General features: G+C 45.0%; 31 protein-coding genes and 1 pseudogene. 12 read left to right on the plus strand and 20 right to left on the minus strand.

Features of this window, described 5'->3' with window-relative positions; all coding sequences use genetic code 11:
• Nucleotides 1-104: 104 nt before the first annotated feature.
• A pseudogene (locus tag NBH16_RS17510) lies at nucleotides 105-1,550 on the plus strand (ATP-binding protein); the annotation flags it as partial.
• On the opposite strand, the gene NBH16_RS17515 reads toward NBH16_RS17510, so the two are convergent.
• A complete protein-coding gene (locus NBH16_RS17515) occupies nucleotides 1,545-2,552 on the minus strand; it encodes a sensor histidine kinase (protein ID WP_005867524.1) in 1,008 nt (335 codons plus the stop codon). The pseudogene NBH16_RS17510 and the gene NBH16_RS17515 overlap by 6 nt on opposite strands.
• Nucleotides 2,549-3,913 carry a sigma-54-dependent transcriptional regulator gene (locus NBH16_RS17520; protein WP_005867523.1) on the minus strand — a complete coding sequence of 455 codons (1,365 nt, stop codon included), beginning with the start codon at nucleotides 3,911-3,913 and terminating at the stop codon, nucleotides 2,549-2,551. Before NBH16_RS17520 ends, NBH16_RS17515 begins: the two co-directional genes overlap by 4 nt.
• Before the next feature lie 216 nt (nucleotides 3,914-4,129).
• Here NBH16_RS17520 and NBH16_RS17525 point away from each other — a divergent pair, with 216 nt between their 5' ends.
• Complete coding sequence (locus NBH16_RS17525; RefSeq protein WP_005867522.1) at nucleotides 4,130-4,735, plus strand: DUF4858 domain-containing protein; 606 nt, start codon at nucleotides 4,130-4,132, stop codon at nucleotides 4,733-4,735.
• On the opposite strand, the gene nudC is transcribed toward NBH16_RS17525, so the two are convergent.
• The gene (nudC, locus tag NBH16_RS17530) at nucleotides 4,706-5,479 is read right to left on the minus strand and encodes an NAD(+) diphosphatase (RefSeq protein WP_005867521.1); all 774 of its coding nucleotides are present in this window, start codon (nucleotides 5,477-5,479) and stop codon (nucleotides 4,706-4,708) included. The genes NBH16_RS17525 and nudC overlap by 30 nt on opposite strands.
• 213 nt (nucleotides 5,480-5,692) lie before the next feature.
• Between nudC and NBH16_RS17535 the strand changes: the two genes are divergently transcribed.
• Nucleotides 5,693-8,080, plus strand: a complete 2,388-nt coding sequence (locus tag NBH16_RS17535; protein WP_005867520.1) for an ABC transporter permease — start codon at nucleotides 5,693-5,695, stop codon at nucleotides 8,078-8,080.
• On the opposite strand, the gene NBH16_RS17540 is transcribed toward NBH16_RS17535, so the two are convergent.
• Nucleotides 8,019-12,128: a hybrid sensor histidine kinase/response regulator transcription factor gene (locus NBH16_RS17540; protein WP_005867519.1), complete on the minus strand. Its 4,110-nt coding sequence runs from the start codon at nucleotides 12,126-12,128 to the stop codon at nucleotides 8,019-8,021. The genes NBH16_RS17535 and NBH16_RS17540 overlap by 62 nt on opposite strands.
• Nucleotides 12,129-12,290: 162 nt before the next feature.
• Here NBH16_RS17540 and NBH16_RS17545 point away from each other — a divergent pair, with 162 nt between their 5' ends.
• From NBH16_RS17545 to NBH16_RS17555, 3 genes are all read left to right on the plus strand, one after another.
• A complete protein-coding gene (locus NBH16_RS17545) occupies nucleotides 12,291-14,687 on the plus strand; it encodes a TonB-dependent receptor (protein WP_005867517.1) in 2,397 nt (798 codons plus the stop codon).
• Between the two features lie 234 nt (nucleotides 14,688-14,921).
• Nucleotides 14,922-15,959, plus strand: coding sequence for an AAA family ATPase (locus NBH16_RS17550; protein WP_005867516.1), 1,038 nt, complete (start codon nucleotides 14,922-14,924; stop codon nucleotides 15,957-15,959).
• A complete protein-coding gene (locus NBH16_RS17555; protein WP_005867515.1) occupies nucleotides 15,952-16,503 on the plus strand; it encodes a hypothetical protein in 552 nt (183 codons plus the stop codon). The genes NBH16_RS17550 and NBH16_RS17555 overlap by 8 nt, the downstream gene beginning before the upstream one ends.
• A 262-nt stretch (nucleotides 16,504-16,765) precedes the next feature.
• Here the strand turns inward: NBH16_RS17555 and NBH16_RS17560 are convergent, their stop codons facing one another.
• On the minus strand, nucleotides 16,766-19,930 hold the full coding sequence (locus tag NBH16_RS17560) for a DUF6383 domain-containing protein (RefSeq protein WP_005867514.1): 3,165 nt from the start codon (nucleotides 19,928-19,930) through the stop codon (nucleotides 16,766-16,768).
• A gap of 808 nt (nucleotides 19,931-20,738) precedes the next feature.
• Between NBH16_RS17560 and NBH16_RS17565 the strand changes: the two genes are divergently transcribed.
• Together NBH16_RS17565 and NBH16_RS17570 are read left to right on the plus strand one after the other, a co-directional pair.
• Nucleotides 20,739-23,438 (plus strand): S9 family peptidase, encoded by a 2,700-nt coding sequence (locus NBH16_RS17565; protein WP_008777862.1) that lies wholly within the window; start codon nucleotides 20,739-20,741, stop codon nucleotides 23,436-23,438.
• Nucleotides 23,439-23,753: 315 nt separating this feature from the next.
• On the plus strand, nucleotides 23,754-24,086 hold the full coding sequence (locus NBH16_RS17570; RefSeq protein WP_008777861.1) for a type II toxin-antitoxin system PemK/MazF family toxin: 333 nt from the start codon (nucleotides 23,754-23,756) through the stop codon (nucleotides 24,084-24,086).
• Here the strand turns inward: NBH16_RS17570 and NBH16_RS17575 are convergent.
• Together NBH16_RS17575 and NBH16_RS17580 are read right to left on the minus strand one after the other, a co-directional pair.
• Nucleotides 24,083-25,060, minus strand: a complete 978-nt coding sequence (locus tag NBH16_RS17575; RefSeq protein ID WP_005867510.1) for an ATP-binding protein — start codon at nucleotides 25,058-25,060, stop codon at nucleotides 24,083-24,085. The two genes, NBH16_RS17570 and NBH16_RS17575, sit on opposite strands and share 4 nt — an antisense overlap.
• An 18-nt stretch (nucleotides 25,061-25,078) precedes the next feature.
• Nucleotides 25,079-25,654, minus strand: coding sequence for a response regulator (locus NBH16_RS17580; protein ID WP_005867508.1), 576 nt, complete (start codon nucleotides 25,652-25,654; stop codon nucleotides 25,079-25,081).
• Between the two features lie 158 nt (nucleotides 25,655-25,812).
• On the opposite strand from NBH16_RS17580, the gene NBH16_RS17585 reads away from it, so the two are divergent.
• On the plus strand, nucleotides 25,813-28,176 hold the full coding sequence (locus NBH16_RS17585; protein WP_005867506.1) for an ABC transporter permease: 2,364 nt from the start codon (nucleotides 25,813-25,815) through the stop codon (nucleotides 28,174-28,176).
• A gap of 19 nt (nucleotides 28,177-28,195) precedes the next feature.
• On the opposite strand, the gene NBH16_RS17590 is transcribed toward NBH16_RS17585, so the two are convergent.
• From NBH16_RS17590 to NBH16_RS17600, 3 genes are read right to left on the minus strand one after another with little or no spacing between them, the layout of a single operon-like run.
• On the minus strand, nucleotides 28,196-29,458 hold the full coding sequence (locus NBH16_RS17590) for an LVIVD repeat-containing protein (protein ID WP_005867504.1): 1,263 nt from the start codon (nucleotides 29,456-29,458) through the stop codon (nucleotides 28,196-28,198).
• A 20-nt stretch (nucleotides 29,459-29,478) separates the two neighbouring features.
• Entirely contained in the window at nucleotides 29,479-30,861 is a 1,383-nt protein-coding gene (locus NBH16_RS17595; RefSeq protein ID WP_005867503.1) for a porin family protein, read from the minus strand.
• Nucleotides 30,848-31,399 carry an RNA polymerase sigma factor gene (locus tag NBH16_RS17600; RefSeq protein ID WP_005867502.1) on the minus strand — a complete coding sequence of 184 codons (552 nt, stop codon included), beginning with the start codon at nucleotides 31,397-31,399 and terminating at the stop codon, nucleotides 30,848-30,850. Before NBH16_RS17600 ends, NBH16_RS17595 begins: the two co-directional genes overlap by 14 nt.
• Before the next feature lie 101 nt (nucleotides 31,400-31,500).
• Between NBH16_RS17600 and NBH16_RS17605 the strand changes: the two genes are divergently transcribed.
• Complete coding sequence (locus NBH16_RS17605; RefSeq protein WP_005867501.1) at nucleotides 31,501-32,319, plus strand: hypothetical protein; 819 nt, start codon at nucleotides 31,501-31,503, stop codon at nucleotides 32,317-32,319.
• On the opposite strand, the gene NBH16_RS17610 is transcribed toward NBH16_RS17605, so the two are convergent.
• From NBH16_RS17610 to NBH16_RS17650, 9 genes are all read right to left on the minus strand, one after another.
• Nucleotides 32,272-33,387: a DUF4249 domain-containing protein gene (locus tag NBH16_RS17610; protein WP_005867500.1), complete on the minus strand. Its 1,116-nt coding sequence runs from the start codon at nucleotides 33,385-33,387 to the stop codon at nucleotides 32,272-32,274. The two genes, NBH16_RS17605 and NBH16_RS17610, sit on opposite strands and share 48 nt — an antisense overlap.
• A gap of 4 nt (nucleotides 33,388-33,391) precedes the next feature.
• A complete protein-coding gene (locus NBH16_RS17615; protein WP_005867499.1) occupies nucleotides 33,392-36,148 on the minus strand; it encodes a TonB-dependent receptor in 2,757 nt (918 codons plus the stop codon).
• A 140-nt stretch (nucleotides 36,149-36,288) separates the two neighbouring features.
• The gene (locus NBH16_RS17620) at nucleotides 36,289-37,311 is read right to left on the minus strand and encodes a DUF4249 domain-containing protein (RefSeq protein ID WP_005867497.1); all 1,023 of its coding nucleotides are present in this window, start codon (nucleotides 37,309-37,311) and stop codon (nucleotides 36,289-36,291) included.
• Nucleotides 37,312-37,314: 3 nt separating this feature from the next.
• Complete coding sequence (locus tag NBH16_RS17625) at nucleotides 37,315-39,978, minus strand: TonB-dependent receptor (protein ID WP_005867495.1); 2,664 nt, start codon at nucleotides 39,976-39,978, stop codon at nucleotides 37,315-37,317.
• A 13-nt stretch (nucleotides 39,979-39,991) separates the two neighbouring features.
• The gene (locus tag NBH16_RS17630) at nucleotides 39,992-40,837 is read right to left on the minus strand and encodes a FecR family protein (protein WP_005867493.1); all 846 of its coding nucleotides are present in this window, start codon (nucleotides 40,835-40,837) and stop codon (nucleotides 39,992-39,994) included.
• 201 nt (nucleotides 40,838-41,038) lie between these two features.
• Entirely contained in the window at nucleotides 41,039-41,848 is an 810-nt protein-coding gene (locus tag NBH16_RS17635) for a porin family protein (RefSeq protein WP_005867490.1), read from the minus strand.
• An 88-nt stretch (nucleotides 41,849-41,936) separates the two neighbouring features.
• Nucleotides 41,937-42,449 (minus strand): RNA polymerase sigma-70 factor, encoded by a 513-nt coding sequence (locus tag NBH16_RS17640; RefSeq protein ID WP_005859552.1) that lies wholly within the window; start codon nucleotides 42,447-42,449, stop codon nucleotides 41,937-41,939.
• A 149-nt stretch (nucleotides 42,450-42,598) separates the two neighbouring features.
• A complete protein-coding gene (gene trpS, locus NBH16_RS17645) occupies nucleotides 42,599-43,651 on the minus strand; it encodes a tryptophan--tRNA ligase (RefSeq protein WP_005867488.1) in 1,053 nt (350 codons plus the stop codon).
• An 82-nt stretch (nucleotides 43,652-43,733) separates the two neighbouring features.
• Nucleotides 43,734-44,036: a PAAR domain-containing protein gene (locus NBH16_RS17650; RefSeq protein ID WP_005859557.1), complete on the minus strand. Its 303-nt coding sequence runs from the start codon at nucleotides 44,034-44,036 to the stop codon at nucleotides 43,734-43,736.
• Between the two features lie 99 nt (nucleotides 44,037-44,135).
• Here NBH16_RS17650 and NBH16_RS17655 point away from each other — a divergent pair, with 99 nt between their 5' ends.
• Both NBH16_RS17655 and NBH16_RS17660 read left to right on the plus strand, forming a co-directional pair.
• Nucleotides 44,136-45,077: a DMT family transporter gene (locus NBH16_RS17655; RefSeq protein ID WP_005867486.1), complete on the plus strand. Its 942-nt coding sequence runs from the start codon at nucleotides 44,136-44,138 to the stop codon at nucleotides 45,075-45,077.
• Nucleotides 45,078-45,208: 131 nt separating this feature from the next.
• Complete coding sequence (locus NBH16_RS17660; RefSeq protein ID WP_005867485.1) at nucleotides 45,209-46,471, plus strand: DUF4933 domain-containing protein; 1,263 nt, start codon at nucleotides 45,209-45,211, stop codon at nucleotides 46,469-46,471.
• A gap of 7 nt (nucleotides 46,472-46,478) precedes the next feature.
• Here NBH16_RS17660 and NBH16_RS17665 read toward each other — a convergent pair whose 3' ends face one another.
• Entirely contained in the window at nucleotides 46,479-47,651 is a 1,173-nt protein-coding gene (locus NBH16_RS17665; protein WP_005859561.1) for an ATP-binding protein, read from the minus strand.
• Between the last annotated feature and the right edge of the window lie 503 nt (nucleotides 47,652-48,154).

Genomic DNA, 48,154 nt, shown 5'->3' on the forward strand with positions numbered 1-48,154 from the left:
ATAAAGTGTGGGGACAGAACATGATTCACGGTCTTTATGACTAATGAAAACTCGGTCTTATTCCACACTTTGATGTTGAATGTTTATGCAAATTTATAACGATAAATTATTATACAATGAATAATATCCAAGCTTCCATCTATTTCATCAAGCCGGATTATACCGTAAAATGGAGAAATGAGGTAGAGTTCCATGACTGTATCCCTGAATTCGGTCCGGCTAATTGCTTCTTGGTCAAGAACGGAGTAAAGCCTTATTGTACCCGTTGCACGGTCGCAAAGGCCATGGAAACCAAAAAGCAGGTCGATATCACGAATGAGTTCGGCGATGGAAAGTATCTTCATATTTTGGCGAACCCTGTATTAGACGAGCACGACAACCTTATCGGGGTTATTTTCAAGAAAGAAGATGTGACAAAACAAAAACAGGCGGAGAACGAACTGAGGAAAGCGAAAGAGAAAGCGGAAGAGTCCGATCGTTTGAAATCTGCGTTCTTGGCGAATATGAGTCATGAGATTCGAACGCCATTGAATGCGATCGTCGGTTTCTCCGGATTATTGGCCGTAACCGAGAATATGGAGGATAAAGAGGAATATATCAATATCATTAATAGCAACAACGACCTGCTATTGCAATTGATCAATGATATTCTCGATCTAGCCAAGATAGAGGCGGGTACGCTAGAATTCGTGGATTCAGACGTAGATGTCAATCAACTATTCTCCGATATCGAGCAGTCTTCCCGTTTGAAGGCGCAAGATGGTGTGCAGGTATGCTTTGTCGAGAAGATCCCGAATTGTATCTTACGCACCGACCGTAACCGGGTCTCCCAAGTCATTACGAACTTTATCAACAATGCCATCAAGTTCACGACTCAAGGTAGCATCCTGTTTGGCTACCGCCATAGAGATGATGAGTTGTATTTCTATGTAAAAGATACGGGATGCGGTATCGCCAAGGATAAGATCGGTCAAGTTTTCACCCGTTTCGTTAAGTTAAATAGCTTTGTGCAAGGAACGGGGCTGGGATTATCGATTTGCCAGATGATTATCAAGCGTCTGGGTGGAGATATAGGGGTGGAATCAGAGCAAGGGAAAGGTTCTACATTCTGGTTTACGTTGCCCTATTCGATACTAGAAATGCAGGAAGTCCCGCATGAGAAACCAAAAACCGAGAATGTACAGAAGAGCCAGTCATCCAAATCGGCAACCCTATTAATAGCGGAAGATAACGAAAGCAACTATACTTTATTCCAAGCCATGTTGAAAGATTATAACCTTATACACGCATGGAACGGGGAACAAGCGATCGATTTATTCAATAAATATCAACCGGACTTAATCCTAATGGACCTAAAAATGCCGATCGTAGACGGCTATGAGGCTACACGGGTAATTCGGGAAAAGAGCCAGTCCATCCCTATCATCGCCGTAACGGCTTTCGCTTTCGCAGAGGATGAGGAACGGGTAAAACAAAGTGGATTCTCCTCTTACATCGCTAAACCGATCAAGCCGGATAAGCTAATCGCATGTATTAATACTTATTTATAGAATCCGTTTGGTAACAATCGGAAAACGCAAGACGAAAGAGGAACCCTTCTCTACTTGAGAGTCGAGACTAATACTTCCTCCATGACGGTTCATGATCTGCCGGCAAAGACTTAATCCGATGCCGGAACCTTTAGATTTAGTCGTGAAGAAAGGTACGAAGACCTTGTCGATCGCCTCGGGAACAATTCCGCTACCATTATCAATCACCGAAATAATAACCATGCCGGCTTTTTGGACAGCCTCCACGACTATTTGAGGAGATAAGGACTCTTCACAAGCCTCTATCGCATTTTTCAATAGATTAATTAATACTTGTTCCACCATGATCCGATCCGCATATAAATTTAAATCTTCCGGTTTTACACGAAAGAAGAGGATGTCGGACTTCTCCGGAAATAGAAGCCGGATATCGTCAAAGAGAGCCGAAACCGAGAAGTTTCGTAAAGTAGGTAAAGGCAGACGGGTTAATTGCCGATAATTCTCGACAAAATCCAATAGCCCCTTACTTCTCCGGTGGATCGTTTGCATGGCTTGTACCATGATAGCGTAGTCTCTCTCATTCATGCCATTTATCGTCGCACGCTCGGCTACCGTCTCTGATAAAGAGATTACCGGAGCGATCGAGTTCATGATCTCATGCGTCAATACCCGGATAAGTTTCTGCCATGCCTCGGTTTCCGCCTCAGCGACCACCGAATTATACAATCGACTCCGTAAAGCTTCCAAGGCAGCGTTCATAGAAGAGGCCAAAGCCTTTTCGTCTTCCGTCATTGAATCGGAAGGATAAAACAGGCTCAGATCCCCGTAATGAATACTCTCTATCAGGTATTCCATCCGCTTAACAGTCTTTTGCTGATCCTTATATAAGAAAACCGAAAGCGCAAGAATACAAAATCCGAACAGCACGGGAATAAACAAAAACCCTTTCAGTATTAAGAATGAGGCAGTAAAAGACAAGACCACGATCCCCAAAATACGAGCGAACAACAAGTAACGTATCATAAGCCAAATTTCTCCAATTTACGATACAAGGTAAAGCGGGTAATCCCTAGAAGCTCGGCGGCACGAGTGATATTCCCCTCGGCACGACGTAAGGCACGTTCGATCGCTTCTTTCTCCAATACCGTCAAATTTAACTCATCGGATGGTTCCTTATCCCTAAGCGGGACAGAACGCAGAATAAAGTCTTCCGGCCTTAGCCAATTACTTTCAGACAAGATAACCGCCCGTTCAATCGCATGTTGCAGTTCACGTACATTACCGGGCCAAGCATAATTATGTAGCTTATTCTTCCCATCCCTGTTAATGCCCTTCAAGTCTTTCTTATATTTACGGGCATACTTCGACAAGAAATGTTCAGCCAATAAGATCACGTCATTTCCTCGTTCCCTCAAGGGAGGAATATGTAACTCGATCGTATTAATACGATATAAAAGATCTTGCCGGAAAGTACCTTCTGCCACGAGATGATGGATATTCGCGTTCGTTGCGCAGATCAACCGGATATCAATCGGTATGGGTTGCGTTGCTCCCAAGCGGGTTATCTGTCGTTTTTCCAAAGCGGTCAACAGTTTCGCTTGCATGGAAAGGCTTAAGTTCCCGATCTCATCCAAGAACAAGGTACCACCGGAAGCTACCTCCATTCGTCCCGGCTTTTCCTTACGGGCATCCGTAAAAGCCCCTTTCTCATAGCCGAATAATTCACTCTCGAAAAGTTGTTCCGGAATAGAGCCCACATCGATCCCGACGAAAAGATTCCCCGAACGCGGAGATTGATGATATAAGGCGCGGGCAACTAAATCTTTACCGGTTCCATTCTCCCCCAAGATTAATATATTGGCATCCGTATTCTTTAATTTATCGACCGTAGCGAAAATAGCCTGCATCGGTTCGCTTTCACCGATGATCTCGAAGCCAGCATCCTCGGGTGAACTAAGAATCTCAACTTGTTTCTTTAAATTTCGCACTTCCGCCCTACTCTCCCGAAGTTCCAATGCCGAAGAGAGTGTAGCGAGTAATTTCTCCTTTTCCCAAGGTTTCGGGATAAAGTCGGTAGCTCCTGCCTTAATCGCCCGCACGGCCTTATCCGTATCCGAATAGGCAGTCATAAAAAGAACCACCACGTCCGGGTCTATCTTCTTTATCTTCTCCAGCCAATAGAAACCCTCCTGACCACTAATAGCATCCCGTTTGAAGTTCATATCCAACAAGATAATATCCGGGATAAAAGTCCGCATGAAATGATCGATGCGCTCCGGTTGCGTAGCCACTCTTATTTGTTCCATATAGGGCTCCAGTAATAAATTAAGGGCAAAAAGGATGTCCTCATTATCATCTATAATTAATAGTTTTCCCTTTTTCATAAGCGCTGAACTAGTTTGTGATGCCTCAAAGGTAGGTATTAAATCAATGGAAGAAGCGTGCGTAATCGAACGATTATCGTGCACAGATGAACTGTTAAATTAATAGTCCGCAAAGAGGGTTAAGATTAAGTAAACGGTAAGACTATTTAAGCGAAAGAAAAAACGAGGAGAAAGAAGGAAGACTATCTTTGAACACAATTAACAATTCAGGCATTCATGAGACCACTATTGATTGGATTTTTCGTCTGTATAAATATACACTTAGGCTATGCGCAATGGACTGAGCAAGATTCGATCTGGCTAAAGGATGTATTAGCAGGCAAAGATTCCATCAAATTGAACCCTGAATTCCAAAAAGCAATCCAAAGCGGTTCTTTCCTCAACCCGGAACCAAGAAAACCGATGGGGAAACCTCAACTGGCCGCTCCCAGCAATATCCCTATCACCAAAGATTTCTCAGAATATATCCAACAAGACGATACGACACACCGAAAAGTAGCATTGAAGGATTTACCGCCATCGGTATTCTGGCGACATAATCCACCGTATAAAAAGATACTGCCTGTCTATCAATCTATCTTAGATGAATTGAAAAGGACTCCGTCCAGTGGTCGTACCTCACTAGCTACCTTCGATCTAGGAAGGATGACCAGCCGGAAAACATATGTCCATAAACGCAACGCAAAACGCAACGGAACTTGGCAAAACTACGGTAACCTCCCTACCCCAGATGTCATCTCTAAAAGGAAGAAATTCGAAAGACAACAGGCAGAGGCCGCAAAAAAGGACTCCTCATTGATGATCCAACCACCAATCGATTAGCTTACGGGCCAAGCTCAACTTACGGGGGATCTCCGGTAAGTTATCTTTGGTATAGAAGGCACCAGAACTTAGTTCCTCATCCTGCAACTTAATTTCCCCACTTACATAATCCGCTACAAAGCCTACCATCAAGCCACTCGGATAAGGCCAGGGTTGGTTTCCGAAATAAGTGATATTATCGACCTCTAAACCCGTTTCCTCACGGACCTCCCGACGCACACACTCTTCCAAGGTCTCGCCAACTTCTAAGAATCCGGCCACTAATCCATGGAAAGTTCCCCGGAAATTACGGGCATGTACCAAAAGAATCGAATCCTCCTTACGGATCAAGACGATCATCGCTGCTGAGATTGTCGGATAAATCTCATGTTTGCAAGAAGGACATTGCTTCATGATCGACGTAGTCTGTACGGTAGGAGTACCACATACCGGGCAGAAACGGCTATGGCTATCCCAATAAAGCAATTGAAAAGCCTTACCCGCCTTCTCGTAACACGCTCTCGAGATATAATCCCAAGAGGCACGCAACCCCATATGTACGTAACGGTCATTCCCCTCCACCGGAGTATCCAATTCTGCCGTACGTGCGGGAAGTCCATCCCGGTAATCAACCTCTAGCGTATGAGAAACCGGAACTGGGGGATTCTCGCCATAAGGGATGGTATACGTATCATTCTCTTTCTGAAGCAACAGTTGGTCTTTATAAAAAAGGAACCAATAACAGAGTCTATTTGAAGTTTCCATGCTGATATTTCCGAATTATCTTTCTGTATTTAAAACATCCGCGAACTTACGAATTAAAATCAAATAACGTGCGAAAGCGAACGTGCACCGTGCGAAGGCACACACAATCGTTTCTAAGCATTTTTCTATTATCTTATGATTAGCAGAACGTTACATCGATGGCACATTATTTGCATCTTTTCTAAAAAATGAATATATTTAAAACCTGTTACAATGAAACTAATGATTCGAAACTTACTTTATCTATTCAAGCGGTTTAAGACCGCCGTCGTGTTAAACCTCTTCGGCTTGACAATCGCTTTCGCCGCCTTCCTCCTGATAGTAATGCAGGTGGATTACGAGATGAATTACGATGCCATGCACAGTAAATCGGGCCGAACCTTCCGGCTAGAGGCAAATCACGGAGAATTCGAGCATAACGCCATCCATTGCCTAATGTTTAGCGATGCTTTTGTTAACTCATCCGCTCATATCACGGATTACTCCTACCGTTATCCATTCTACGGAGGAGAACGGTATTGCCAAATCGACGAGGTAGACGATCAAGGAGAAGCGAAAGTCTTTAAGGAAAACTTCCAGCTTTGTCTACCCAATATCTCAGATGTCTTTGATTTCCACATGAAAGAAGGTTCCGTCGAATGCCTATCCATTCCCGGCTCCGTACTCATTCCGGAGAGTGTCGCCAAAAGGCTGTTCGACAAACAATCCGCTATCGGTAAACGTATCCGGATGTCCGGCAGTAGTGGCTGGCAACCTGTAAGTACCACGATACTTACTATTGGGGGTGTCTATAAGGATTTCCCGGGAAATACTACAGTACAAAACCGTATTTACGTCCCGATGGACCAACTGGATCTATTAAAAAGTTCTTGGCAAATGTATGCCAACGAAATATACGTCACGCTAGACGATCCCCTAAATAAAGAGGAGGTATTGGATCATTTCAACAAGACTTTCGATTTCGCTAAAAGCCAAATGGGTTCAGCGCAAGAGATCGCATTACGTCTAACCCCCTTAAAGGATGTTTATTACACACATGATACAACTTTCGACTTTAATCCGAAAGGTCACCGGGAGACAAATTATGTGTTACTGGGTATCGCTTTCCTCATCTTATTCATCGCCGGAATCAATTTTACCAATCTCACAACCTCGTTGATTCCCTTACGATTGAAAACGATCAATACGCACCGGGTATTAGGATGCTCCATCTATAAGTTACGAGCCATCTCACTTATCGAATCGATCGTGATCTGCTTGATATCCTACATTCTCGCCTTATTCATCGTAAACGATTTGTCTTACACACCGATCGCTAATTGGGTAGATGCGGATATACGTCTTAGTCAATACAAAGCCCTGATCCTTCTCACAGCACTGATCGCTATCTTGACAGGTTGCTTGGCGGGACTTTATCCAGCTATACGAAGTACCTCCTATGCGCCAGCCTTGGTACTAAAGGGCTCTTTCGGTCTTAGTCCCAAAGGGAAAAAAGTACGTGTCGCCCTGATCGGTTTCCAATACACGGTATCGATCGCCTTGATTATTGTCACCTTATTCATGGGACTTCAGAACCATTTCATGACCTCTAGCGAGCAACTAGGATTCAATAAAGACCAAGTAGCCATCGTGAACCTGACACCGGAGATCTACGCCAAGCATAAGCCCCAATATATCCAGAAACTTAAAGATTATCCGGGAATAGAGGATGTGGCCTTCTCCGTCTACGAATTATCGAAAGAAGATGACATGATCGATCTCGAATATGCCCGTCATGAAGATAAGGATGTATTCTTCAAGGTATTCTATGCCTCCGAGAATTTCCTTTCCGTCATGGATATCCAAGTAGAGGAAGGAAGGGATTTTACACGGGAGGATTTAAACAAGGCACAAAGTGATTATATCATCAATCCGGCGGCAGAGCGGGATTTCCACTTACATCCCGGAGATCGTTTCAATGATCGTACGGTTCTAGGAGTCAGCAAGGATTTTCGGTTTAACTCTTGCCGGATCGCAAGCTCGCCTTTCGTATTCGCATTGAATAACGATATACCCAATCCTAAATTGGTATCCTATATCCGCTTCAATTCGAAAACGAATTTACAGGAAGCTGTCGCCCACGTCCGGGAAACATTGAAAGAGATCGATCCGACTTTCCCTTTCGAGATCTCTTTCTACAACACCATCTTAAACAATTTATATCAGAAAGAACAAACACTGGGTAAACTCATCTCCCTATTCGGAATAATGGCGATCTTGATCTCTATCGTAGGTGTATTCGGACTCGTGCTATTTGAGACGCAATACCGCCGGAAAGAGATCGGCATCCGCAAGATCAACGGAGCGACTACCGGACAGATTCTTTTGATGTTCAACAAGACTTATATCCAGATCGTCTCCGTTTGCTTCATCATCTCGATCCCAATAGCATGGATAGGAACACAACAGTGGCTAGAGAATTTCGCTTATAAAACACCACTCCATCTTTGGGTCTTCATCGTAGCTTTCCTAATCATTCTCTCGGTTACGATCGGTACCGTTACTTTCCGGAACTGGCAAGCGGCGAATGAGAATCCTGTGAACTCGGTGAAGTCTGAATAAACTCACTCGGAGTGATCCCGTAAATTTCTTTAAAGCAACGGGTAAAATAGTTCGGATCGGAGAAGCCGACCTGAGCAGCTACCTCCCCGATCGAATAAGCGTGCTGCCCCAATAACTCGGCGGCACGCTTTATACGTATATTACGGGTGAATGAGGAAGCGGAGCAACCGGTAGTAGACTTTAATTTCCGAAATAAGCTGGCACGGCTCATCGCCATCTCGGAACAGAAAAGCTCTACATCAAACTCCGGGTCCTGCAAATGAGCCAGAACGACCTTTGTCACTTTCGAAAGAAATTCCTTATCCGGATCGGCGATGGTTTGCTCCGGAGTACGCAAGTCGAACCGATCCCTGAAATATAACTTTAGTTGCTCACTACGTTTGAGCAGATTCTTGATCTTCGCTTTTAGGACAGCAAGACTGAACGGTTTAGGCAGATAATCATCCGCTCCGGCTCCATACCCTTCCAATTGTTGACGTTCTTCCGCTAAAGCAGTCAATAGGATAACCGGTATATGGGCCGTCCGTTCATCCATTTTCAAAGCCTCACAACATTCAATCCCATTCATGACCGGCATCATTACATCCGAGACAATCACGTCCGGTAGGATCTCCATGGCTTTCTCCAAGCCGACCTTTCCGTTTTTCGCTATCACGACCCGGTAATCCGTTTGAAAAGCATTCATCAAATAACGACATAGATCCTCATTATCCTCTACAAACAAAAGCGTTTGTCGTAGATTCTCCGGGACCGGGTTTGTTCCTTCCAATGGAACTGATTCCCGCAAAGATGCCTCTTCCATTTTAGGTTCCGAATACTCCAACCACTCCTCAGGATAAGCCTCTTCCGATATAGGCAAGGCAACCGTAAAAACAGAACCTTTCCCCAATTCACTCTCACATTGAATGGTTGCCTTATGTAACTCCAATAGCTCTTTTGTGTACGCAAGGCCGATCCCCGAACTCTCCGAGCGGCGAAACGCTATCGATTCCCCCTTATAATATTGATCAAAAATATACGGTAACGATTCGGGGGGAATGCCGATTCCACTATCCGTAATTCGTAAAGTCATGACCGCATCGGATGAGCTTTGCTCCAATAAAGCGGAAAAGCTTACCGAACCACCATCCGGCGTATACTTAAATGCGTTCGACAGTAAATTATATAGAACCTGCTCTAGGATATTCTTGTCAAAATAAGCGATTGAGATATCCGGGGCAATCGAATACGTAAACGCAATTTTATAGGAATCGGCCAAAGGAATAAAGGTTTCCGAAATCTCCTTTAAGAATCGACTGAGATCCGCACAAACAATATGCGGGGAAGGAACTCCCCGGGTCAATACCGATAAATCCAGTAATTCATTGACATGCCGAATCAAGCGATTGGTATTCCGGGAGATCGTACGCAAAGTTTCTTTATCTCCACAAGATTCTTCTGAACCGGAATGCCGTTCCAGATCCTCCGTCAATCCCTTGATTATCGTCAGAGGGGTACGAAGCTCATGAGAGACATTCATAAAGAAACGAGTTTTCAACGCATCTTTTTCCTCCAGTTCTTGCTTGGCCTGTTTCAACAGCCGTGTACGTTCTTGTATCTTACGCTCCAACTCGGCTTGGCGAAGCTGATACCAGCGCACCCGGCTCTTATAGGCGATATACAACAGTACGCATACAACCACGAATACCAGCAAAATAAACCACCACGTCCGCCACCAAGGAGGAAAGATCCTGACAGGTTCGGTAATGGGAGCGCTCCAATAGGAACCATTGCCGGAAGTTTCCACCCGAAACACATAGTTTCCCGGTGGTAGGCGGTTATATATAGCCGTACGATCGCTGGCGTCCACCTCCCGCCAATCCGTATCATATCCATCCAGACGATACCGGTATCGGATACTACGGGGATGAGAATAATCGAACGCGATAAAACCCACCTGTAAACCTTGCTTCTCACGTGAGTCTCCGATCGTGAGGTTCGTGATTCGCAGAGACTCAGGTATTTTTCTCAAACCGTCCGTTAACTGAACGGGATCAAAAGAAACGATCCCCTCATTACTGCCAAATACAAGTTCACCCGATTTGCGCTTACAGCAAGCGCCACCCATAAACTCATTCGATAATAAACCGTTTGCCGTCGTATAATTAACGATATGCCGGTTTTGTATATCCAAGCGACTCAGCCCTTTATTCGTGCTGACAAACAGGATGCCCGGCTCACCTTCACGGATTCCTCGTACGATATTTCCCGATAAGCCATCCTGTACCGTGAAATGATCAAATCGCCCGGTTCGCTTGTCGTATTGATCCAACCCCGCATTCGTACCGATCCACAAATAACCGGAAGAGTCCACAAACAGACAATGAATATGATTCGACGCAAGGGGATTCATCTCACCCGGTATATATCGATACGTGATAAGTGCTCTCGTCTTCGTATCCCACACCCGAAGCCGCCCCTCATCCGCTCCTCCCCAAAACCAAGATTCTTCGCTCACGCATAAGTTACATAACTCCGACAACGAGTTGATCGGATAATCATAAGAGACTTGGTAATCCGGTATAAAAGGGCGGATTCGGAAATCATCCAGATTCAACCGGTCCGGGTTGGCGTCTTGATAACTGATCCATAGGTTCCGCTCCGAATCCTCACGGATAGAACCTATAATCTTTCCGGATAAAGAGGACGGACTTTTTCGGGGTGAGAAGGTAAAACGCATATCTACCCGGGAAGTCTTATGGTTAATCCGATCTAATCCCCTAGAGGTCGCAACCCAAAGATTCAGGTCCGAATCCTCATAAACGGCTAGGATATGAAGAGAAGACAGATTCTCTTTTTCCGTGTATCCCAAGGTATATCGAAACAAGGAAGGTGTTAAATCCGCATGGCTCACCCCATACGTGGAATGCCCCGCCCACAGATGATCCGAGTCATCCAGAAACAAACAGGTAATCTGGTTACTGCTGATAGAATGTGCGTCTTCCGGCACGTTCCTCAACTGTCCCATTTTCCTCTCCTTCGGAGAATAATAAAAAAGACCTTGATTGAAACGGCTATCATCAAACCAGACCGTTCCGTCCTTACTCTCGAAGATGGATCGCACTTGGCATTCTCCCGTAGGTTCCAGATCCTCCGGCCGGTCAAAGAAATGCTCACATCGCAAGGCAAGCCGGTTCATCCGGCTAATCAAGCTTACCCCCTTATTATGTCCGATCCAGAAATCACCATCACCGGTCTCCAAGAATTGATATACCCGAGTATCCTCACGACCGACAGATTGGAAGATCTCTCGCTCTCCCATATCAAGCGAACGAAAAGCCCCTTCACGTCCCGTACCTAACCACATATAATCAAACCGGTCGATATAGATCGCGTTAACGCCATTCAAATTGCCGGCATTGATATCCTCCCGGTCATTTGTCCGTATCGTATAATCTTGAAAGTGGTTTGTTTCTTTGTCATACAAACTAAAACCAGCTAAAGTCCCTACCCAAAACGAATGATCCGGCGCCGAATACAAACAATTCACAGGAGACGACGAGACTACCGAACCCGCCGGCGAAAGGCGTACCAATTTCTTCTCTTTAGCATCATACTCCAACATCCCGTTCTCCGTACCTATAAAGATATGTCCCGGAACGGAGGCCGAGAAACAAGTAGGACTACCATACACACGTAACTGTTGTCGAAGCCATTCTTTCGTGAAATTCAAAAATGTATCCGAACCTCTGTCATAACGGCTAATCCCACCCGAGGAAAAAAAGATCCAGATACCTCCATCTGAATCCTCGAATAATTTATCGATAGAACTGCTTTGTATACTTTCCGGACAATCCGGTACGGGCAAGAATACTTTAAACGTATATCCATCGTAGCGGTTCAAGCCTTCAGTCGTCCCGACCCAGACATACCCGGTACGATCCTTCAAAATAGAGGTCACCGAAGAAGAAGAAAGCCCGCTATCCATTGTTATCCGGTCAAAAATAACGTTGGTAGCTTGCGCTCTCGTTATCATAAGTACAAACAGCAGTAAAAGGTATATTCTCATCCATTCATCTGATTAATGCCCCAAATATAAAGATTAAGTGGGTGAAAATCACAGAAAACAGAAAGATTGAACGATTTGTACGGTATTATGAAACATATGTCCGGCCCGCTCCCTCCCTATTTCCCTAGCTTTGCGGTATCAATTCTAAAACGAATGTAAAATATGAGAAAACTTTTTCTATCGCTAGTATTCCTTAGCGTGCTACTATCTATCCATGCGAATCCGGGTATTAAAGGAATCGTAATCGATCAAACCACCCGTAAGGCATTAGACTACGCTCACGTTGTATTATATGATGGAAATCATATCGTCGAAGAAGCTATGACTGAAGCGAACGGTTCTTTTCTAATCCAGCCCGTAAAACCGGGAACGTATTCGATCCGTATCCATTTTCTGGGATATGATGTTTATATGGGAGAGGAGTTTATCCTTACAGAGCAGATCAAGGATCTGGGTACTATCCCGATGCGAATGCTTGAGGTAGGCTTACAGGAAGTGGAGGTCGTAGCCAACAAGAAACAAGTCATCTATAAACTGGATAAAAAGATCATCGAGGCTTCTTCCAACCTGCTTTCCTCGGGAGGAACCGCTGTCGATATCCTAGAGAACACGCCTTCCATCCGGGTGAACGCCGAGGGAGAGGTTACCTTCCGGGGGAGTAGCGGATTCACAGTCTACGTAGATGGAAAGCCCAGTATATTTACCGGGACCCAAGCCTTGGAACAGATCCCGTCCGGACAAATCCAGAATATAGAGATCATCACCACCCCGTCCGCCCAACATGATACAGGGGGTGATGTCGGGATCATCAATGTCATTACCAAGAAGAACTTCGGGGAAGGGTTGAGCGGAGTAATCAACCTAAGCGGGAATACGGTATGGAGCCGGACCTTGGATTTCTTGTTGACCGGACAAAACAAGGCGTCTCAATGGCGTATAGGCGGTTATGTGGGAAACCGACTTCGTAAAAGTCATTTTACCCAAGAGAAAACGACGTTGGTAAACGATACGACAACGACTTCTTATTCCAATGGCCCCCGTGAAAGTAACGGCTACGCATATATTCTCAACGGAGGTTGGAGCTATACGCAAAAACAAACGACTTTTTCTATTAACGCGGAAGGCGGATATGCCGGACTCAAGCGAAAAGGGGATCTGGAATATACGGAAGAACGTTCCGCTAATGGCGAGCAATTCGAGAACGGAGAGTTCAAGAGCCTTGACGACTTTGATATCCATGAGACTTTCGGACTAGGGAATCTGGCCGTGGATCATAAGTTCAATGATAAGGGGCATAACCTTAGCGGTAGCTTCTTCTTGAAATATGGAGGCGACGCTCTGGAATATTTCCAAAGCGATCTGTTCGACAAAAACAACGTACGCCAGCAAGGTCATCGTGCGTGGGAGGCCGAACATCGTTGGACCGTCCGTGCGAAAGCCGATTATGTATTTCCATACAGCAAAACCGGGCAAATCAAGGCGGGTTATCAATATTTCTCATACTCGGAAGACGGCGATTATAGTATGCAGTTTTGGAACCCGGATACCAAAGAGTTCTTCTGGCGTGACGATATTTACAACACGTTCTATTTCCAACAAGGGATCAACTCCCTTTATGCGATCGTTGGGGATAGCTACCGGTCTTTTGATTTTCAAGTAGGATTACGGGGAGAACATACGCATCAAGTATTACGTAGCTCCAAAGATTGGGCGAACCGCCTACAAAAGCGTTTTGAGTTGTTCCCATCCGCCCATATCGGTTATAACCTCACACAAAATCAGAAGCTTCTATTCGCTTACAGCCGTCGTACGACCCGACCGGAGCTTTATTTCATGGAGCCATACATCACTTACAAGGATTACTATACAGCCGAGATCGGTAACCCGGATATACGCCCGGAGTACATTCATTCTTTCGAGTTGAATTATTCCTTGACTTCCGGCGACAATGCCTTGTCTGCCTCCCTATTCCACCGAACCCGCAAAGACAAGATCGAACGATTACGGGTTCCTTACCAAGCCGGGGTTACCTTGGATTCCATGGCGAACGTGGGACATGATTATTCCACCGGAATAGAACTATCGGGCAGTTTGCAGGCCACCAGTTGGTGGAATACGCAAATAAACGGTAGCCTTTATCACTACCGGGTAGAGAACGAGTATAAGACGGACGGAAAGAATGAGACCAGTACCAATTACGAGATCGCTTGGAACAACGCTTTCACGGCCGGGAAATACACAAGGATACAGCTTGACGGCAATTTCGTAGGTCCTTCCGTAACCACCCAAGGAAGAACCCAGTCGTTCTGGTTTGTCAACCTAGCGATACGGCAACAATTCTTCAAACGGAAGTTGACGGCCACCCTCTCTTTCCGGGATGTCTTCAATACGGCCCGTTATGTCAATACGATCACTTCCTCGAACTTGATTTCCAAAACACGAATCCGGCCCGATTACCCGTTGATAGGCTTGACCCTTAGCTATACGTTCAACCAGTTCAAGCTAAAGAATGGCTTATCCAACAATTCAAAGGATTTATTCGAGGGGACGAATCATTAATACCGAATTACCCTACTTTCAAAGTAAGCTAGCTTCGTTGGCAAAGTAAGCTAATTAAAATGCCCAAGTAAGTTAACTTACTTTGCCAACGAGATAAACGTAGTGGTCCTTATATCTTGTTTACCGAGGATAGAATACATCATTGGGTAACTGTAACTTTTTTGAATCCAACTTTGTTACTTTCCAATTTTAAGTTACTTTTGTGAACACTTAGTTAAAAATGAGGTATATTCAATGATTAACAGCATATTACTGACTAATTTCACGGGCTTTGCAAACAATCGTTTCGATTTCACCGAAGGAGTAAATGTCCTCATCGGCAAGAATGGTACCGGCAAGACACACGTGCTTAAATGCTTGGCTGCCACCTTGCAGGCACGTCACGACTTCCTCGGCAAGAACTCTGCTTCCAAAGAGCAGTTTGAGTATATCTTGGCGGAAGATATGATCTATTATTTCAAGCCGGACATCATCGGCAATTTGGTCAGCAAAGGACTACCTTCCGGTAGGGCGAACATTGCGGTTACGATAGATAGCAAGGTATTGCAATATAGCTTTTCCTCTGCAGCCAAGACGACTGTGAAATTGGAAACGGACGAGAAGTGGAACGACCGTCATTTCATCTACATCCCTCCTCGTGAAATGTTCTCTTTGTTCGAGGGTTTTATCGGTTTGAGCAGTAAGCGTGAGATTTCATTCGACCAGACCTACATCAATCTAGCACACGCATTGGCTCTCCCCGTATTGCGTGAGTCTGAAGATAATCCGTTGAGACCGGCTGTTGAGTTGTTGGAACGGGAATTGCAGTTCAAGGTGCTGCAGATGAACGGACGTTTCTATATACAGACGGAAAGTGGTAATATGGAAGCGCATTTGGTGGCAGAAGGTCTTCGCAAGTTGGCCTCTATCTTATACCTCATACTGAATGGGGAAATTAATGCGAACACCATTCTGTTCTGGGATGAGCCGGAAGCCAATTTGAACCCGGCTCTTATCAAAGTGGTGTCGAAGTTCATCCTTGTGCTTCAGGAATGTGGTTTGCAGATTTTCATCGCTACACACGATTATTTGCTTACACATACGCTTTCTCTTTATTCCGAGTATAAAGAACACACCGGTGTATCTGTCAAATTCTTTGGGCTGAAAAAAGAAGGCAAGGGAATCATTGTAGAGGAAAGCGAAACCTTGGCAGGCATACAGAGCAATCCGATTCTGGAGGAATATGCAGCCTTTTACGACTTGGAACAACAATTCATCAGCAAATATGAGTAATTTTCAGGAAAGCGGCATAAACTTCAAGTTTCAATCTCCCAAATGGAACGTTGTCAAGTACGACGAACATTTGGCGCACAAAAAAGTAAGCAATGCCTTGCAGCCTACCAAAGCGGTGGACTTTTTAGGTATTCATGACAACAGACAGTTGTTTTTGGTAGAAGTAAAGAATTACAGAGGGCATACACACGATGCAGAGACTCAGGAAGTGCTTCAGGCAAAAGGCGAGGAATTAATGCGCAGGATTGCTGTCAAAGTTAGGGACACAATCGCCACGGTAACTAATTCTGCTCGTTTTTCGACCAATGATGAGGATTTTTTTACCCGGATTAATCAGTTGCTACTTGATAATCAGAAAAAGATAGTCATTATTGCCTGTATAGAACTGGACATTGCTGGTGAAAAAGAACACAAAGCCCGTATGAGTGTCTGGATGCAAAAATTAAAGCAAAAGTTGGCATGGTTACATGCGGCTAAAATTTCCATCAATCCGATTGAAAATATCTCTGCTGTCTTGCCGGATACGGAAATCTTGTTCGTGTAATCTCCCGGCAAACTTTAGTGACCTTTGTTGCCGGTCTTTTATTAGTCCGTCTTTTTCTCTTCTGTGGATTCCCCAAAAGTAAGCCCCGATCGAATAAACGACCGGGGCTAATTCTTTTCCCGCTTTCCTTCCTCACGGAAGTACTAAGGGATGAACTTTAATTTATTACTTTAGTATTAATATTAATCCATTCCCGCTTGTTCGCCCTCACGGGATACTTGGGCCGAGGCCCTCACGGGAACTTAATATCGTCATTATATTTTTATTTAACTATTGTCTTAACAGCGTTCTCGCCTTCTACGGCTACTGCGATGATTCCAGCAGGAACAGCGATCGTAGCGTTGTCGGAAGCAAGAATAGTCTCGGCTACTACCTTACCTAAGATATTAGAGATAACCACCTTCTTACCGGCTGCGCCTTGGATCTCTACGATACCATTGCCACCTATTACCTTAACACCGGCAGCGCCATCAGCTACAGACTCGTTGGAAGTAGGATCACCAGCAGTGATCGTGAACTTCATGGCGCTATTCTTATCAGTACCCCAAGCCAATTTGTCGTTGAGGCCATATAAGTAACGATCTTTCTCCTTAACGGAACGGATCACATACATACCCTCATCGTCAGCGCATTGGATAATCTGAACCTTGAAGTTATCCAAGCCGCCTAATACGCCTTCGTCGTCAGCATTTTTCGCAACTTTCACTTCCTTACCCTTTACTACCGTAGAGATCGTATCGTTGTTTGCCTCGATAGAAGCAGACTTGAAGATAGCCTTAGTAGCTTTTTCAGCCCATTCATATTTCTTGTCGTACATACCGTCCGCTACATAATAGTCCACAGAATCCTTCGGATTGAACAAGAACAAGCTTCTATTAGGATCTTCCGTACCCTTAGAGATATAGAAAGAAGGAACGATCGCTTTCGTATCGGTTACGCGCAAATAGAATGAGTATTGCTCATTATTCACTACGATACCCTCTTGGTTCTCGTTCAAGGAGATATAGTTGCCTAACTCGCTTACCAATGAGATATGGCCATTCTTAGCGGGATAGCTGATTTCCGGAGCTTCCTCGATCAAGTAAGTCTTTAATGTCATGTCTTGATTATTACCCGGCAATGCATAAACTACGGATGGAGTTGTATACACATACTCGTCATTGTTATACTTAACAGCTACTACTGATTTCGTAGTCTTGCCAAATACAGTTGTAACATTCGCATTCGTACTTGATACAGGAATCAAATAAACAGAGCCATCAGCAGCTTGTTTAATAACGAACTTAGCCGCATCTGCCGTAGCCATAACGTCTGCACCGTTAACATGGGTACTAGTATCTGTACCTTGCGGGAAATAGGCATTAGTCTCTATACCATCATTGATATAGCGCAATTGATAAGCATAAGCATAGCCTTTATCGCCCTTAGCCTGTACGGTCACGTGGTTACCTCTATTGTAAACGAAGCTACTCTCGATGATCGTCTTCGGAGCCTCGTCTTTGATCAATTGCCATTGAGCGGCATCGGATACGCTGTTGGCGAACTTACCATCAGCATTCAATTTGTAGACATTACTATTATTGTCTTTTGTAACAGCGGTATACCATTTATTGGAAGTCACGTTGTTGTCGCGAGCGAAAGCCATTGTTACCAAAGTCTGGTCATCTACGTTCAAGAAACCTGCGTATGGATCAACTTCTTCTACTTTCGTCAACTCCACTAACAGACGCTTAAACTCTACGGTCTGAGTCGAAGCAGTCTCACGGTAGGTATTCTCATCAACATAGATAGGAGTGATATCCCGAGTTGAAGGAACAGCTGTCTCATATACATTCTCACCCAAATCTGTTTTAGGGAACAATGTCGTAAGGAAATGATCACCTGTCTCACGATTCGTGAAAGTGATCTTATAAGTATCATCCACGCTTGTAATCATCCATTGATAAGCCGGAGTCTCTGTCTGTGACAACACCTTCGCTTTTGCGACAAGCTCAAAACTACCATTATCGACCGCAGAAGTCAAATATTTTCCATATACGCTCTTCACATCCCCTTGCTTACCGCTCAATACACGGATCGTATAAACAGCTGCCTTAGCCTCCTTGTTCAACAACTCGATACCTTTCTTCGTACCGGCAACGCCCAACTTAAAGATGAACTTATCCGTCTTGTCTGAAGTGTTAGAGATCGTAGTCAAGTAGAAATTATCATTATGCTGCAAAATCTCCAACTTGATTTGAGCATCCTTATGATCGGCCTTGCTACCTTGTATTCTGAAACGGAAACGATCCAGATTCAACTCATACGGATAAGATTCCACGTAACTCTTTTGAACACGGAAACAAGCGTTATGGATAGAAATCTCGTCACCTTGTGTCTTCCAAGCCGCACCTGTTCCTACATACAGGTTCAAGTCACCAATTTCCTTCTCTACCAAAGAGAAACCATCACCATTCGCACGTCCGGCGTTCGTTCCCTCCATTGTCTCTGTAGAGCTTGCAACCAAAACCGTAGCGTTCAACCACGCATTATAGTCCCTAACCACTTGGTCACTATTATCTAAAGCTGGAGCATTTTTCGTAAAGAAGTACATACCGGCAGGAATCTGCAAGTCTGAAGAAGATCCTGAATACCCCGGGTATTGTGTAGCATCAATCGTAATTGGGCGAGCCAAATAACGAGCTACCACCATTTTGTCGTTAAACAAGTTACCGATAGGTTCTTCACCTTGATCTTTAAGACGTTTAGAAACGAAAGAGAAACCAGATGTATTGTACAATGCGTTCAATTCCTCTGAATTCGTCAACAACTCAGACTTAACCTCGTAAAAGATCGGAGCCGCAATCGTCGTAGATACTGTTGACACATTACTACCCCAATTCAAGCCGTTGAGAGGAGTAGAAGATGAATAAATATACAAATTGTTATTCGTGCCAGAATATGCACCTCCCGTAAGAGCAGAAACAGAAGATCCATCAAATACGAAATCCTTATTCGTATTCTTATCCTCTACTTTCGTGTTTTTCTCTATAGCCGTAAAGCCGACATTAACCCTTAAAAGCTTTCCTGTCTCAACATTCGTAAAATTGTAAGAGAAGAAGCCTTTCGGAGATTCAGTTATGCCAACAGTCCAAACATACTGTTTAACATCATCATTATCAGCAAGAGGCGTAGATAATCCTATCGTAGACTCTGTAATGGTGCTACCCGATAGCTCATGACCATAAGCCTCATTATTCGTCTGATCATTAACAAATACATACTGGTGTCCAGCCTTCAATTCCGTAGCAGGCGTTGCGGTAAACGTCCCCTGTCCATTCACAAAGCCAGCCAATTGCTGAATAGAACTTTGCGCCCAAGCACTACCGCACAACGAACCCGCCATCAGCAGACCCGCCGTAAACAATGTAGAAATCTTTCTGTTCATAAATCGAAAATTTAAATATTAATAATAGTGTTAATTGAATATCTATCAAATCCTTAATCATCCTTCGTCTATACCGAAACGACTAGTTTAAACGATCGTTTAGATCTTGCGTTTTTAAAGGAGGAAAAAGAGAGGTTCGTCTGCCGAATCGGTTGTTTCTATTCTATTGATAAGAAAGCCGATAAGGGGCAAAAAAAATAGCAAGGAAGGGTTGCAAGTGTCAAAGAAACGCGTACCTTTGCAAAAGACTAATCTAAACGATCGTTTTCACCGTTCATTTTCATGTATATAATATAATGTACGTGCGTACATTGAATAAAGGCTTACTAAAAATCTTCCTACAATAAATAACATATTCAATATAAACTGCCCTGTTTTGGGTCTCCCAAGTGAATAACTAACGGCTTGTCGAGTGAATAACTTACGGCTATACCTAGTGAATAACTTACGGCTTGGGAAGTGAATAACTAACCACTTACAAACCTTTTTTCCTACCGTTGACCAAAGGAATTTCCTATCACCACAATGCCCATTATAAGGTCTTTACAATAGGCATTGTAACACCTTTATAATGCCCATTGTAAGCCGCTTATAACTGCGATCATTAGAACGCTCAAAAAGGACACTGATAATCAATACATTAAAAACGCCATTACCTTATCCAGAAAACACGTACGACTTTTACAAAAAACACGTACATGTTTTCTCGGAAACACGTACGTGTTTTTCCAGAAGCAAATTCCGGTCAAAAGCAATAAAGATTCTGATAAAGCCATTATCTTTGCTTCAAAATCAATATACAACCACGATGAGACACTTAAAGTACTTGGCTTTTGTAGCATGTCTGGGAAGTCTTTCCCCGGCCTTCGCACAAAACGCCTCTAAAAGCTTGACAATCGATGACCTAGTCACTTGGCAACGAATCACGGACCGGGAGATCTCGGACAACGGAAAATGGGTAGCTTGCAAGATGGAACCTTGGGAAGGTGACGCTACCGTTTATTTGTATGCGGCCCAAGGGCAAGAGACCGCCACTTTTTCTCCGGCCGATAAGTTCGCGTTCTCCGCTTCCTCGGGTTATCTGGTTGTCACGCAAACACCCGGAAAGTCTACGGTAGATTCCCTGAAAGTATTGAAGACGAAAGAGGACAAGATGCCGATGAACACCTTGGTAATCTATTCCGTCGCCGGTAAAAAGGAGACGATAGACTCCCTCAAAACCTTCAAATTAGCGGACGAGGCAGATTGGATCGCTTATCAAAGAGGCCGGAAGGACTCCACTTTGTACGTCCGTTCGCTGGATGGAAGCAAGACCTTCCAGTTCCCGACCGTAACGGATTTCCAATTCGCCAAGAAAAGCGGTATGCTATATTACACGAGCGCGGCGGAAGGAGAAGCAGGTATATTCACCTTGAATCCGGAGAAAGGAAGTCCGGCGCTCATCAAAGAGGGAAAAGGCGTATTCAAACAAACCACGTTCGACGAGAAAGGAGAACGGCTGGCTTTCTTATATTGCGCCGACAAAGATTCTTCTTACAAAGCGTTAAGCTTATGGCTATCCGAACATAACGCTCCCGCGAAAGAAATCGCCACCCGTGGAAACAGGGCTTTCCCCGCTGAATGGGTAATCAATGAGAACGGGATGCTTCAATTCTCGAAATCCGCTTCCCGTCTGTTCTTCGGTACCTCACCGGAGCCGAGGCAAAAAGACACGACCCAACTAGCCGAGAATCGTCCGAACGTACAGGTTTGGAGTTGGGATGAGCCCGTACAATATACCGTACAGAATTATAACAAGGAAAAAGACTTAAGGAAAAGCTATCAAGCGGTTTATAATCTGGGCAACGGCTCTATCTTCCAATTGGCGAATGAGGAATTACCGAATATCCAATTGGGTAATGAGGGTGACGCACCCTTGGCGCTCCTTTCCACTTCCCGTCCCTATTCTTTGTCTTCCATGTGGGAGGCCCGCACACGCAGCGACTATTATACCGTATCGTTGGATAACGGGGAGCGCAAGCAAATCGCCCAAGCGGATTATGGCCGTTTCCGCCTCTCCCCACAAGGTAAATATGCATATTGGTATGGCGAGACGGATAGCTGCTGGTACACGATCGCCTTGGCGGAAGGTAAGCAATATCGCCTAACCACTCCGGAAAGCTTTCCGGCTTGGGACGAGGAGAACGACGTTCCCGATTATCCTTATGCGCATGGAGCCGCCGGCTGGACCGCGAACGATCAAAATCTCTTGATCTATGATCGTTACGACATCTGGAAATTCGATCCGACCGCAGCCACCCCACCGATCAACCTGACCGTGAACGGAAGGAAGGAGAAACTTTCCTACCGCTTGGAACAACTGGATAAAGAGGCTCGCTTTATCGACCTCGGCAAACCGCAATTATTAAAAGGATTCAACGAGGCCACAAAAGGATACGGATTCTACAACGCACGCCTCTCTGCTCCTGCCGCCCCGAAGACTTTGCTGGCGGGTAATTATATGCTGCGATCTATCAACAAGGCGAAGAATACGGATGACGTGATCTATACGATGGAAACCTTCCAGCAATACCCGGATATCCACTATTCGACCTTGGCGTTCAAGAAATCCGTGCAATTGACGCATGGAGACAAACAGCAGGAAGGTTTTATCTGGGGTACCGCCGAGTTGGTATCATGGATTTCCTTGGACGGCCGTCCACTGGAAGGTGTCGTTTATAAGCCGGCGAATTTTGATCCGAACAAGAAGTACCCGATGATGGTAAACTTCTACGAGCGGAATTCGGAGACTTTATATAATTACCGTATGCCGGAACCGCATCGTTCTACGATCGATTATCACTTATACAATAGCAACGAATATGTCATCTTCAACCCGGACATTCGCTATGTAGATGGTTATCCGGGAGAAAGCTGCTATAACTGCTTGATGCCGGGTATCACCATGATGATCGCCAAAGGATATATCGACGAAAAAGGGATCGGTGCGCAAGGACATAGCTGGGGAGGTTACCAAGTAGCTTATTTAGCGACTCGCACGAATTTATTCTCCGCTATCGAGTCTGGGGCGCCTGTCGTAAATATGTTTAGCGCTTATGGCGGTATCCGTTGGGGTTCCGGCATGGCCCGCTCTTTCCAATACGAGCATACACAAAGCCGTTTAGGAGCTACGCCATGGAGTTCTCCACTTCGTTATCTGGAAAACTCGCCGTTGTTCACGATGGATAAGGTGCAGACCCCAATATTGATCATGCACAACGATGCCGACGGCCATGTGCCTTGGTACCAAGGTATCGAGTATTTCGTTGCCATGAAACGGTTAGGTAAACCTTGCTGGTTACTGAATTATACAGGCGAACCGCATTGGCCGATGCATATGGCAAACCGCATCGATTTCCAACGCCGCATGTTCCAATTCTTCAACCATTACCTAAAGAACGATAAAATGCCTAAATGGATGTCCGAAGGCGTACCTGCCGTAGAGCAACCATTTGAGTTGGGGTATTGATCAGACAATCTTATAAGAGATTATGGCCAAAGCGATAGTTATACCATAAGCTTTAGCCATAATCTCTTTTTCCATTTAAACAGGAGATCTTTTGAAATAAATACGTATATTTGCCAATAACATAAAAACAAAAGATATGAGAACGACAAAAACCAGACCAACTAGAAATGTTTCGTCGCCCAAGATGGCTAAACACAACATTTCCAACCAAAGGAAAAGCGATAGCCAACCTTTCAGTCCTATGAATGAGAAAGATTTATTTCTAGCCCATTCCAGACAATCCATGGCAGCATATATATCCAAATATCTCATCGAATGAAAATACATCAACGAGATGTTGTAGAAGTCAATTATCTATTTCCTAATGGAATAACCAAACCTCACATGGCTATCGTCATCTCAAACGATGATTTGCAAGCAGCTGAAGATTTCTTTTACCTAGCTATGATATCTTCCAAAAACTATAATCCACAATATACATTTCCTTTAGAAGACTCTATGCTAACAAAAAACTTAACAAAGAAAAGCTTCGTTATTTGCCAATTAATAGGAGGTTACACAAAACGAGACGTTGTGAGAATATGCAGCCATGTAAAAGCCGAGCCTTTCAACTTGATTGTTGAAAAAATCAAGAAAGTCATATTCTAGAACGTCATACGAAACTCGGTACGGACACCAGGCAAGGAATCAACGGTTAAATCGCCGCCATGCAATCGCATTATGCGGTGGGAGATACTGAGACCGATGCCGCTACCACCGGACTTCGTAGAGAAAAAAGGCGTAAAAATAGCAGACAATAGTTCCGGAGAAATGCCGGGGCCATTGTCTGTTATAGTTATATATACCCTACCATCAGCCTCCAAGGCTTCTACGGAGACGATGGCATCCGCTTGCCCCTCTATCGCCTGTAATGCGTTACGGATCAAGTTAATCAGAGCCAGCACAATCAAGTTTTGGTCCGCATGTACCGTTAAAGCTTCCGCAGAGGAGAAACGAATACGGTCGCTACCCGCCTCGGCACACAACAACCGTTCCATCTTCCGAAATAAAGAGGTTATAGGCACCTCGGTTCTTTCCGGCTCCGGAAGATGCGTCAGACGATGGTAGGAATCCAAGAAAGCGGATAGATTTTTCGCTTGCCCATGAATAACCTCCAAACCTTCCCGTAATTGCTCCGGAGTATATGTATCGGAATATTTCAACAGATCAGCAGATAAGGAACGGATTGGCGTAATCGAATTACGAATCTCATGCGTCAGTACCCGCAAGATGCTCTCGTAATACAAGCGCTTCTCTTCCATCTCATTCTGGTTTTGACTGAATAGGAGGATAATCCGATTCATTTCCGCATATAAGTCCTTTACAAAGGGATCATTCGTTTTATCCGGGTATCGCAAAGTTGTATTCCCATTACGAACCGACTCGAAGAAAATAGCGATCTTACGATTTGTACCGTTTATCCACTGGATTAGCAACAGAGTTATCAACAGGATAACACACAGACATACAAAGGATAAAAAATAAGAAATACCGGTTATCAACAATACAGATCCAAGTAACGCAAAAAGTACGATTAAGGAAACGCTCCCTATAATCTTCAGGTATAAATTCCGGTTAACCATGGTTACTCTCCTTATAATCTACAACCCGTATTTCCGCATCTTATTATAAAGGGTCTGGCGGCTAATATCCAATTGTTGAGCCACAAGCGTCAGGTTCCCTTTCTTTTCTTTCAATACCTCGGCGATAAACTGCCGCTCCATATCCTCCAACGTACAAGGATGGGAGACTAGAGATTCTGCCACAGAGGAAATCTCTCTCTCATCTGATTCCGCACGACGTTCCAAGACGTGGGTAAGTGCTTGAATCAAATTCTCGTTATCCCAAGGTTTCACGATAAAGTCCGTGGCTCCCTTTTTAAGGGAAGATACAGCCAACTCGATATCCCCAAAAGCGGTTATCAAGATAACGGCCGGAGGATTCTTAAGCTCCAAGATACGATCCAACCAGAAAAGTCCTTCCCCTCCGCCTTGCTTTCCAGTGCCGAAGTTCATATCCAGTAAAACCAAATCCACATCTCCATTCCGCAAAAGGGCAGGCAATAATACGGGAGATGATACGGTAACGATCGTCTTAAACTCATGGGACAAGACCGTCCGCAGACTTCTCAATATCGCCTCATTGTCATCTACGACTATAATCTTCGCGTCACGCATTAAGCCTCCTCTTTTTTTCGTACGCAAAGATACGATCTTTTCCCGGGTCTCAGTGTCCAATATTTAGACAAATCCAGTTCTTTACGATCGTTTCCTCCGATTTTATTTGCCATATTCCACGCAACCGGATAGCTTTGAACCAACAAACAGATAAAACCATGGAATCCATATCTCTAAAACTTATATTCCGTAGCTGGTGGCGAAACAAGACGTTCGCCGTCATTTCCTTATTGAGCCTGGCGGCAGGCATCACTTGTACCAACCTACTGATCTCATACGTCATTTATGAATCTAGGATAGAAGCCCATAATCCCAATAAGTCGCATATCATCTATATGGCACAAGACTCTCCCTTGACCTCCGGAGAGAAAGTATCTTTTATTAAAGGGCCGATCCCTGTGCAGCTAAAAGACCAATACCCGGAAGTTGAGGATTATTTACGACTGAACATAGAGAATGCCGCCTCCATCACGATAGGAGAAAAGCGCTTCGACCCAATCTCGATCGTCAGAGCTGATCCCTCCTTTCCTCGCTTTTTCCCTTACAAGGTAATGGCAGGAGATATAAACAAGGCATTAACCCAACCAAACGCAATTGCGTTGACCGAATACCAAGCGAAGATATTCTTCGGGAACGAGGATCCTATCGGTAAAACCTTCTTGGCAAAGTACGCTTATGAGAACGAGACGATTACCTACGAGGTCGCCGCCGTTATCAAAGAGTACCCTCAATCATTCTTGAAGTTCAACGCATTGGCAGGCACTACCTCCCAATTCAATGGCGGCCCTACCTTATTACTGGTAAACGATCTCTTCAACATCGATACGTTCACTCAAAAACTAAAGGATGATAAGGTACCTACTTTCAACGGAACCGGACAGTATTATTTCTATACCCTCCAAGAGAGTTATTTCCAAGAGCAAACCTATACACAAGAATACATCCCCTATATCCACCGAAACCAGAAAGACTTACTGTACGTTGGTTTGTTCTCGGCCATCCTAATCCTCGTGATCGCCTGTTTCAATTATGCCAACCTAAGTTTCTCCCGCATTTTGCAACAGGTAAAGATGATCTACACCCAGAAAGTGATGGGAGCATCGGCTGGGCAAATCCATCGCCAGCTATTCTTGGATACTTTCCTTACCGTGCTGATCGCTTTCTTTTTATCCTTATTACTTACACTGGATTTCCTGCCGGCTTTCAACCGGATCGTTTCCGGACGTATCTCCTTGGGATTTTTCTTCAGTGGACAGGTCTTACCTGTGATCGTGGCACTCATCCTAGCTCTATCCATTATCCCCTCATTATATATGAGCCATAAGATCAACTCCCTTTCCCATTCCGAGTATAAATCATTCACCACCGGTACCCGGAAGCGGACAATCATAGGCGGGCTCTCCATCTTACAATTCGCCATCTCAATAGCTCTGGTATTCGCCACGCTGATCGTACGGCAGCAACTAACGCTCACTCAGACAAGCGGTGAACGTTACCGGGATCTCATCGAAATAGCCGACTGGAGTGGGAACCATATACAGACCTTCTCTGAAGAGATCCGGCGTTATCCTTCCATAGAAGAGATGTGCCTTTCGAAAAGCGGGATCATACAGTTCAACTTGCGGACAATGGTCTTGAAAGACGAAAACGGAAACGAACTAAATTATACGCTAGGCCAATACGAAGGTGATAGTACTTTCCTAAAGGTTATGAAGATAAACATTCTTCAAGGACTCTCAGAGCGAGAGGCTCTAAAACAATACAGCACACCCGTCTATATTAACGAACAATACGCACGTTTGCTCGTGCCCAAAGGCGAGAATCCCGTGGGTAAGCCTGTCCGCCTTTACGACACTGAATTCGGGAAGATGGAAAAGGAGGGAGAACCGATAGCGATTATAGCAGGGATCGTGGAGAATCTATATACAGGAACCTTACGACAAGAGGTTTACCCTAGCTTGACCTACCTAACGCATACTCCCCCCTATAACCTCGTCCAAGTCCGACTGAAAAAGGAGCACAGAGCCGAGGCTCTAGCTTTACTGCAACAAACATGGGAAAAGATCAACCCCAACGTACCTTTCGAATATCAAGATATATACGAGGAATTTATGTTATCTAACCGAAAAACGATCGAACTGGCACATTTGCTCATCATGTACTCGATCATCAGCCTCCTGCTAACCGCCTTCGGATTATTCGGCATGGCTCTCTATGCCATCCAGCAGCGTACGAAAGAAATCGGTATCCGTAAGGTAAACGGGGCTACGGCCGGGGAGATCTTGTATCTATTAAATCGTCGGTTTATCGGCTGGGTAGGGATCGCTTTCGCAATTGCCGTTCCTATCACGTGGTATTCGCTGAGTTGTTGGCTGGAGAATTTCGTATATCGGGTGGACATATCCATAGGAACATGCCTGCTGTCCGGCGGTATCGTATTGATGGTTACGCTACTGACCGTAAGCAGGCATAGTTATAAGGCGGCATCCCGCAATCCGGTAAACACCTTGCGAAGCGAATAGCGAAGAGGAATATTAAATTCTATTCGCCCATTGGCAATTTACTTAACTGAGATATCGCCTGTAAATTGGAATAATCGTATTGGTAAAGGCCATCATCGGCGATCATCATCAAGGTATTCTTGAAAGGGATTACGTCGTAACCCTCCATTCCGGCATAATGAACAAGCTGATTAGCCATCAAGGTCATAGGATCTTTCGCGTTGAAGACCTTTAACCCTTCGTCACAGAGGAATAAAGTACCGTTATCGATACCTAATCCTTTCGGACATTTCATGCCATAAGTAACCAGCAAGTTCGGTTGGTCTACATCACTCACGTCTATGAGCATCAGTTCATTGGTATTTTGCCCACAAGTATTTCCGGAATGCACGGTCACATACGCTAAGTCATCCTCCACGACAACCGGATCACAACCAAAGACATGACTTACGGAAGAACGATACTTAGGCGCTAGCGGATCTTCCAGCGAATAGATCAACATGCCGGTCGGAGTTCCCATGAACATCTTATCTTTATAGTTGAAAAGAGTCTCGACATCACGTTGCAACCAAATGTCGTTTGTCGTCAAGACAGGCTTGTCCCCAGAAAGGTCGAAAACGCACATGACATTCTGTTCTACCGTATATAAGTACTTACCATAAATAGAAAAACGAGCCATAGATCCGTTCACTCCCTGCGTGGAAGTACCCGGCGCCGCATCGTTCGCCATCAGATCACCGCCATAACTCGGATAATGGTAAATAGTTTCCTCCCGTTCCTTCGGTTCCCAACCGACCACGACACCTTTCGCTCTCGCTTCCTCCGAATAACACATATTATAATCGAACCCATAGCCATTCTCTATGGTCGGAAGCGCATAACGGAAAGCGTTCTCCACACGACCTTCCAATTCAGGTCTCTCCGGATCGGAGATATCGAACCAGACCAGATCCACATACGAATCCGCATACAATTTATCATCCTTGATCGAGAGATCCTCGTTACCGATCAACTCTACAAAGCCCGCTATCCGGGGAGATGCCGGATTCCTGTTATCCACGATATGGATGCCCTTATCCGGGGAAGAAATATACAGGTAATCCTTATAGAAACAGATCTTTCCCCGCTTGGTGATTGGCACCACCTCATCCGTCACCTTCACTGAATTCCGAAACTCGGAGATCGACATGAATACCGGTTCGTTGATAGCATACCGCACGACCTCCACTCTCACTCCATCATCCTTGCATCCCATTAAGACGCAAAGGCTAAAGGCAAACGCCCAATAAAAAAGTTTCCGCATAATTATAATAGATTTAATCATTAAAAAGCATATCGTATACCTGCGCTCAACCCAAATCCCAACGGCTTGTCTGTACGAATACTAGCCGGTTGATCACAGTCGAAATAATGGGAGAAGCGAGGCTCGAAATAGAGACTCCAATCCCCATAGAAACGATAAGCGGCACCGACCGAGGCATTCACGGACCATTGCATACCGTGGATGCCCTCCTTTTTGCTCTTAGAGATAGTCGTTCCGTTTCCGGCGATATAACCGCTATACACGGCCTGCAAACCCTTCTCCATCATAAAGCCTCCGGAGAGATAGACATTCCATCGCTGATTCTTCCATACATAAACCACCAGATTCAAGGGAATACCCAGATAATGCAAAGACGATTTCACCTCTGACGGGCAATCCCCTCCCCTCTTGAATGTAGTGGATAAATACGTATACATCAATCCACTTTCCACGGCTATACGCCGGCTCAAATCCTTCCGTACCGTAAAACCGAATGATATCGGAAGGGAGTAGCTAACGTCCGGATAAGATTCGAACGAACGATTATCCAAGAAGTTCTCATCCACCTTAGAACTCCGTAATACCGGGGCATTACGGAATGAGACCGTTTGAGGAGGCGTATTACCACTCTCCTTTTCATCATCGTCTTTATCCGGCTTATCCGGATCGGGGCTTCCTGCCGAATTATTCATATCTCCCGGAGAAGAAGCATCGCCATAACTCATATCCGTATTTAAAAAGCTATCTACATAACCACTAGAGCCAACGGCGGCGGCCAATAACCACTTGTTCCGTTTACTCTTCTTGGCTTTCTTTTTCAAAGAGGCTTTTCGTCGGGGACTCCGTTCGCCTTCCGGTAGAGGAACCGTAGATTCACCTCGCTTAACGACTATGTCCGTCGAATCCTCGGACGCATCCTCCTTCACAGACGGTTCTTCTACGATAGCCGCAATCGCATCCTTCTCAATAATCTCGATAGTCTCACACTTCTCATCCTCCCGAATCGTTTCCTTTTCCCCGACAATAGCGGAAAGCTTAGCCTTTTTTTCCCATTTCAGCACTTTCGCCATACGTTTCTTTACAGGCTCTACAGGTAAAACGGGATGCTCCGAAAGAATATTCATTTCCTCCGCTTTCTCCGATATCTCTTTCTGAAAGGGGCTCAATTCCTCCAATGGCATCTTCTCCGGGGAAGGTAGCAGCCAAATAACCAAGGCCAGCACTGCGGCGACGACCAAGCCTCCCGTCCACAACCAACCCCGTGGTCTCGCTCTCCGGTTCATCCGGGCCTCCACCTCATCCCAGCAGCCGGTATCTACCGGTAACCGGTGCTCTTCCAAGCGCTGCCGCATATAGCCGCTGAAATCATCCAGCCGTTCGTTATGATCCTTATCGTCCCGCATTTTCATGCCTTATTAAAGATTGTACACTCTTTTGCAAAGCGTTCCTCGCCCGGATAAACTGGGAGCGGGAAGTCGCCTCCTGTACATGCAGCATCTCGGCGATCTCGCTATGCGTATATCCCTCTATCGCATATAAGTTGAAGACCGTACGATATCCCGACGGCAATTGGGCCACGCAAGCCAACAAGTCGTCCGCCGATAAACGGTCCAATACGGAATAGTTGATATCTTCCAAACTGTCGTCATAGCCGTCCAGACCTACACTTAGCCTCGTGTTCTCTGAAGACCGGAGATATTCAAGAGCCGTAGTGACAAAGATCCGCCGTATCCATCCCCCGAAAGCCCCGGAGCCGGAATACGACCGGATCTTCGTAAATATCTTCACGAACCCGTCCTGCAGAAGATCACGGGCCGTCTCCCTGTCACCCACGTAACGCATGCAAACACTCATCATAGCAGGAGCATATTGCTCGTACAATTCCTTACGAGCCCATGATTCGCCTCGCATACATCCATCGATTAACAGTTGTTCATCCATAAGTACTTATGCTCTCTATTATATGGATGAAATAGGTATCCTAAAAGTTGCATCTTATTCAAAAAAAAGTTACCTTCACATCAAAAATAGGAGGAGAGTGTATGAGACGAGGATTATTTATATTCATGGCATGGATATGTGTCGTTGGAATCCAGGCACAGTCTGACTTTTCGTTTATTTTAAATAAAGAAGGTAAAATCATCGTCCTGCCTAAAAACAAGACGTATGAGTTGAACATCCCGAAAGCCTCTTATAAGACATTTACCCCTGCGGGGACACGGGATATCGATATTAAATTGCGGGAGTTCACGCCCGATATTCCCCATACGTCCCTACAAGAGCGTCCGATGGATATGCAGATATCTTCCGCCGCCTATCAGCCGTTCTTTAACGTATATACCCCGATGCTTCGGGAGGTATCGCCAATGGCGTTGGATTTCAATGAGACTTATATGAAACGGCTAAACGAAAGTTTCGATCTTATCGCTAACGGTGTTCAATATACATGGCCGGGAGTCGGAGGCATGACGATCATGAACGGGGGTATTTCTTGGCACAGCGGCAATTGGAGTCTTTATGGCGGAGGATTCGGGGGTCGTTTCTTTAGTCCCTTCAACCCTAGTCCCGGAATAACAGCGGGCGCAAACGTACAAGTGGAATATCAACCTACTGACTGGTTGAAACTGAAAGGCTGGGGACAATACGCTTATTACGCCGACGAGTACAACAACCCCCATATGCTCAGCAACCCTTTTCTCTACCATACCCAAGTGGGCGGCTCAATGGAGTTCAAGATCACTGATAATTTCTGGATGGGAGCCGGTGTTAACTATGAATACAACCCGGTACGACGGAAAATGGAACCACAGTTCCTAGTCTATCCCGTCTTCAAATCGGGCCGCTTCAAGATTGGAATGTGAGGAAGACGCTATTTCCGTCTCAAACATTCCTACATGGCAACTGCCTAGGATACCGACACCACCGTCTATATTGCTAAATACACGGATCGGTTCGGCCAGACCGCCATCGATCAAAAGGTTCGAAACTGAATCCGTGTCTTTATCTTGCAAAACTTTCAGATATCGATAGTATTCCGCTGAGATAGCATATAGGTGTACCCGTAGGTGCTTGGGAGGAATCGGAAGAAAATCTTCCTCATTTAGATCTTCTATCCCTATCGAATCCGGGACTACTTTTAGCGGATATGATCCATAATAAGGTTCATAATAATACTCATCCGTTAAGTGCAAGGTATATTCTTGCCCGTTTATTAACTCATCAGAAAAGACCTTCCCATCATACCCATACATCCAGTCATTGCCAAAGATTTGATCCAAGGCCGTCAACGATTGGCCAAAAACAGGTTCAGTCGCATAGTTTGGACTCACCGAGAACCATTTATATTCTCCTGTATATTCCTTAGCTATTCCATCAAAAACAGGAATGCCCTCTTCCATACGGAGTAAATAATAATTCTCCTCGGCAGGGTTATCTTTGAGCGTTACCTGATAAATCGCATTCTGGCGAGCAGAACCAAAAGAGCCAGCTACCGTAGCATAGGTTACCCCCGCTTTCAAGACCTGAGCAGGCGCTGGCATGACCGTCTCAGCGCTTGCCACCCCATATTCCGGATAAGAAGCTTCCACACGGATACGATCCCCTTTCACCGGTATAAAATCAGACTTGAAATAACCTTTCGTGTTAAATGCCTCATCCCCCTCCTGAAAGCTCATACGCTCTTTAAAAACGCCATTCACGAATAAATTCACCTCGGCTTTATCCAAAGTCACGTTCGGATGATCATCCGTGAAAAACCAAGTACGGGAGACACTTACGGTTAAGGGTTCGCCGGTTATAGCGACACAGTTCACTACCAAGGTAGGATCCGGCCGTAAGGATTCAAGATCGATCTCCTTGATGCAAGACATCAAACCAAACAGGCTTACTATACAAATCGTATTTATTAGGATACTCTTTATCTGTTTCATCTTCCTAGAATTTATAAGTATATGATATGGAAGGTATGATAGGCATAATACCTATCAACTTAAAACAAGGTTTTGTTTTACCGCTATAGGGAGAAGAAGAACCCGGGACTAAGTTATTCGTTCGTTCCCAGTTATCACTTTTATAGACCATAAACGGATTCATCCGGCTATATACATTATAAATACTGATATTCCAGATGCCCATTCGTCCCTTCTTCTTCGGACGGTAAATATTAAGTCCCAAATCCAGACGATGATAAGCCGGCATCTGGTAATTATTACGACGTGTATACAAATCCACCACTTCCCCGGATGGTTCCCACCAGTTATTCATCTTGTATTGGTTGGAAATAGTAAGCGTACCAGCTTGCTCATAACTCTCCAACGACAAGGTCATGCGATTGCCGGAAGTATACGTCCAAGCAGCTGTCAGCTCCACCTTTTCCGATAGTTTATGCGATACCACGATATTCAGCTTATGCCGGTTATCGTAACGTGCCGGAAAGCGTCGCCCGTTATCGATCTCATCGAAACGCCGATCCGACCATGAAAGCGTATATCCTATCCAACCGGTCGTACGTCCGCTTTCCTTGCGAGCCAAGAACTCCACGCCATACGAACGCCCCTTACCGACCGCCATTTTTTCCTCCCAAGCCGCCGTACCGGGCAAGAAGGAATAGCCGTCTTTATAATCCAACAGGTTCTTCATCCATTTATAATACCCCTCTACCGAGAAACTATAAGAACGCATCAGATTATAATAGAAACCAGCGGAGACTTGATCACTGATTAAAGGTTTCAACTTACGGGTAATAGGCATCCACGCATCCGTCGGCAAATTTATATAACTGTTGCCCAATAAATGGATATATTGCCCCATACGGGCGTATGAGGCTTTGAAGCTAAGATCGTCACGTAGCAACCATCTCAAGGAAGCGCGAGGCTCCAATAAGGTATAAGCCTTCCGCTCCACATTGAACAGGCTAAACCGAAGCCCCGCATTCAAACGCAAGCTAGGTAAGACATTCCAATCATCCTCTCCGAAGACAGCCGCCTCACGGGCCCATAGCAGATCATTTGTATATATTTTCCCTATATTCGAAAACTCCAGCATACCGGAACCGGCTGCTTTCACCTCATTATACTCCGGGCGGAAACGGTGCATCAAGAAATCCCCTCCAAAACGAATCACATGCGACGTAGAAGGCGTGTAATCAAAAGAGGAACGGACGCCCATATCCAAGATAGAGGTAGAACTACTCGTTTCCGATGAAGAAGAGAGATAATTATCTTCTCCTTCCACACCATAATTATATTCTTTTGAACTCCGTACATTCGAGCGATACCGTGAAAAGACCCCGGAAACCCGTCCGAACAAACGGTTATTGAAGACATAAGTCCAGCCCAAGGTTCCCATCAAATTACCCCAACGCAGCGATGAATGGGTACCATCCGTATAAGGGACTTGCTCTTCTTCTGTTGAGAAATCCGTTCCCCCTCCTTTTAATACATCATTCCCGTTATATAAGCTGAAAAACATCCGGCTACGATCGCTGAAACGATGATTAAGCTTTAAATTCAAATCGTGAAAAGCGTAACGAAGATTTATTTTATGACCGTCTTTTCGAACCTTATTTGCTATCGCTATCGCTGGGGCAGAGAGTACATCCAGCCACGAGCGTCTAAGCGCTATCTGAAAAGCCGTGCGATCCTTGATGATAGGGCCTTCCAAGCTCAGATTACCGGAGATCAGCCCGATCGTAACGCTACCATGGTACTCTTTCATATTGCCCTCTTTGGTATGGACATCTACCACAGACGAGAGTCGCCCGCCATATCTCGCAGGGAAACCCGCCTTGAAAAAGTCCAGATTACGGATCGCCTCCGGATTGAAAGCGGAGAATAGCCCGCCGACATGATTGATCTGGTAAACCGGATTACCGTCTATCAAAAACAGATTTCCATCTTGGTCGCCGCCACGAACATATAAACCGGCCAGTCCCTCTGTCCCACTGGCTACACCCGGAGTCAGTTGCAAGGTCTTCACAATATCGGACTCACCAAACAGGGTCGGTGTCGCCTTGATCGTCTTCTGGCTAAACCCCATCGTTCCCATCAAGGTGTTATTTACAGACAAACGATCCCGCTCCGAAGCGGTAACTACCACTTCCTCCAGACGAGCGTTCGGACGCAACTCAATATTTAATATGGTATCCCTATCCAATTCCGTGAAATTAAAGGAACAGCTCTCATAGCCAATGTAAGAAGCATGCAAGCGGATATTCCCCGGCGGAAGCGTCAAACTGAAAAAACCATAGCTATTCGTAGCCGAGCCTTTCCGGCTGGCGACCTCATAAACAGAGGCTCCGATCAGAGACTCCGAGGACGCTTGGTCCCTCACGAAGCCGCTGATCGTTACCTGTCTCTGTCTACGCTTCAGAATCACGATCTTTCCACTCACCTTATACACGATCGGATACGACTCGAACAAGCGGGTCAAACAATCCGTCAATGCCTCATCTTTCACTTGGAAACTGATCTTCGGAAGCTCTTTCAACAAAGAAGACTCATACGAGAAGGTCACGCCCGCCTGCCTTTCGATCTCTGACAAGACCTCCGGCAACGAAACCTCCTTCATACGTAACGTAATCCGGGGATCATCCTTCGTCTTGGCTGATTGGGCCAAGAGGTCTGGAACAGGCATAAAAATCATCCAGCAAAAAATGGCTATAAGCCATTTATTCATCCACTCTGTCATCATTCTACTTTATTGAGTTCATTGATAAGACAGGATCTCCCGGAAATACCCCTATCAAGGAAAAGCCTTTTTTTCATACCTCGTGAACTTACCGCTTCATGATGTATGAACCGGCAAGCACAGGTCGTCAACGCGGGATGGGCTTATCCATCCCAAGGATTCCAATAAGGAGGCACCGTGTCTCTCGGCATCGTGATACGCAATTTATCCTCTTGATATCCGGCGACAATCCCAAAGCCGTTCTCCACATTCGAATACGTATCGGCAGGCTCTATCAACGCCCCGAAATTCGCGTCGCCGATCGTGATAGAGTACCCCCTCATAATCTTCATATATCGATAATAATCCTCGGAGATAGACAACAGGCGCACATCGTAATGAACGTCCATAGAAAGGGTATCACTCTCATACGAGTATTCAACAGGAAAAACAGAAACCTTAATAGCATTCGTATTAACCAGATCCTCCCCTCTAAATACACCCATACAGTAACGCCCATCCATCTGGCTCGTGATAGGACTACCTCCAAAAGACTGGAAAACAGGATCCTCATAATCCACGCTAAAACCAGAATAATACCAACTATATCCTCCTAAGCTACGGAAAGAGGTTACGGTACGGGTACTATCCCCCTTCCGGAAGTCCAAGATCTGCTCCACGATTAAACGATAATAGGAATCCGCCTCAACCCCGATTTTAACAGAGAAACGCAGATATTCGGCATAGTAGGCAGAAGATCGATAGGATAAGGTATCCACCTCATAAATCCGTGCCCGACCGGGGATACGAGTTTCCCCGGATACCGGCTCATACCCATCGGCCTCGGCCTCTATACGCAAACAATCCCCCTGTCTCACGAAACAACCGGGCAGAACATATTGCCCCCGTGAATGTATAGAATCTTCCGGCAGGTCATCATTGCGCATAAGACCTTGAAACTCATCATTGACATAGACACGGACTTTCGCGTCGGATAACTCAAAATCGGGAACGCTATCCATGATAAACCATGTTTTCGAGAGATGAGCACACACCTCCTTTCCGGGACATACCGATGCGTTCAGTACAATCCGATCCGGCAGATCCTCCAAATCAATCTCCACATCCCGAACGCAAGAGACCATCAATAATCCTAACACGAACAGGTAAGGTAAATATCTTCTCATAAGCTAGAATTTATAAGTATAAGAAACCGAGGGCATGCAATAGAACAAAATCGTCTCCTGTAGCACTACATGATATCGCTGATTTATATCCTGGTTTACCATAACCTCCGTCATGAAGGGATTCGGTTTCAAATACGTATTGTATATACTTATGTTCCAAATCCCCATCCGACCCTTCTTTTTATATCGATAAAAATTCACGCCCAGATCCAAACGGTGATAAGGAGACAATTGATAATTATTACGAGCGCTCAAACCTGAATTCATCGGTCTGTATGAATCTACTCCGGCATACCCGTTCTCTTTCTGATAAATCGGAGACAGATATTTATACTCCGGCAAGCTAATATGGTTTCCTGAGGCGAACACCCAAGCTCCCGTTAACTCCACCTTCCGGGATAACTTACGAGAAACGACCACATTCACCTTATGCCGGTTGTCGAAGCGAAACGGGAAATGACGCCCCTTATTCACGGAACCATCCGGAAACCACCGATCCGACCAAGAGAGCGTATACCCGATCCATCCGGTTGTCTTCCCATTTGTCTTTTGCGCCATAAACTCCACACCATAGGTCTTACCCTTTCCCAAACCGACCCGGTCTTCCCAACCGGAGAAATGTGTCTCAACCGGCCAATGATCCTTATAATCAATCAAGTTATTCAACCGTTTATAATACCCCTCGATCGAGAAATCATACATCCGTTTCAGATTATAATAAAGCCCGGCGGTAATCTGGTGAGAACTCATCGGAGGGACTTGCTCCGTCACCGGGACCCAAATATCCGTAGGCTGGTTCACATAGGTATTCGATAATAAGTGGACATATTGGTTCATCTTACTGTAGGATATCTTCGCCGATAGATCCGGACGAAGTAAATAACGTGCCGACAAACGAGGCTGAAAAGAATGATAGATCTCATTCTCTACATGAAACAAGGTATACCGCAATCCGGCATTCACCCGCAAGCGATCCGTGACCCGCATCTCATCCTCGGCAAACAAAGAGAACTCATGCCCTTTTATCAAGGAATAATCATACAAAAGCTCATATACGGGATTTACTAACGAATCGTTCACCCAAGACCGTTGCTGGCTATTCTCCGGGCGAAAATTATGATACAGGTAATCCGTGCCCATTCGTATCCGGTGATTCATTGAAGGACTGTAATCCACTGACAGCCGTACGCTCAGATCCTCCATCTCCGATTTATAACGGCTATCCCGCTTAATTGATTGCCGCTCTGCCCTATTTCCTTCGATTTCATACCCCTTCGCCTCTTGCCGGATATGCGAGCGAAAACGGCTGTAGCCCACCATTAGATTACCAAACAGCTTTTGCCCGAACACGTAGTTCCACCCTGCGGAGCCGATCAAGTTTCCCCAACGCCAGAGAAACATATCATCCGAATCCTCATGCTTCTCCTTGCTTCCCTGCCGAAAAGCATCTTGCCCCATATAAAAGCTCAAATAGGCCCGGCTACGTTCCGAGAAAGAATGGTTCACCTTCGCGTTTATATCAAAAAAGTGATAACCGAAACTCTCCTTGGTATCACTGTTCTTATTAATGATCGCCAAAGCCGTCCCTGTTATCAAATCCAACCACGTACGACGTACCGAGACATTAAACGAGGAGCGATCCTTAACAATCGGCCCCTCCAGATTCGCCCGTGCGGAAAGCAAACCCACGGAGATATTCCCGTGATACTCCTGCCGGTTACCGTCATTCATACGGACATCTACAACCGACGAGAGCCTTCCGCCGTATTCCGCCGGAAAGCTCCCTTTATAAAACCGGGTATTCTTTATCGCGTCCGGGTTGAACGCCGAGAAAAACCCCAACAAATGGTTCACATGATAGACCGGATTTCCATCCAGCAGATACAAATTCTCATCGGCCCCGCCCCCACGCACATACAAGCCGGTCATTCCCTCGGTGCCTACCGCCACGCCCGGCAACTGCTGTAAGGTCTTCACCAGATCCGCCTCCCCCAGCAAAGCGGGTATCGACTTCACCCGCTCGGCAGGTACGTCGATCACCCCCGCACGGCTACTCAATATCTCGTAGCGAGGCCGGGTCCCCCGAATAACGACCTCGCCTAACGAGGCCAATGACCTCAACGGGAAGTCGATCATCGTATCCCTTTGCAAATCGATCTCTATCTCCATCGCCTTAAAGCCCACATACGAGGCCCTAAGGCGAACCTTACCGGGTGGAAGTATCAAGCTGTAAAAGCCGTAATTATTAGACATCGTCCCTCCCCTCGAACTTTTCACCAGAACCGAAGCCCCCAACAAACTCTCATACGAGGCTGAATCCCTGACGAATCCACTGATCGTATATTGACGGGGCTTTCGCTTTAAGATGATATATTGCCCCGTAACCCGATAGATAATCGGTAATGGGGAAAATAAGCGCTTCAAGCAGTACGACAAGGATTCATCCCGGACCGACAGGGAAACCTCTGGCAGCTCTTTCAGCAGAGAAGACTCGTACGAGAAGAACAATCCGGTTTGTTTCTCAAGCTCCATCAATATATCCAACAGGGGAACCTGCCGCATATCCAACGTAACCGTCGGCGTAGGTTCGGGCATCTGCGCATATAGATGTCCCATCCAACCGGGAAGCAAAAGAATCCCTATCAGCCATACAACAATAGATCTCATAAATGATCTGATTTTATTTCTTCGAAGTGGAAACCAAACGTGCGTCCAATGTCTGGTTAACAACCTGCAAGACATCCTCCAAAGGCAGATTATTAAAAGTAGCGGTCAATCTCGCTCCCTCATTCTTTGTCTGGTTCGCAATCTTGACTTGATAATAATCACTCAAGTCCTCAATCACCTTATCCAGCGGTGTCTCCATAAAACGAAGTTGCCCTGTCCTCCAAGCTAACTTGTTCACGTCTTCTTCCGTCACTACCGTTATCTCCTTGTTCTCCATAGAATATTGAGCCGACATTCCAGCGGTAAGTATCACATTCTCCTTTTCCTCCCCGGCGGTAAAACATACCTTGCCGGTAACTACATTGACTTCCGTAACGGTAGGCTTCTCATCTATCTGGAAACTTGTTCCCAGCACCGTAACTTCCGTTTGGCTCGTTTTCACTGAGAAAGGGCGTGCCTCGTTCCTCGTCACTTGGAAAAAGGCCTTTCCATTCATCTCCACGGCACGCCTCTCTTTATCATATCTCTTCGCGTCATACCGGATCCATGAATCGCCGGCCAAAGCGACCAAGGTACTATCCGGAAGGTAAACATCTTTCATTTGTCCGGGGGCGGTAGTAATCGCAACCCAATCCGGGGCGTTTCTCTCTACCGTAAACCATGTCCCCAGACCTACGAGCACTAACACGACAGCGGCCGCCCCGATCCAATACCGGCGAAACGAGACCTTCCGGCTAATCACATGCTCAGAAGCGAACTTCTGCCATGCCTTATCCGGGTCAAGGCTTCCTTCCCGATAGCGTTTCGCTACGAAACGGATGCGTTGTTCCAATTTATTGTCATGCTCGTTATTATTCATAACTATTCCTTCTATTTAATAAGTCCTTCCAGTCTCATACCATTGGAATCCGACATTTGGGGCCTGCCCCTTCTTCAATGGAACTCCCACGCTCATACTCGGCGAGATCCTAGACGATACGCAAGATGAGAAAATCATCATCGACACCGCAAATATAAATACCCACTTTATACAAACCATCGCTTTCATCCTATTTTCTCTTTAAAATGTGTATCCCAAGGTAAAACTAGCCGTATGATAGTTCAGACCTATGTTATAAGCATATCCCTTGTATTGCTTATCTATACCCAGATCATAGCCAACCTTAAAAGCGACCCGTTTCACCTCTATACCAGCCTCTATGGTAGCTCCCCAGTCAAAACGAGGCGCTACCGCATATCCTTGGCCGGGATTAAACGGGTTATATGATATTTCCTTATTATAGGGCAGCTTTCCTTTTAAAGAATAATCACTTTCCTCATACGTCACTTTTCCTCCCAAGCCAACCGCCAAATAGGGACCGACCGCCAAATGTAACCGAACATCCTTACTTACCTGCCAATCGAAACGAGCCAAGATCGGTAATTGGATATATTCACGATGCTCCTTCTGACTGCGATGCCTTATACCTTCTACATCAAAATCCTTAATTCCATAGGTATCATAATAGAAGCCCGTAAAGCCGTAACCATTACCATAACCGTATCCCCACAGATTCAAATAATCACTGGAAACGGGATAGAGAAATATACTCGTACCTTCCCGTCCCCCATATGGACTCTCACTAGTTCCATAAATCTCACTATAAGAAGACAGCCCCTTCCCCCGTCGCACATAATACAAACCGGATTGAAGCGAGAACCAGCCCGATCCGAATGTATAAGAGACTGCGGCCCCAGCCTTAAAGCCTACCTTAGCGGCATCTCCCTTATACTTTGTCACGTTCATACCGGCTTCCGGCGTCACTTTCCATTGCGCTTGGGCCGAGATCACGCACGTCATCAACATCACAAATACCACCAACTTCCTCATATACTCTCCATGCTTTAATGAAATAAACAAGTAACCTTTATCTCTAAGACAGAGAAATATGAAAAACCCCCATTCCTTTCTATAAAATTTATCCGAAAAAGAACATATAAACACGGATAGCGGTCTCTCGCAAAGCTTTCAATGCCTTGCTCATCTGGTTCTCAACCGTTTTTACCGATAAATTCAATTCCTCCGCGATCTCTTGGTATTTCAAGCCATCCCGTTTGGATAACAAGAAAATCTTCTTCCGTTCGGGAGGTAACCGATCGATAGCATCCCACAGGCGGGCGTCACGCTCCGATCGCAGGATGTCTTCCTCTTCCGAGGTATCTTCTACGTCGGGTAACTGCTCGGTGGCCTCAGCGTTTACGGGTTGTGAGGTAAATGAAAGAGAACGGTTCCTCACCGCTTGATATAAATAAGCCTTGAGATTCCCGATCACATTACCAGCCCGGTTCTTATCCCATACATCCGCGAAGGCCTGTTGCACGATATCCTCGGCATCGTCTACCTGATCGGTATAACGAAGCGCAAACAAACACAAGGGCTTATATAAACTCTTGAAATGATGTTCAAATTCTTGGGTGGTAATAGCAGCCATACGTTTGTTATCTGTAACTATTCACCGCAAAGTAACAACCTTTTCTTTTTAACAAATCGCTTTTCAGGTTCTTTATAATGGTTTTAATAAAAAGAAAGCGTTTAAGGACTTATCCCTAAACGCTTTTTCTTATTTTTAATTAATAAGCATCAATATGGACGAAAACCGATAATCTGGCGTACCTCATTTAAAGTCTTAGAAGCGCTCTCACGAGCTTTCTCCGCACCCATACGGGCTACCTTATCCAGATATTCCGTATTGGCGGCCATATCCAAGATACGCTCACGGATCGGAGCGCAGAACTTATTGATATCCTCGGCCAACTGCTTTTTCATATCGCCGTAACGGATCTCGCAATTGTTGTATTTCTCATTAAAGAAATCATAGGTCTCTTTCTCGGAGACAATTTCCATCATCGTGAATAAATTGGCGATCGGCTCGGGCTTCACGCTATTCGGCTCGGTTGGTCCCGCATCGGAAACCGCTTTCATAACCTTCTTCTTGATTGTTTTCTCATCATCGATCAAGTAGATCGCGTTACCCTCACTCTTGCCCATCTTACCGGAACCATCCAAGCCCGGTACTTTCACGGACTTATCGCCCAAATGGAACGAAGCTGGTTCCGGGAAGAAATCTACTCCATAGGTAGAATTGAAACGGCGGGCGAAACGACGAGCCATTTCCATATTCTGCTCCTGATCCTTACCTACAGGAACCTTCAACGCCTTATGGATAATAATATCGGCGGCCATCAAGGTCGGGTAAGTCAACAAACCAGCGCTTACGCTATGTTTATTACCTTCATTAAAAATCTCTTTCTCTACATCGCCTTCACATCCTTCCCGGCTGATATGCAACTGCTGACGGGCCTTATCCTTAAAGGAAGCCGTACGCATCAACTCGCCGATACCGGCGTTCATATTCAAATATAGATACAACTCTACCACCTCCGGCACATCGCTCTGAATATAAATGGTAGCTTTTTCCGGATCGATACCACAAGCCAGATATTCCGAGAGGATCGTCTTTACGCTATTTCGTATATTGTCAGGATGCGGGTGAGTAGTCAACGAATGCCAATCAGCGATAAAGAAGAAGCAATTATACTCATCTTGCATCCGCAAGAAACTCTTTACCGCGCCAAAGTAATTGCCTAGATGCAGATTTCCTGTTGGTCTGATTCCACTTACTACTGTTTCCATGTCTTGTTATTTTTAGTTTTCAAGTGGCGGCAAAGATAGTAATATTCTCACAATATACATATATTATATGCCGCAGATCCTCCTAACCACCTATTATAACGGTGGGACATCCCAATACGATTTGCCCTCCGTGAGCTGTCGTATCTCCCATTCTGGCGGCAGGTTTACCGCAGATCATCACGGTGGAAGATCCTTTAATGATCGTATCCGGAGGGCCTACACAAACGCAATTATCTCCCATTACCGCCGCCGGTAGCTTGCCGATTAGAACAGTCGCCGCTCCCGGCCCTACAATAGGACCGCCTACATGGGGTATCGGTGATGGCCAAGCCGGGGTTTGCATAGGACATGTATGCATATCTGTCAATCTTGCTGCTGGAGGCATATTTATTACTTTTTAGTTAACGATTTATTGAAATGATGATCTACAAATATATAATATTTATCATGAATATACTACTTTTGCGCGCTAATATTTTTAATCATGAATGCAAAAGCAAAAGGATATGTTCTAGGGGCTATCGCCGCCGCGACTTATGGAATGAACCCCTTGTTCGCCCTACCCTTGTATAAAGCCGGTATGAATCCGGATTCAGTCCTGTTTTTCAGATATTTATTCGCGATCCCGGTATTAGGTATCATGATCAAAGCGAGAGGGCGGAACTTTAAGTTGAAACCCAACGAGATCGTTCCTTTAATCCTCATGGGGCTGTTGGTTTCCTTCTCTTCCCTAGCGTTATTCCAAAGCTATAATTATATGGAAGCAGGCATCGCCTCGACTTTGCTGTTTGTCTATCCGATCTTAGTGGCGCTGATCATGGCGTTTGTCTTCAAGGAGAAATTAACGTTGCAAACCTTCTTTTGTATCTTGCTGGCATTAGGCGGTATCGGCTTACTTTATAAAAGTGGCGACGGAACGACTCTTAGTTTAACCGGTGTCCTGTTGGTCATGGCTTCCGCTCTTTCCTATGCTATTTATATCGTAGGCGCGAATCGTCCGCTATTAAAGAATATCGCTACGTTGAAACTTACGTTCTATGTCTTGCTTTTCGGAATGACCTTGTTTTTAGTCCGTATAGATTTCGGCAGGAGCCTTCACATTGTCCATGATTGGTATTTATGGGGTAACCTGATCGCTCTAGCCATATTCCCAACCGCTATCTCTTTCCTTTGCACGACACTGGCGGTCCAATATATCGGCTCCACCCCGACGGCGATCCTCGGAGCCTTGGAACCGTTGACCGCCGTATTCTTCGGAGTGACTGTCTTCGGTGAATCATTAACGTTACGATTGTGTTGCGGAATCATCCTGATCATCCTAGCCGTTACCCTCATTATCGCAGGAAGTAACGTAACAAGCCACCTAGTTCGTTTTCGAAAGCTTTTCCCAAGGCTTCCGCTTAAGAAAAAGAACGCTAAATCATAAAATCACAATAGGTATCATTTCTATCCAGATACTATTTACGGGGCCATCGCAAATCTATGATAAATTCGTAAAATCATTTGTTACAATCAATTATTTTACATATGTTTGCGATAAACAATACGTATCCAATCATGATCACCAAGTTCTCAACATGCTTATTGTTCCTTGCCTTGCTCCTAAATAGTTGTCAGCAAAGGAATCAACCCACCTCTCCCCAATATGAAGCGGAGTATAATCGTTCGACGACTCCGGCCCTCATTGATATAGAAAAGGCGCTGGACCATCCGGCGATGTTGAAACTGAGTCAAATAGCCTCTAAGCTGGAATATTATAATGTTGGAGACGCTCGTTACACGGTAACACAAGCGATCGCTATTCCGGATAGCGACGCTTTCATCACATTCAATAACCCACGCATTTATTATCGTAAGCAAGGCATTCCCAGCAAACGATATGGATTTAAGGCCTTGGATTATAAATGGAACCATGGGATGAACAGCCTTAATCTATTTTACGACAAGAAAACAACCCGTATGTACTGCGCCTTGAGCGGCCTCGACCAAGACAATAAAAAAGATTCGACCACATTCAACGATATAAGGCCATGTATCGGGGAATTACCCACATTAGATACGATGCTGACCATTCAGAATTATATATTCCCCGAAAACCTGACTACCAAATATTCGATAAATGCGGATGCCAGTCAAATAGTAGGCTTCTCCTCCTCGGGATATATGCTTTGTGATTATGCGGAAGGCTCTAAAATCCCGAAAGGAATAACGACATTCAACCTTCGAGGAGATACGCTTTGCAAATTCATCCTTGCGGATACCAAGGATATTAACGTCTCTCCGGATACGATCACCCGGTTTCAAACCTTTTATTGGAATACGGATCAAGACCGAATGAATTTCTTGATTCCTTATCGCGATACGGTATACCAGCTTTCAAGTTCTCACTCGATCACCCCTTTATATGCGCTTCATAAAGACAATCAAGATAAACCGACCGGTCTTCGTTCTTTCTTGGAGAATCCGAATGGGCTATTTATGGGAGTCTTTCAAAAAGGTTCTCCCGCCATCTATAATTGGCTGGGATGGCTGGACGATTACAAACCGGTTATCACCCATCGAGTAGTCTATCTCAAGAAAGAGAAGAAAACATACGCCTTACCCAAAAGCTCCGGAGGATTTATCAATGATATAGATGATGGACTTCCGTTCTGGCCAGACGGACAAACCGATGACTGTGTTTATATGATTCGTACCGTCACCGAAATGCGTGAGACCGTTAAACGCACAGGCTCCTCCCGCCAAAAAGACCTAATCAAATTCTTAGACGATCCTAAAGTGTTCGAGAGGGATTATGTAATGATCGTGGCAAGACCTTGATGGATATTCAATAGATAAAGCCAAACATCCATAAAGGAATCATATTGCGGAAAGCATACTCTATGTCATCTTTCACCACATACCCATCCGCCGCTTGCTTGATCTGTTGCCGCGTCTTATTCTTTCCCCCAATCTCAAAGGTTCGGCCATCTATCTCAAAGTCTGAAATCGCAGAAGAAGTAACGAAGCATACGACTCGCATCCAAGATAGAAAAACCGTCTCACGCACGGAACCGATATCCGGTACCTGCTCCGACAACGCATAAGCCAGATTCGTATTATTCAGATAGATCTTCTCTACTTTCTCCAATAATTTCAAGCCCTGCGCTTTTTCTCGCAGTAAATTAACCAGACCTGCCTTCTCCAAATAACTCATGTAGTCGGGCAACACATTCCGGCTGATATCCAAATCTCTCGCCAACTTCGTATAATTTGGTTTGAAAGGGACACTTTGAGCTAATACATATAATAATTTCTTCAACTTTACGGCAGAAGCCACCGTCATATCCGCAAAAATCGGAATATCAGATTCCACCATTTGGTTAATCACGCTACGCAGACGCAAGAGATATTCCGTATCTTGAAAAAATGGATAATAACCTGTCGATAAATAATCATTAAATAATTTGAGTGGACGAGCTTCCTTATAAGGGAACTCAACCTTCCCAGCAAGAATCTCTTCCAACGAATACGATGGAAGCTGCCACCCCTGCGATATATTCAAATATTCCCGAAAAGAAAGTCCGGGTAATCTATACTCTACCTTCCTGCGACTTAAATCCGCACCACCTTTCTCCAGATCAAGAATAGACGAACCTGTATAGATAACTTGAAGACCAGGAATTTGATCGTATATATTCTTCACCTCCCTAGACCAATCCTTGTATTTATGAATCTCGTCAATATAAAGTTTTTTCCCACCCAGATTATAAAATTGATAAGCCATGTCGAATAACCGATACTTGGTAAAATAGAAATCATCCGCCGTAACATACAAAGACTCATCCTCACGATCATACAATTTGATATGCTGCAACAATAGGGTAGTCTTCCCAACACCACGAGCACCTAAAATCGCAACCAATCGGCTATCCCATGCGATCTGATCGTGAAGAAAACGCACGACTTCTGTCGAAGTATGCTCTAATTGAGTTCTAAAGGAACGAAATAAGGTCTCCATATCGATTCATGTTTAAAGGACAAATATACAAAATTGCACGATGCGATGTGCAATTTTGTATGAAAATTGCACATCGCATCGTGCAAATACCTTTATATAAATTGCCCTAAGGCTATCTGCTTAAAAAACGCCCTCGTCCCACTCACTATTAATTTACCACCTTATCCTTTCCTATAAATAATCAAAACATCTACAACATCTACAACTTCGCATATAGACATCTGGTTATATGATGTTTAACCCATGATTGCATATAAAAAAACATCTACAATAATCCGATCCTATCTACAATCACTTACGCTTTTTCACCACAAAACAGAACGATCTTCTTACACTCGCCGTATTTCATCACTTCAGCACTCTTCTTGATACCTATAAAGCATTATGTCTTATGCTGATATAGGTAGACACATTCAATAACAATAAAATGTGTAATTATTATGCGCAAAAAACATGAGCATTACAGCGAAGAAGAGAAATTGCATCTTCTTCATTCTTATTAT

It is taken from the genome of Parabacteroides sp. Y3-G-102 (assembly GCF_023656845.1).
Lineage (GTDB): Bacteria > Bacteroidota > Bacteroidia > Bacteroidales > Tannerellaceae > Parabacteroides > Parabacteroides distasonis.

Coding starts and splice junctions, on each gene's coding strand:
- NBH16_RS17660 (WP_005867485.1), top strand. CDS start 45,209: ATGATCACCAAGTTCTCAACATGCTTATTGTTCCTTGCCTTGCTCCTA.
- NBH16_RS17590 (WP_005867504.1), bottom strand. CDS start 29,458: ATGCGGAAACTTTTTTATTGGGCGTTTGCCTTTAGCCTTTGCGTCTTA.
- NBH16_RS17580 (WP_005867508.1), bottom strand. CDS start 25,654: ATGCGTGACGCGAAGATTATAGTCGTAGATGACAATGAGGCGATATTG.
- NBH16_RS17575 (WP_005867510.1), bottom strand. CDS start 25,060: ATGGTTAACCGGAATTTATACCTGAAGATTATAGGGAGCGTTTCCTTA.
- NBH16_RS17545 (WP_005867517.1), top strand. CDS start 12,291: ATGAGAAAACTTTTTCTATCGCTAGTATTCCTTAGCGTGCTACTATCT.
- NBH16_RS17650 (WP_005859557.1), bottom strand. CDS start 44,036: ATGCCTCCAGCAGCAAGATTGACAGATATGCATACATGTCCTATGCAA.
- NBH16_RS17635 (WP_005867490.1), bottom strand. CDS start 41,848: ATGAGGAAGTTGGTGGTATTTGTGATGTTGATGACGTGCGTGATCTCG.
- NBH16_RS17600 (WP_005867502.1), bottom strand. CDS start 31,399: ATGGATGAACAACTGTTAATCGATGGATGTATGCGAGGCGAATCATGG.
- NBH16_RS17520 (WP_005867523.1), bottom strand. CDS start 3,913: ATGAAAAAGGGAAAACTATTAATTATAGATGATAATGAGGACATCCTT.
- NBH16_RS17550 (WP_005867516.1), top strand. CDS start 14,922: ATGATTAACAGCATATTACTGACTAATTTCACGGGCTTTGCAAACAAT.
- trpS (WP_005867488.1), bottom strand. CDS start 43,651: ATGGAAACAGTAGTAAGTGGAATCAGACCAACAGGAAATCTGCATCTA.
- NBH16_RS17605 (WP_005867501.1), top strand. CDS start 31,501: ATGAGACGAGGATTATTTATATTCATGGCATGGATATGTGTCGTTGGA.
- NBH16_RS17525 (WP_005867522.1), top strand. CDS start 4,130: ATGAGACCACTATTGATTGGATTTTTCGTCTGTATAAATATACACTTA.
- NBH16_RS17595 (WP_005867503.1), bottom strand. CDS start 30,861: ATGCGGGACGATAAGGATCATAACGAACGGCTGGATGATTTCAGCGGC.
- NBH16_RS17540 (WP_005867519.1), bottom strand. CDS start 12,128: ATGAGAATATACCTTTTACTGCTGTTTGTACTTATGATAACGAGAGCG.
- nudC (WP_005867521.1), bottom strand. CDS start 5,479: ATGGAAACTTCAAATAGACTCTGTTATTGGTTCCTTTTTTATAAAGAC.
- NBH16_RS17665 (WP_005859561.1), bottom strand. CDS start 47,651: ATGGAGACCTTATTTCGTTCCTTTAGAACTCAATTAGAGCATACTTCG.
- NBH16_RS17585 (WP_005867506.1), top strand. CDS start 25,813: ATGGAATCCATATCTCTAAAACTTATATTCCGTAGCTGGTGGCGAAAC.
- NBH16_RS17565 (WP_008777862.1), top strand. CDS start 20,739: ATGAGACACTTAAAGTACTTGGCTTTTGTAGCATGTCTGGGAAGTCTT.
- NBH16_RS17570 (WP_008777861.1), top strand. CDS start 23,754: ATGAAAATACATCAACGAGATGTTGTAGAAGTCAATTATCTATTTCCT.
- NBH16_RS17535 (WP_005867520.1), top strand. CDS start 5,693: ATGAAACTAATGATTCGAAACTTACTTTATCTATTCAAGCGGTTTAAG.
- NBH16_RS17630 (WP_005867493.1), bottom strand. CDS start 40,837: ATGAATAATAACGAGCATGACAATAAATTGGAACAACGCATCCGTTTC.
- NBH16_RS17625 (WP_005867495.1), bottom strand. CDS start 39,978: ATGAGATCTATTGTTGTATGGCTGATAGGGATTCTTTTGCTTCCCGGT.
- NBH16_RS17610 (WP_005867500.1), bottom strand. CDS start 33,387: ATGAAACAGATAAAGAGTATCCTAATAAATACGATTTGTATAGTAAGC.
- NBH16_RS17615 (WP_005867499.1), bottom strand. CDS start 36,148: ATGATGACAGAGTGGATGAATAAATGGCTTATAGCCATTTTTTGCTGG.
- NBH16_RS17620 (WP_005867497.1), bottom strand. CDS start 37,311: ATGAGAAGATATTTACCTTACCTGTTCGTGTTAGGATTATTGATGGTC.
- NBH16_RS17515 (WP_005867524.1), bottom strand. CDS start 2,552: ATGATACGTTACTTGTTGTTCGCTCGTATTTTGGGGATCGTGGTCTTG.
- NBH16_RS17555 (WP_005867515.1), top strand. CDS start 15,952: ATGAGTAATTTTCAGGAAAGCGGCATAAACTTCAAGTTTCAATCTCCC.
- NBH16_RS17560 (WP_005867514.1), bottom strand. CDS start 19,930: ATGAACAGAAAGATTTCTACATTGTTTACGGCGGGTCTGCTGATGGCG.
- NBH16_RS17655 (WP_005867486.1), top strand. CDS start 44,136: ATGAATGCAAAAGCAAAAGGATATGTTCTAGGGGCTATCGCCGCCGCG.
- NBH16_RS17640 (WP_005859552.1), bottom strand. CDS start 42,449: ATGGCTGCTATTACCACCCAAGAATTTGAACATCATTTCAAGAGTTTA.